This window comes from Pseudarthrobacter sp. 05T312, assembly GCF_056396685.1.
This window is the reverse complement of record NZ_JBFTLY010000006.1, coordinates 55,864-111,239: the sequence shown is the minus strand read 5'-3', so window position 1 is coordinate 111,239 and position 55,376 is coordinate 55,864. Positions and strand designations below refer to the sequence as shown.

53 protein-coding genes, 1 tRNA gene and 1 pseudogene (1 of these 55 running past the window's edge) are annotated in these 55,376 nt (G+C 67.6%); 17 read left to right on the top strand and 38 right to left on the bottom strand.

Annotated features, from left to right (window positions below; all coding sequences use genetic code 11):
• Positions 1-144: 144 nt before the first annotated feature.
• The 3 genes from AC1DIP_RS10765 to AC1DIP_RS10755 are packed head-to-tail and all read right to left on the bottom strand — an operon-like array spanning position 145 to position 3,755.
• On the bottom strand, positions 145-612 hold the full coding sequence (locus AC1DIP_RS10765) for a DUF3237 family protein (protein ID WP_476208692.1): 468 nt from the start codon (positions 610-612) through the stop codon (positions 145-147).
• Complete coding sequence (locus AC1DIP_RS10760) at positions 609-2,354, bottom strand: CocE/NonD family hydrolase (RefSeq protein WP_476208690.1); 1,746 nt, start codon at positions 2,352-2,354, stop codon at positions 609-611. The genes AC1DIP_RS10765 and AC1DIP_RS10760 overlap by 4 nt, the downstream gene beginning before the upstream one ends.
• Before the next feature lie 30 nt (positions 2,355-2,384).
• Complete coding sequence (locus tag AC1DIP_RS10755) at positions 2,385-3,755, bottom strand: MFS transporter (protein WP_476208688.1); 1,371 nt, start codon at positions 3,753-3,755, stop codon at positions 2,385-2,387.
• Positions 3,756-3,925: 170 nt separating this feature from the next.
• Here AC1DIP_RS10755 and AC1DIP_RS10750 point away from each other — a divergent pair, with 170 nt between their 5' ends.
• The gene (locus AC1DIP_RS10750; RefSeq protein ID WP_476208686.1) at positions 3,926-4,861 is read left to right on the top strand and encodes a PaaX family transcriptional regulator C-terminal domain-containing protein; all 936 of its coding nucleotides are present in this window, start codon (positions 3,926-3,928) and stop codon (positions 4,859-4,861) included.
• A gap of 100 nt (positions 4,862-4,961) precedes the next feature.
• A complete protein-coding gene (locus AC1DIP_RS10745; protein WP_477733718.1) occupies positions 4,962-5,726 on the top strand; it encodes a FadR/GntR family transcriptional regulator in 765 nt (254 codons plus the stop codon).
• Here AC1DIP_RS10745 and AC1DIP_RS10740 read toward each other — a convergent pair.
• From AC1DIP_RS10740 to AC1DIP_RS10730, 3 genes are read right to left on the bottom strand one after another with little or no spacing between them, the layout of a single operon-like run.
• Positions 5,723-6,688: an alpha/beta hydrolase gene (locus AC1DIP_RS10740; protein ID WP_477733717.1), complete on the bottom strand. Its 966-nt coding sequence runs from the start codon at positions 6,686-6,688 to the stop codon at positions 5,723-5,725. The two genes, AC1DIP_RS10745 and AC1DIP_RS10740, sit on opposite strands and share 4 nt — an antisense overlap.
• On the bottom strand, positions 6,685-7,674 hold the full coding sequence (locus tag AC1DIP_RS10735) for an alpha/beta hydrolase fold domain-containing protein (RefSeq protein WP_477733716.1): 990 nt from the start codon (positions 7,672-7,674) through the stop codon (positions 6,685-6,687). The genes AC1DIP_RS10740 and AC1DIP_RS10735 overlap by 4 nt, the downstream gene beginning before the upstream one ends.
• Positions 7,671-10,382 carry a family 78 glycoside hydrolase catalytic domain gene (locus AC1DIP_RS10730; RefSeq protein ID WP_477733715.1) on the bottom strand — a complete coding sequence of 904 codons (2,712 nt, stop codon included), beginning with the start codon at positions 10,380-10,382 and terminating at the stop codon, positions 7,671-7,673. The genes AC1DIP_RS10735 and AC1DIP_RS10730 overlap by 4 nt, the downstream gene beginning before the upstream one ends.
• A 159-nt stretch (positions 10,383-10,541) precedes the next feature.
• Here AC1DIP_RS10730 and AC1DIP_RS10725 point away from each other — a divergent pair, with 159 nt between their 5' ends.
• Entirely contained in the window at positions 10,542-11,372 is an 831-nt protein-coding gene (locus tag AC1DIP_RS10725) for an IclR family transcriptional regulator (protein WP_477733714.1), read from the top strand.
• A 6-nt stretch (positions 11,373-11,378) separates the two neighbouring features.
• On the opposite strand, the gene AC1DIP_RS10720 is transcribed toward AC1DIP_RS10725, so the two are convergent.
• Both AC1DIP_RS10720 and AC1DIP_RS10715 read right to left on the bottom strand, forming a co-directional pair.
• A complete protein-coding gene (locus AC1DIP_RS10720) occupies positions 11,379-12,530 on the bottom strand; it encodes a cation:proton antiporter (RefSeq protein WP_477733713.1) in 1,152 nt (383 codons plus the stop codon).
• Positions 12,531-12,672: 142 nt separating this feature from the next.
• Positions 12,673-13,596, bottom strand: coding sequence for a LysR substrate-binding domain-containing protein (locus AC1DIP_RS10715; protein WP_476208673.1), 924 nt, complete (start codon positions 13,594-13,596; stop codon positions 12,673-12,675).
• Positions 13,597-13,697: 101 nt separating this feature from the next.
• On the opposite strand from AC1DIP_RS10715, the gene AC1DIP_RS10710 reads away from it, so the two are divergent.
• Complete coding sequence (locus AC1DIP_RS10710; protein WP_476208672.1) at positions 13,698-14,081, top strand: CBU_0592 family membrane protein; 384 nt, start codon at positions 13,698-13,700, stop codon at positions 14,079-14,081.
• Positions 14,082-14,085: 4 nt separating this feature from the next.
• On the opposite strand, the gene AC1DIP_RS10705 is transcribed toward AC1DIP_RS10710, so the two are convergent.
• The 7 genes from AC1DIP_RS10705 to AC1DIP_RS10675 all read right to left on the bottom strand — a co-directional run bounded on the left by AC1DIP_RS10705 (position 14,086) and on the right by AC1DIP_RS10675 (position 24,257).
• Positions 14,086-15,573 (bottom strand): glycoside hydrolase family 43 protein, encoded by a 1,488-nt coding sequence (locus tag AC1DIP_RS10705; RefSeq protein ID WP_477733712.1) that lies wholly within the window; start codon positions 15,571-15,573, stop codon positions 14,086-14,088.
• 89 nt (positions 15,574-15,662) lie between these two features.
• Complete coding sequence (locus AC1DIP_RS10700; protein WP_477733711.1) at positions 15,663-16,127, bottom strand: phage tail protein; 465 nt, start codon at positions 16,125-16,127, stop codon at positions 15,663-15,665.
• A gap of 128 nt (positions 16,128-16,255) precedes the next feature.
• On the bottom strand, positions 16,256-18,550 hold the full coding sequence (locus tag AC1DIP_RS10695; protein WP_477733710.1) for a family 78 glycoside hydrolase catalytic domain: 2,295 nt from the start codon (positions 18,548-18,550) through the stop codon (positions 16,256-16,258).
• 36 nt (positions 18,551-18,586) lie between these two features.
• A complete protein-coding gene (locus tag AC1DIP_RS10690) occupies positions 18,587-19,594 on the bottom strand; it encodes an oligopeptide/dipeptide ABC transporter ATP-binding protein (protein WP_477733709.1) in 1,008 nt (335 codons plus the stop codon).
• Positions 19,591-21,702 carry a dipeptide/oligopeptide/nickel ABC transporter permease/ATP-binding protein gene (locus tag AC1DIP_RS10685; RefSeq protein ID WP_477733708.1) on the bottom strand — a complete coding sequence of 704 codons (2,112 nt, stop codon included), beginning with the start codon at positions 21,700-21,702 and terminating at the stop codon, positions 19,591-19,593. Before AC1DIP_RS10685 ends, AC1DIP_RS10690 begins: the two co-directional genes overlap by 4 nt.
• Positions 21,699-22,652, bottom strand: coding sequence for an ABC transporter permease (locus AC1DIP_RS10680; protein ID WP_477733707.1), 954 nt, complete (start codon positions 22,650-22,652; stop codon positions 21,699-21,701). The genes AC1DIP_RS10685 and AC1DIP_RS10680 overlap by 4 nt, the downstream gene beginning before the upstream one ends.
• Positions 22,653-22,700: 48 nt before the next feature.
• Positions 22,701-24,257, bottom strand: coding sequence for an ABC transporter substrate-binding protein (locus AC1DIP_RS10675; RefSeq protein ID WP_477733706.1), 1,557 nt, complete (start codon positions 24,255-24,257; stop codon positions 22,701-22,703).
• Between the two features lie 222 nt (positions 24,258-24,479).
• Here AC1DIP_RS10675 and AC1DIP_RS10670 point away from each other — a divergent pair, with 222 nt between their 5' ends.
• Positions 24,480-25,739, top strand: a complete 1,260-nt coding sequence (locus AC1DIP_RS10670) for a glycoside hydrolase family 1 protein (RefSeq protein WP_477733705.1) — start codon at positions 24,480-24,482, stop codon at positions 25,737-25,739.
• Positions 25,740-25,793: 54 nt separating this feature from the next.
• Here AC1DIP_RS10670 and AC1DIP_RS10665 read toward each other — a convergent pair whose 3' ends face one another.
• From AC1DIP_RS10665 to AC1DIP_RS10655, 3 genes are all read right to left on the bottom strand, one after another.
• A complete protein-coding gene (locus tag AC1DIP_RS10665) occupies positions 25,794-26,624 on the bottom strand; it encodes a nucleoside hydrolase (RefSeq protein WP_477733704.1) in 831 nt (276 codons plus the stop codon).
• Positions 26,625-26,700: 76 nt separating this feature from the next.
• The gene (locus AC1DIP_RS10660) at positions 26,701-27,138 is read right to left on the bottom strand and encodes a universal stress protein (RefSeq protein WP_476208652.1); all 438 of its coding nucleotides are present in this window, start codon (positions 27,136-27,138) and stop codon (positions 26,701-26,703) included.
• 91 nt (positions 27,139-27,229) lie between these two features.
• On the bottom strand, positions 27,230-27,952 hold the full coding sequence (locus AC1DIP_RS10655) for an ATP-binding cassette domain-containing protein (RefSeq protein ID WP_476208650.1): 723 nt from the start codon (positions 27,950-27,952) through the stop codon (positions 27,230-27,232).
• A gap of 105 nt (positions 27,953-28,057) precedes the next feature.
• Between AC1DIP_RS10655 and AC1DIP_RS10650 the strand changes: the two genes are divergently transcribed.
• Positions 28,058-28,366, top strand: a complete 309-nt coding sequence (locus AC1DIP_RS10650) for a hypothetical protein (RefSeq protein ID WP_476208648.1) — start codon at positions 28,058-28,060, stop codon at positions 28,364-28,366.
• Here the strand turns inward: AC1DIP_RS10650 and AC1DIP_RS10645 are convergent.
• Positions 28,347-29,099 carry an ANTAR domain-containing protein gene (locus AC1DIP_RS10645; protein WP_476208646.1) on the bottom strand — a complete coding sequence of 251 codons (753 nt, stop codon included), beginning with the start codon at positions 29,097-29,099 and terminating at the stop codon, positions 28,347-28,349. The genes AC1DIP_RS10650 and AC1DIP_RS10645 overlap by 20 nt on opposite strands.
• A gap of 103 nt (positions 29,100-29,202) precedes the next feature.
• On the opposite strand from AC1DIP_RS10645, the gene AC1DIP_RS10640 reads away from it, so the two are divergent.
• Positions 29,203-30,777: a carboxylesterase/lipase family protein gene (locus AC1DIP_RS10640; protein WP_477733703.1), complete on the top strand. Its 1,575-nt coding sequence runs from the start codon at positions 29,203-29,205 to the stop codon at positions 30,775-30,777.
• Here the strand turns inward: AC1DIP_RS10640 and AC1DIP_RS10635 are convergent.
• The 5 genes from AC1DIP_RS10635 to AC1DIP_RS10615 form a co-directional block, all read right to left on the bottom strand.
• Positions 30,755-31,195: an SRPBCC family protein gene (locus AC1DIP_RS10635; RefSeq protein WP_477733702.1), complete on the bottom strand. Its 441-nt coding sequence runs from the start codon at positions 31,193-31,195 to the stop codon at positions 30,755-30,757. The two genes, AC1DIP_RS10640 and AC1DIP_RS10635, sit on opposite strands and share 23 nt — an antisense overlap.
• A gap of 63 nt (positions 31,196-31,258) precedes the next feature.
• Positions 31,259-31,750 carry an RpiB/LacA/LacB family sugar-phosphate isomerase gene (locus AC1DIP_RS10630; protein WP_477733701.1) on the bottom strand — a complete coding sequence of 164 codons (492 nt, stop codon included), beginning with the start codon at positions 31,748-31,750 and terminating at the stop codon, positions 31,259-31,261.
• Positions 31,750-33,498: a dihydroxyacetone kinase family protein gene (locus AC1DIP_RS10625; RefSeq protein WP_477733700.1), complete on the bottom strand. Its 1,749-nt coding sequence runs from the start codon at positions 33,496-33,498 to the stop codon at positions 31,750-31,752. Before AC1DIP_RS10625 ends, AC1DIP_RS10630 begins: the two co-directional genes overlap by 1 nt.
• 68 nt (positions 33,499-33,566) lie before the next feature.
• A complete protein-coding gene (locus AC1DIP_RS10620; protein WP_175317869.1) occupies positions 33,567-34,340 on the bottom strand; it encodes an SDR family NAD(P)-dependent oxidoreductase in 774 nt (257 codons plus the stop codon).
• Between the two features lie 90 nt (positions 34,341-34,430).
• Positions 34,431-35,255 carry a sugar phosphate isomerase/epimerase family protein gene (locus tag AC1DIP_RS10615; protein ID WP_477733699.1) on the bottom strand — a complete coding sequence of 275 codons (825 nt, stop codon included), beginning with the start codon at positions 35,253-35,255 and terminating at the stop codon, positions 34,431-34,433.
• 186 nt (positions 35,256-35,441) lie between these two features.
• Here AC1DIP_RS10615 and AC1DIP_RS10610 point away from each other — a divergent pair, with 186 nt between their 5' ends.
• The 5 genes from AC1DIP_RS10610 to AC1DIP_RS10590 all read left to right on the top strand — a co-directional run bounded on the left by AC1DIP_RS10610 (position 35,442) and on the right by AC1DIP_RS10590 (position 40,076).
• A complete protein-coding gene (locus tag AC1DIP_RS10610) occupies positions 35,442-36,779 on the top strand; it encodes an MFS transporter (RefSeq protein ID WP_476208633.1) in 1,338 nt (445 codons plus the stop codon).
• A 36-nt stretch (positions 36,780-36,815) separates the two neighbouring features.
• A complete protein-coding gene (locus AC1DIP_RS10605; protein WP_477733698.1) occupies positions 36,816-37,739 on the top strand; it encodes a transketolase in 924 nt (307 codons plus the stop codon).
• Entirely contained in the window at positions 37,736-38,755 is a 1,020-nt protein-coding gene (locus tag AC1DIP_RS10600) for a transketolase family protein (RefSeq protein ID WP_477733697.1), read from the top strand. Before AC1DIP_RS10605 ends, AC1DIP_RS10600 begins: the two co-directional genes overlap by 4 nt.
• Before the next feature lie 120 nt (positions 38,756-38,875).
• Positions 38,876-39,535 (top strand): FCD domain-containing protein, encoded by a 660-nt coding sequence (locus AC1DIP_RS10595; protein WP_476208629.1) that lies wholly within the window; start codon positions 38,876-38,878, stop codon positions 39,533-39,535.
• A 91-nt stretch (positions 39,536-39,626) separates the two neighbouring features.
• The gene (locus AC1DIP_RS10590) at positions 39,627-40,076 is read left to right on the top strand and encodes a transferase (protein ID WP_477733696.1); all 450 of its coding nucleotides are present in this window, start codon (positions 39,627-39,629) and stop codon (positions 40,074-40,076) included.
• 26 nt (positions 40,077-40,102) lie between these two features.
• Here the strand turns inward: AC1DIP_RS10590 and AC1DIP_RS10585 are convergent.
• The 12 genes and pseudogenes from AC1DIP_RS10585 to arfA form a co-directional block, all read right to left on the bottom strand.
• Positions 40,103-40,856 (bottom strand): annotated as a pseudogene (locus AC1DIP_RS10585) (HoxN/HupN/NixA family nickel/cobalt transporter); the annotation flags it as partial.
• Positions 40,856-41,686 carry an urease accessory protein UreD gene (locus AC1DIP_RS10580; protein ID WP_477733695.1) on the bottom strand — a complete coding sequence of 277 codons (831 nt, stop codon included), beginning with the start codon at positions 41,684-41,686 and terminating at the stop codon, positions 40,856-40,858. The pseudogene AC1DIP_RS10585 and the gene AC1DIP_RS10580, both read right to left, overlap by 1 nt.
• 167 nt (positions 41,687-41,853) lie before the next feature.
• Positions 41,854-42,468 (bottom strand): urease accessory protein UreG, encoded by a 615-nt coding sequence (ureG, locus tag AC1DIP_RS10575; protein ID WP_476208622.1) that lies wholly within the window; start codon positions 42,466-42,468, stop codon positions 41,854-41,856.
• A gap of 12 nt (positions 42,469-42,480) precedes the next feature.
• Positions 42,481-43,149, bottom strand: coding sequence for an urease accessory UreF family protein (locus AC1DIP_RS10570; protein WP_476208620.1), 669 nt, complete (start codon positions 43,147-43,149; stop codon positions 42,481-42,483).
• A gap of 126 nt (positions 43,150-43,275) precedes the next feature.
• The gene (ureE, locus tag AC1DIP_RS10565) at positions 43,276-43,761 is read right to left on the bottom strand and encodes an urease accessory protein UreE (protein ID WP_476208618.1); all 486 of its coding nucleotides are present in this window, start codon (positions 43,759-43,761) and stop codon (positions 43,276-43,278) included.
• Positions 43,762-43,778: 17 nt separating this feature from the next.
• A complete protein-coding gene (gene ureC, locus AC1DIP_RS10560) occupies positions 43,779-45,509 on the bottom strand; it encodes an urease subunit alpha (protein WP_477733694.1) in 1,731 nt (576 codons plus the stop codon).
• Complete coding sequence (locus AC1DIP_RS10555; protein ID WP_477733693.1) at positions 45,506-45,859, bottom strand: urease subunit beta; 354 nt, start codon at positions 45,857-45,859, stop codon at positions 45,506-45,508. Before AC1DIP_RS10555 ends, ureC begins: the two co-directional genes overlap by 4 nt.
• Positions 45,860-45,868: 9 nt before the next feature.
• Positions 45,869-46,171: an urease subunit gamma gene (locus tag AC1DIP_RS10550; protein WP_477733692.1), complete on the bottom strand. Its 303-nt coding sequence runs from the start codon at positions 46,169-46,171 to the stop codon at positions 45,869-45,871.
• A 210-nt stretch (positions 46,172-46,381) separates the two neighbouring features.
• Positions 46,382-46,930: a cysteine hydrolase family protein gene (locus tag AC1DIP_RS10545; protein WP_261618583.1), complete on the bottom strand. Its 549-nt coding sequence runs from the start codon at positions 46,928-46,930 to the stop codon at positions 46,382-46,384.
• Positions 46,931-46,991: 61 nt separating this feature from the next.
• Complete coding sequence (locus AC1DIP_RS10540; RefSeq protein ID WP_477733691.1) at positions 46,992-47,996, bottom strand: LacI family DNA-binding transcriptional regulator; 1,005 nt, start codon at positions 47,994-47,996, stop codon at positions 46,992-46,994.
• The gene (locus AC1DIP_RS10535) at positions 47,996-48,583 is read right to left on the bottom strand and encodes an HhH-GPD-type base excision DNA repair protein (RefSeq protein WP_477733690.1); all 588 of its coding nucleotides are present in this window, start codon (positions 48,581-48,583) and stop codon (positions 47,996-47,998) included. Before AC1DIP_RS10535 ends, AC1DIP_RS10540 begins: the two co-directional genes overlap by 1 nt.
• Before the next feature lie 57 nt (positions 48,584-48,640).
• Positions 48,641-50,167 carry an arabinosylfuranosidase ArfA gene (arfA, locus tag AC1DIP_RS10530; RefSeq protein WP_477733689.1) on the bottom strand — a complete coding sequence of 509 codons (1,527 nt, stop codon included), beginning with the start codon at positions 50,165-50,167 and terminating at the stop codon, positions 48,641-48,643.
• 222 nt (positions 50,168-50,389) lie between these two features.
• Between arfA and AC1DIP_RS10525 the strand changes: the two genes are divergently transcribed.
• Positions 50,390-51,340: a GAF and ANTAR domain-containing protein gene (locus AC1DIP_RS10525; protein ID WP_477733688.1), complete on the top strand. Its 951-nt coding sequence runs from the start codon at positions 50,390-50,392 to the stop codon at positions 51,338-51,340.
• 36 nt (positions 51,341-51,376) lie between these two features.
• Here the strand turns inward: AC1DIP_RS10525 and AC1DIP_RS10520 are convergent, their stop codons facing one another.
• Complete coding sequence (locus tag AC1DIP_RS10520) at positions 51,377-52,396, bottom strand: substrate-binding domain-containing protein (RefSeq protein ID WP_476208603.1); 1,020 nt, start codon at positions 52,394-52,396, stop codon at positions 51,377-51,379.
• 135 nt (positions 52,397-52,531) lie between these two features.
• Here AC1DIP_RS10520 and AC1DIP_RS10515 point away from each other — a divergent pair, with 135 nt between their 5' ends.
• The gene (locus AC1DIP_RS10515; protein WP_476208602.1) at positions 52,532-52,873 is read left to right on the top strand and encodes a YciI family protein; all 342 of its coding nucleotides are present in this window, start codon (positions 52,532-52,534) and stop codon (positions 52,871-52,873) included.
• 57 nt (positions 52,874-52,930) lie between these two features.
• A complete protein-coding gene (locus AC1DIP_RS10510) occupies positions 52,931-53,509 on the top strand; it encodes a peptidoglycan DD-metalloendopeptidase family protein (RefSeq protein WP_476208601.1) in 579 nt (192 codons plus the stop codon).
• Between the two features lie 49 nt (positions 53,510-53,558).
• Here the strand turns inward: AC1DIP_RS10510 and AC1DIP_RS10505 are convergent.
• Positions 53,559-53,631, bottom strand: a tRNA-Lys gene (locus AC1DIP_RS10505).
• A 210-nt stretch (positions 53,632-53,841) separates the two neighbouring features.
• Here AC1DIP_RS10505 and AC1DIP_RS10500 point away from each other — a divergent pair.
• Positions 53,842-54,501 carry a hypothetical protein gene (locus AC1DIP_RS10500; protein WP_159634234.1) on the top strand — a complete coding sequence of 220 codons (660 nt, stop codon included), beginning with the start codon at positions 53,842-53,844 and terminating at the stop codon, positions 54,499-54,501.
• Between the two features lie 315 nt (positions 54,502-54,816).
• A protein-coding gene (locus AC1DIP_RS10495) for a DUF47 domain-containing protein (RefSeq protein ID WP_477733780.1) crosses the window boundary here: on the top strand, positions 54,817-55,376 show its 5' portion. The gene runs 58 nt beyond the window's last position; only the first 560 of its 618 coding nucleotides appear in the window; its start codon is at positions 54,817-54,819; the stop codon falls past the right edge of the window.

Genomic DNA, 55,376 nt, shown 5'->3' with positions numbered 1-55,376 from the left:
GGGAGTCCGCGGTAAGGCCGAGTGCTTCGATGATTTCCAGCGTGGCCCTCCGTCCACGGATATGGAATTCGTCGACAGCAGCGAGGTCGGCCGGCCGCAACGCTCAACGGGAAGCCCTTGCGACGACAAGGCTCCGTAACGGCGTCAGCGGACGATGAAGACGGCGATCCTCACGGCGTCCGGGTACCGCTCGCCGGTGCCGACGGCAACCACGTGGTTGAGCCACGACCATTCCTTGGACGCCGTGGAGAACCGCAAGGAGCACCGGAAGTAAATGGCGGCCGGATCCACGGCTTCGCCCCGGTTGAGCCTGGCGATGTCCGCCGCCGCGCCATGCCGCAAAGCACTGTTGTGCACGTGGATCAATGCCCCGTCACTGGTTTCGACCATATAGCGGGCGTCAAGCTCGGTCAGTTCCGGGCTGTGCAGGAGCTGGAAGTCGGCACCCCCGGGCAGCACTGTGCCGGTGAGCGAGGGCCCGGTTACGGTACCCCCGGTGATCGGCACAATCCGGCGGTGGCCGGTGGGGGCGGGCCCGGCGTCGATGGGCGCCTGCACGTTGACGCTGAGCTCGGCGAGGAACTCCAGCGGCGGCGGGGCGGGCGTCCTCACAGGATCCCCACCGTCAGGCGGCTGGGGAAGGCGGCGCCCACGTGGATCCGCTGGTTGGCGGTGACAGCCGCCCCCGACTCATAGGCCAGCATGCCGGTATTGAGGTTCCGGTCCCAGCGCGGATGGCAGCTGGAGGTGACCTGGACCCGGAGCCGCTCCCCGGGGGCGAAGGTCAGGGCTGTCTCCCAGAGGCTGATGGTGTACTCGTAGATCCGGCCGGGCTCGATGGGTGCCGGCGAATGCCCCTCCGAGAAAAGCCCGGTTCCGGCATAGGCATCACGCCAGGACGCGCGGACGATTCCGTCGGCGATTCCCAGGGAGACCCCGTCTGCCGACACCCTGCAGAGCCGGACCACCCAGTCCGTGTCCACGGCGCTCGATGATGCGAAAAGTGTGGCGGTCACGGCGCCAAATATAGTGGTTTGTTCCTCGAACGGCCGGGAGGTGAAGACTGCCACATCGGGGCGCGCCTCGACCGCGTCCTGCCGCGCCGGACCGGCCGGAAACGCGCCGGCCAGCATGGTGGCCCCTCCCGTGGTGGGCACCGGATCCAGGGGGTCGTAGGCGTACTCGACGGCACCGTCATCCGGGGCGTGGCCCAGCAGCTCGCCGCCGGCGGAAAGGAACCACGACTGTTGCCGAGACGGTTCCGGCAACGCGTCGAAGGCCCGCCAGCGGTTCTCGCCCAGGAAATAGACCAGCACGTTGGGGACGTCCGCCAGTGCTTGTTCATCCGCTTTGAGGACGGCGTCAAACCATGCAGTGTGAAGGGAGGAAAGGTCTCCATGGCCATCGACAACACCGGCGGAAGCGGCCGCCCCGAAGTGGATGTCCGGGTAGCCGCCGGAGAGGTTGGTGTGCGTCCAGGGCCCCAGGATGAGGCGGGGCTCGATGCCGCGGCGGGTACGGCTGAGGGCCGCCTGGCGGCGGTACTGGTCCAGGGTATTCGGTGCGAAGATGTCGAACCATCCACCGATATGGAGGGTTGGCAGCGGCACGGGTTCGGCCGACGCGGCATCCCACAGCCGGCAGAAGCTGCTTCCCGGATCCTGGCCGGCGGACGGCGTCACATGGTTGCGGAGGAAGGTCCCCACCCGGGGTTCCAGGTCCCGCAGCGGCAGGACCCCGTAGCAGGAACCATCGGTGAATCCAGCATCCAGGGCAAGCCATTCCCGGAGTTCCTTGCCGCGCCGTTCGGGATCGTCGCCATGCTCACGCATGAGCTCGTTAAGCGATATCGAGGCGTGCCCCCAGGCGAGGCGGCTGCCGAGCTCGTGCGCGCCGCCACGGTACAGGGCACCATTGTTGGCGTTGCCGCCCGCCGAGACACCGAGCGCCAGGGCCTTGAGCCCGGCAGGGGCCAGGCGGGCGGCCCGCCATTGGGTTTCCGCGAAGTAGGACCGGCCCCACATGCCAACCGTGCCGTTGGACCACGGCAGGTGCGCGGCCCACTCGACCGTTGCGGCGCCGTCGGACGCTTCATTGACGGACGGCTCAAAGGTGCCGTCCGAGCCAAACCTGCCGCGGCAGTCCTGCATCACCACCACGTACCCGGCCGCCGCAACGGTGACGGGATTGAAGTAGGCCGAGTTGACCGCCAGGTCCCGCCCGTAGGGAGTCCGCGTCAGCAGCACCGGGAAGGTGCCGCCCGGCGCGTCCGGCCGGTAGACGGTGGACCGGAGGATGGTTCCGTCGGTCATGGTTGCTTCAATATCGCCGTCGACGACGACCGGGTAGCGCACGTGCGTGCCTTTCGTTTGCGTTGGGGGTGCCTAGGCCGTGGCGGCAGGCTGCCTGCCGAGGTCTTCGGTGCGGGTACGGTATGTTTCCTTGACCCACACGGCTGTCACCAGGGCGGAAATGAGGCAGCATGCGGCGGTAAACATGGCCACCGGAAGCCAGCCGACGGGGCCGGGCTGAACGATTCCCGCGGCAATGGCGGGCGCGAAGCCTGTCACCACCAGGCCCAGCTGGGATGCGGTGGCGGCCCCCGTGTACCGGATCCTGGTTTCAAACATTTCCGCCGTCATGGACGGGCCCAGCGGATTGACCATGCCGTAGCCCACCGTCATGAAAAGGATCGCGGTGGCAAAGATGAGCGGGACCGACGCGATGCTGATCGACCAGAAGAAGGCGAACGCTGCCAGTGCACAGATGATGTTGCCTGTTATGAACACCGGTTTCCGTCCGATCCGGTCCGCGAGGATGCCGGCGTAGGGCTGGACGACGATGCCAAGGGCCGCGGTGACGATGGTGACGGTGAGCATCACGGCCGCGGGAACTCCGAGCTTCCCGGCGTAGGCGAGGCCAAAAGCCGCAAACACCGAGGAGACGACGCTCCATAAGCCGAACAGGATCACCTTGAGGATGGTTGCCCAGTGGTCGCGAAGCACTACCTTGATGGGCAGTTCCGGCTGGCTTCCCGTTTCCTTGGCGGCTTCGAAGACTTCGGATTCGGGCAGGCGGAGGCGGATGTAAAGGCCGATGCCGACCACCAGCACGCTGGCAAGGAACGGGAGCCGCCATCCCCACGACAGGAGTTCCTGCTCAGGAAGGAGTGATACGGCCAGGAAAGCGAGGGAAGCGAGCATGATGCCGGCGACGGCGCCGGTATTGACCCAGCTGGCATAGAAGGCGCGCTTGTTGCTGGGGGCGTGCTCCATGGTCATGGTCACGGCGCCAACGGATTCGCCGGCGGCCGAGGCCCCCTGCACGGCCCTGAGGAAGACAAGCAGGACTGGCGCGGCCGCCCCAATGGCGGATGCCGGCGGCAGGCAGCCGATCAGGAACGTCGCGATGCCCATCAGGACGAGCGTCAGGACCAGCATCTGCCGCCTGCCAACGCGGTCACCAAAATGTCCGATCACGCCTGCGGCAACGGGCCGCACAACATATCCGATACCGATGGTGGCCATGGACAGCACCATGCCCAGTGACGGGTCGATGCCCGGGAAGAAGATCTTGTTGAAGATCAGGGCTGAGGCTGATCCGTAGATGAAGAAGTCGTAGTACTCAAGGGTGCTTCCGATGAAGCTGGCCATGGCGGCGCGGCGGGCGTTGGCGCCGCCTGCCTGCGCCGGTGTGGAAACGGGTGTGGCACTCGGGGACAACGGCGTCACCGGGCCAATGGGACCTGCGGTCATTGCGGATCTCCTGGAAAGTGATGATTCAGCAGGCGCCTGCTGGGGACTGTGCGTGCCGGCGCGGGATGTGGGCCGGATCACTGGGCTAAATGTTATGCGCTTTTTAAGACGACCGTCAATAAATGTGCAAAGTAAATTTGCTGCGCCTTGTCCGCCTGCGAAGATGGGGTGTGACTTCTGAGCCGCATCCTTCCCCTGGCGGGCCGAGCGAACCCCGTGTTGCCGCCGAGGAAGTCAACTTCCCGCGCCCGTTGAAGGGTTCGGCGTCGCAGCACCTGGTGGTCACGATGCTGGCGGACTATTGGCGCGACTACACCGGCTGGCTGCCCTCCCGGCTGATTGTGTCCCTGGCCGCGGCCCTGGGCCTCAGCTCGTCCGCTGCCTCAACAGCCCTCAGCCGGCTCGCAGGGCGCGCCGTCCTGGAACAGTCGAGTGCGGGGCGTGCTTCCCGGTACAGGTTCACCCCGGAGGCGAGGGCCCGCCTGGACATCGGGGTGCGCCAGATCAGCGGCTTCGGCTCCGGGGACCGGCCCTGGGATGGCATGTGGACCGTGGTTGCCTTCAGTGTTCCGGAGCGCTCGCGCGAACTGCGCGAACTGCTGCGGAGCCGGCTCAAATGGCTGGGGTTCGCTCCCCTGTATGGGGCGGTGTGGGTTTCCGCGTGGGACACCGCGGACGACCTGGAGGATTCCTGCCGGCACCTGGGCGTGGAAAACTACGTCATCTTCCGCACTGCCGGGGAAGGGCTGCGCGGGCGTCCGCCGATCGAGGCCTGGGACCTGGACGAAGTTCGCCGGCAGTACGCCCCCTTCATCAACGCCTACCGCCACAAAGCCGAGGACCTGGCCGGCGGACGCCTCCCGGGGGAAGAGGCCTTTCGGCTGAGGACCGAGGTGATGGACGCCTGGCGGGCGTTCCCCTGGGAGGACCCCGGGCTCCCCCCGGAGCTGCTGCCCCTTGATTTCCCCCTGTTCGAGGCGCGCCGCATCCTCGTCGCCCTCTACAACCCGTTACTTGAGGATGCCCGTTCCTATGCGGAGGAGGAAGCTGCGAAGCTGGCGCCCGAGGTTGCCGGGCACAGCAGGCCCTTCGTGCTCAAGGGCTGAAGCCTCCCTGCCACCCTTTATACATCTGCGCTATTCCGTGGATTAAGACATATAAGACAGACATATACAGGGCCTTGCCAGGCCCCCATATGATTTATTCATGACCATCCCAAAGGCGGCATTGTCCCCCGACCTGCATTCGTCGCTGGTCGACAACCTGGGGCTTGCCATTGCCGAGGGAACCCTGGCACCGAACTCCATCCTGCGGCTGGACGAACTGGAAACACAGCACAAGGTGTCCCGTTCCGTGATCCGGGAGGCCACCCGCGTCCTCTCGTCCATGGGCATGCTCGAGTCCCGCCGGCGCCTGGGCACGGTGGTCCAGCCGGAGGCGAGTTGGAACCTCTACGATCCGCAGGTGATCCGGTGGCGGCTGGCGTCGGCCAAGCGGCTGGAGCAGCTGCAGGCCCTGAATGAATTGCGCGGCGCCATTGAACCGCAGGCCGCCCGCCTGGCCGCTGAACGCGCGTCACTGGACGAAGCCAGCGACCTTGTCTCCATGGCTGCCCGCCTGTGGGCGGCCGGACAGCGCGCGGACCAGGACGAATTCCTGCGCCTCGACATCGACTTCCACGCCGCAGTCCTCCACGCCTCCGGCAACCTGATGTTTTCGCAGCTGCACAACCTCGTGGCGGAAGTGCTGGCCGGGCGCACGCAGCACGGCCTGATGCCGCATCTCCCGGACCACGAGGCACTCCAGCTGCACGTCGATGTGGCCAGTGCCATCCAGCACCGCGACCCAGGTGCCGCGCTCGCGGCCATGAGCAGGATCGTGGAGCAGTCCACCGAAGAAATGGGCGACATCTGGTCCAGCAGCCACCAGGACGAAAGCTCCGGGCGGCCCGGACCCGCCGGCCGCGGCTAAGCCCGCCGCACCGCCGCCAGTTGGCCCGCCAGGAAGTCCAAGGCCGCCTGCCCCTCCGGCAGCCCGGCCGTGTGGTTGAGGTGGCCGTGCACTGCGCCCTCGGCCAGGAAGTAGGACACCGGAACCCCTGCCCGCTCCAATGCCGAGGCAAACTGCTCGGTTGAGCCGCGGGCGTCGTCGTACTCGCAGGCAATCAAAGCGGCGGCCGGAAGCCCGGCAGGATCCGCGTAGCCGGGCATCGCGTAGGACGGTGCCATGCTGACGGGGCCGCCCACGTAGTTCTCCGCCGTCCGGATGCAGTCGTCCAGCGTAAACCTCAGGTGACGCGGCAGCCCGGCCATGACCTCATCGTCCAGTCCCCCGGCAGGCGCCGGGAGTTCGGCGTCCAGGAACGGGTAGGCCAGCAGGAGTTTCGCGGGCAGCGGCTTGCCGGCGTCCACCAGGTACAGCGCGGCCCCGACTGCGAGGTTGCCCCCGGCGCCGGCCCCGCCCAGGCAGAGAAGGTCCGGATCCAGTCCCAGGGATCCGGCGTTGTTCCGCGCCCAGAACCACCCGGCAAGGGTGTCATCATGCGGAACGGGAAAGGACACGCCATTGCGCGCCAGGCGGTAGTCGACGGACAACACCGGCGTCCCCCGGGCAGCGAGCACCCGTGCCAGGTAATCCGATTCGGGGCTGTCAATGCTGCCGCTGACGAAGCCGCCGCCGTGCAGCCACACCAGGCCGGGGCTACCCTCAGCGGCGGGTTCGCCGTAGATCCGGATGCCTACCGGCCCGTGCCGGCCGTCCGCCGCCACCATGCGGATGGGCACGTCGGGTCCGGGCGAGCGCACGGCGTCCGGGTTGAGGAACTGCGGGCCTTCCGGCCTGGCCAGGTACTCCGCGAACCCGGCGTCAGGCGCCTGGCCGTCGTGCCCCGTGCCGGTGGCCGGGGCGGCGTCTGCACGTTTGGTGGGGGTCATGGTGTGCCCAGCTTCCGTGAGAAGTAGTCGACGGCGGTGGCCAGGATGGTGTCCATCTGGTCCTCTGCGCCGAAGAAGCAATGGTCGCCGCCTTTGATGGTGACCACGTCATGTTCGACGCCGGCATCCGCGAGTGCCGCGGCCAGGAGTTCGGTCTGCGAATGCGGAACCAGCCCGTCACTGTCGCCGTGGACCAGCAGGAACGGCGCAGCGTCCGGGGTGACGTAGCTGACGGGGCTGGCTGCCGCCAGCAGGTCCCGATCGTCTGAGCCGCCCACCAGCATGTGTTCGGGCTGCAGGGACATGCCCGGCGGCACGGCGGCCGTCAACGCGTCCGGAAACAGGCCGTCCGGCCGCTGCATGGGCGGGATGTCCGCCAGGGAGGAGACGCCATAGAAGTCGACGACGGCGCGGACGCTGCTGCTGTGCCCCTGCGCTCCGAGGCCGCCCTCCAGGTCCGGGCGGTTACCGGTCAGGCCCAGCAGCGCCACCAGGTGGCCGCCCGCGGATTCACCCCAGGCCCCGAACCGTTCCGGGTCGATGTTGAGGCCGGCGGCGAATTCGCGGAGGTACCGGACGGCGGCCTTGAGGTCGTGCAGCTGCGCCGGGAAGGGAGCTTCCAGGGAGTGCCGGTAGTCGGCCGTGGCGCAGGCGATGCCGGCCTGGTTGAGCAGCCGGAACACGGAGTCCGGCGCAAACGTGGGCGGCAGTTCCCGCCGGTCGCCCAGCTGGAACGCGCCGCCGTGCACCCACAGCACCAGTGGCGTGGGTCCGGCGGTGTTGCGGGGCAGCCAGATGTCCAGCTTCAGCGGGCGGAAACCGAGGGCACGGGCGTACGTCACCTCGCGGTGCACCAGGGAATCGTCACCCACCTGCTCGGGCGTGCCGGGCGCATCGTAGACCGGGAAGGGTGGAACCGTGCGGCCTCCCGGGCGGGAAACATCGCGGGAAGGGTCGAGTACGTCGTTGGCGCGGTCCACTGTCATAGTGTGCTCCTCATCAGCTCAGGTTGGGTGCTGTCCCCGCCGGGTGCGGCCGGGAAAGTATGGTGTCCGGGCCCGACGACGGCGGCCGGCCGGCCCGGCAGCAGCACCTCGGCGGTGGTGCCGGCGGGGATCGTCGCAGTGAGCGTCAGCCCGCCGTCGTCCGCGTCTTCCTCCGTCACCGCCCAATGCACGTCGATCAGGCCGTGCGGGCCCTGGTGGGAGGTGGACGCGGCGGTGAGTCCGGCGCCGGGGCGGGGCTCGATGACGATGCGGTCCCAGCCGGCGCTCCCAGGTGCCTGGCGAAGCCCGGCCGTGTACCGGTGCAGGAAGGACACCACGGCGCCCTTGCTGTAATGGTTGAGCGACTGGTGCGGGATACCGTCTGCGTCGATGCCGTTCCAGAGTTCCCATACTGTGGTGGCGCCGCGGTCCACCATGGCCAGCCACGACGGCTCGGAGTCCTGCATGAGCAGTTCGTAGGCGAGGTCCAGTTCCCCGTTGTCAGCCAGGACGGGCAGCAGGTAGGGCGTGGCCAGGAAACCGGTGCCCAGGTGGGTGCCGGCGGCACGGATCAGGTCCACCAGCTGGGCGGTGACGGTGGCGCGGTGGTCCGGGCTCACCAGGTGGAAGGCGAGGGCACGGACGCAGTTGGCCTGGCTGGTGTGGGTGACATGTCCGGCGGCGTTGAGATACTCCGCCTCCCAGGCATTCCGGATGTTCGCCGAGAGTTCCGCCAGGGCGGCGGCTTCCCCGGCCAACCCCAGGACCGAGGCGATGCGTGCCATCAGGTCCGTGGTGTGCCGGTAGTAGGCGGTGGCCACGGTGCCGTTGTCCGCGGTGCGGGCGGCAAACAGGTCCGGTTCCGGGCCGTCCGGCTCCATCCATTCGCCGAAGTGGAAGCCCGTGTCCCACAGGTACTTTTCGTGCGCGGCCGGGACAGGGCTGGCAGCTGCGCGCGCTGCATGCCGCCGGGTTTCCGCGGTGGTCCGGACGAAGCCCAGCCAGCGCTGCATCGCCTCCCAGTTTTCGGCGAGGATGGCGGCGTCCCCGGTGGCGAGATAGATCTCCCACGGCACCATCACGATCGCGTCGCCCCAGCCGGCCGAGCCGTTGGTGAAGGCCATGAATTCGGCGGAGGTGGCCGCCGGCCCGGGCGACGGCGAGATGTTGGCGATGACGCCGTTCTCCCACTGGTCGGCGCGGACGTCGCGGAGCCATTTGCGGGTAAAGCCGGTGACGTCGTACAGGTACGCGGCGGTGGGGACGAACAGCTGCCAGTCCCCGGTCCAGCCGGCCTTCTCGCGCTGCGGACAGTCGGTGGGGACCTCGCAGGAGTTCCCCAGGAAGCTCCACTCCACGATGTCATGGAGCTTGTTCAGCCGCTCGTCGCTGCAGTTGAAGGTGCCGATGCGTTCCAGGTCCGTCCGGACCAGGCAGGCGGTGATGTCCTCCGGCTGCAGGTCCGTGTCGAGGCCCTGGACGGAGACGTACTGGAACCCGTGGGTGGTGTGCCGGGGCTCGAAGACCTCGCCGGGGGCGCCGGAGGCAGTGACGGTGTCCACCTGGCCGGCATCGCGGAAGGCCCCGGGTGCGCGGAAATCGTGCGGCCGGAGGTGGTCGCGGGTGACGTCACCGTCCGGCCCAAGCGCCTCGCCGTACTCCAGCGTGACGGTCCCGCCAGGTTCCCCGAGCCTGCCCACGCGGACCCAGCCGTGGATGTTCTGGCCGAAGTCCACCACCTGGTGGCCGTTGGGCAGCCGGGTGATGGACACCGGCGCCAGTTCCCGCGTCACGCGGGTGGGAGGGGCCAAGGGGCCGGCCAGCTGAGCGAAGCTGCCCGGACGGACGACGGCGGGAAGAACCCCGGGCGCGCTGCCTCCAGGAGGTGGGCTCCCGGCGTCGTGCGCCCGGAAGTCAACCCGCTGGCCCGCCATGAGGTCGGCGCCGGTGATCTCAGTGACGGACACCAGCCACGAGCCGTCGGTGCCTATGACCTGCGTGCCGGTCCCTGACTCCACCTCGAGCTGCGCAAGGAACGCCGTCCGGGTGCCGTACATGCCGGCGTCGCGGGTGTAGCCGAAGGTGCCGCGGTACCAGCCGTCGGTGAGGACGGCGCGGACGGTGTTGGGACCTTGGACGAGCAGGGGCGTGACGTCGTACGCCTGGACCTGGAGCGTGGTGTTGTAGCTGGTGGAGCCGGGAGTGAGCTGCTGGTCGCCCACGCGGCGGCCGTTGATGAAGAGTTCGTAGATGCCGTGGGCGGTGGCGTAGGCGCGGGCCGTTGCGGGAGCGGTGCCAAGCAAAAAGGTTTTGGTGAAGGCGTAGCCTGGGCGCTCCCCCGGCGCCGGGAGCTCCGGCTCGTCGGCGCCGATCCACTGCCCCGTCCAGTCCGAGGTGTGCAGGAGGCCCAGTTCAATCGCCATGGGCCGGGACCAGCCGGTTGGTGTTTCGTTGCCGGCTTCATCGGTGTTCCAGGTGCGGACGCGCCATTCGAAGCGGCTGCGGGAGTCCAGCGCGGGGCCGGCATACGGGGTGGTGCACGCCGCTGATTCCTGCCTGCCTGTGTCCCAGCCGTTGCTGGCGGTGATCCGGTAGGCCGTCTGGGTGGTGCTGCCGGCGGGCGGCGTCCAGCTGAGCCGGGGTTCGGTAACGGTCAAGCCCATGGCTTCAGGCAGGTGTTCGGCCCGAAGCCGGGTGGGGGCGGTCATGCGGCAGGACTCCTGGAGGCGGTTGCTGGGAGTTCCAGCTTCCTTTCCATCCCCTGATCCTCCACACAGCTCTTTCAATGGTTGGAATAGTATTGTGGTTCAGCTCACTGCCTTCCCCGTGGGCCCCAGGAACTGCCAACGGCGCTAGGAACCACTGCCATGACTGCTACTCCGGAAACGGAAACCCCGCCTGCGCGCGGAAAGCGGCCCAAACAGGGCGAGCCCGTCATCGACCGGGCGCTGAGCCTGCTCGCCGTCTTCTCGGACCGGCGCCGCGCACTGACACTGTCCGAGCTTGCCCGCCACGCGGACATGCCCGCACCCACGGCGCTGCGGCTGATCGCCCGGCTGGTGGCGTGGGGCGCGTTGGAAAGACTCGACGACGGCCGGTACGTGGTGGGGGTCCGGCTGTGGGAAGTGGCCTCCCTGTCTCCGCGCGGGCACGGCGTGCGGGAAATTGCGCTTCCCTACCTTGAGGACCTGTTCGAGGTCACCCGGCACCACGTCCTGCTGGCGGTCCGGGACAACGAGCAGGCGGTGCTGATTGAGCGGCTGTCCGGGAAGGACGCCACCGAGGTCGCCTACCGGGTGGGTGGCCGGGCGCCGCTGCGGTCGACGGCCATCGGTTTGGTGCTGCTCGCCGGAGCGGACCAGCAGTTCCAGGAGACCATCCTGAAACGCCCGCCGGAGAACGAGCCCGGCGTGCCCGAAATGCCGGAGGGGCAGCTGCGCCGGACCCTGTCCGATGTGCGGCGGACCGGCATCGCCATGATCCGGCGGACCGTGCCGTCACGGACAGTGTCCGTGGCCTCACCCATCTTCGATGCGCAGGGCGCCGTGGTGGCGTCGCTGTCGATTGTGGTTCCGGACGGCGCCACGCCGCCCAACGTCCTTGCCCCGGCGGTCCGTGCCGCGGCCCGCGCGGTGTCCCGCAACATGGGCTTCCAGGCCCAGGCAAGCTCCGGGGTGTGGACCCACTCCCGGGGATAGACCCGGCTATTTGGCCGGGGCCGGGGCGTTCCGGGCGAAGGTGCGGGCAGCCCGTGAACCGGCTGCGGCGCTTGCCCCGATGGTGATAAGGGCGCCCAGGATCAACGCCGAAGCTTCCCCCCGTTCCAGCAGATCCAGCTGGGAGCCGATGGTGGCAGCGGCAACGGGCACGCCCAGTTGGGATGCGGACAGCACCGCGAGCGGCAGCGGCTGGCCCAGCAGGCGCAGGCTGCCGTGGACCAGCAGGGTGCCCGCTCCGAGGCAGACTCCGAGGAGCACCATGCCTGGCGTGACGGCGAGCGCGCGCAGGTCCAGCGATGCACCCAGCCACACGAAGAACACCGGCCCCATGAACCCGTCGCTGACCGCGAAGAGCTGGTGCGCCAGGCGCCGGGGTTCACCCACCGCCGCCACCACCAGCCCAAAGGAGAATCCGGCAAGCATGACGGACACGTGGCCTGCGACGGCAAGCCCGGACAATGCGAAGAGCAGTGCCAGCTGGATGCGCAGTTCCAGGGCGAACTTCCGCTCCTCGGACACGTCGTGCACCCGCCCGCGGGTGCCGCTGCGCTCCAGCCAGCGCAGTACGAAGAAGAGCACCACGGAGCAGGCTGCGACGGCGGCGGCCCCCATCGCAGCCCTCGGTGCGTTGGGCGGGTCCACCGCGAGCGGAAGCGCCACGATGCAGGCGATGTCCGCCACCGCCACCTGCGCCGTCGTCGTGAGGACCTTTGGTCCCGTCAGCTGCAGGGAGTCGACGATGGGCAGGACAAGGGCCGCCGAGGAGGAGGCGAGCAGCACCATGTAGAGCGGTGCGTGCCCGGTGCCGAAAGCGAAGGCAATGAGGATTCCGACGCCGGCCGCGAGGACCGCGGCGATGGCGGCCCGCAGGGCTCCGCCGCCCAGGGCGGGGCGGATGGCCTTGTCCCGCACCGGCACATGCGTTCCGGCGACGAACATGATGAGCGCGAATCCGACGTCGGCAACGAACGTGAACGTCGGGTCCGAGGAATCCACCAGGCCCAGTCCGGTGCGGCCGATGGCGATGCCAGCGAGCAGCTGCCCCAGCACCATGGGAAGGTGCCAGTTCCGGGGAAACGCCAGGAGGGGCCCGAGGAGCGCGACGGCGGCAATCAGCGAAAGCTGGAAGAACGACACCTGCCTCCTTTTGCCGGCGCGCCCGGACCACTGGCCGTCGCAGCCCTTGGCAGCCTGCCGGCGCCGCGGACGGATTGTGCGCCCACAGTACCCATGCCCCTGCAGGGGGTCAACGGCACCGCGGACTGCGCATCAGGGCCGGTCAGGACGCCGACCGCGTGTCGAACGCCGCCGCTGATTCACGCAGGAGCCGCGCAACGGTGTCCATGGGGGTGCTGGAACGCCGGCGCCCGTCGAACCGCCGCAGGACGATGCGCCGCGTCCCCAGCCCGGGAACGTCAAGGATGTCCACCCCTTCGTGCGCCACGCCGGCCAGGGCCAGCGTGGGCAGGATGGCGACCCCTTCGCCGGCGGCGACCAGTGCCAGCGCCGTCAGGGTCTCTTGGTACTGGTGCGTAGTCTCCATGCTGGCGCCCGTTGAATGGCGCAGCCGCCCCAGCACTGCGGAGTTCGCGGCTGCGGAGTCCACCCCGAGCCAGGGAAGCGGCAGCCGGGCGAGGTCCACGCTCTCAGTGCTAAGCAGCGCTCCGGTGGGCACCGCCAGCCTCCAGGGCTCGTCCAGCAGTGGTTCCTCGATCATTCCTGCCCCGAGTGAAAGCTGGCCGGCGGTGGTGGAGTCGTGTTCCACCACGACGGCGTCGAGCTGGCGCTGCCGGAGCAGCCGCATCAGCGCGGGAAAGTCATCCTCCACGATGCGGATCCGGAGCTGCGGATACTGGCTCCGCCATTCGGGCAGCCGGGGAATCACCACGGTGCGGACAAAGCTGGTGAAGCCCCCCAGCCGAACCACACCCGAGATGTTGGCCCCGCTCTCCATCCGGGTCCGGGCGACGCTGAGGGCGCGTTCGATTTCTTCGCCGGCTTCAGCCATGGCGAGCCCCGCAGGAGTCAGCACAGATCCCTTTGGGGTGCGGACCATCAGTGCATGCCCGGTTTCCCGTTCCAGCTTGGTGATTTGCTGGGACACCGCGGAGGGCGTCAGGCGCAGTTCATCGGCGGCGGCCAGCACCCCGCCCGTCCGGGCAACAGCGAGAAGCACGAGCAGCCTGCGCGGATCCATATCCATATTAAGTATTTCTAAACCAGGCCTGCAGAAGAATGCAATTGAACTACACGCCTGCGGACCCGCAGAATTGCCGTTAGGTAACGATTTGCGAAAGGACACCAATGGAACTCGTTTGGGAAATCTCCGGTTGGGCCGGCGCCGCCATGATTCTGACTGCGTTCCTGTCGGTCTCCATGGGGTGGGTGAAGGCCGGCCGGGCATTCCAGGGGGCAAACCTGCTCGGCGCCGCCGCCTTCATCCTCAACGGCGCCTTCCACGAGGCGTGGCCGTCAGTGGCCACCAATGCCGCGTGGCTCCTCATTTCCGCAGTTTCGCTCCTCCGCCTGCGCGGCGCCCGGGGCACGGAGGCCGGCGCCGAGGCCCCTGCCATCCACCTTCCCGGCGTCCCGGACACCACCGGCCAGCTCGCCGTCGTGGATCCGGCGAGGGCGGCGTGCACGGCGCCGGCCGGACACGCCTCGCAGCCCGGCGCCGTGGCCGCGTAGCGGGTCAGTCCCTGCCGCGGTAGGAAAGCTGCCGGACCAGGACCTCACCGTCCACAGCGAAGACGCCGAAGGCCCGGCCGGTGAAGCCCTTGGCGGTCTCGAACGCCCAGTGCCTGCCATCGAGTTCGGTGAGCAGTTCATCGTCCGGGTTGCCGCCCGGCCCCGAGGACCGGACCAGGAGGCGGATCCTGTCGCCGCCCACGGCACCGGCGGTGAAGTCCGACGGCGGCGGGCTGGCAACGATGGCGAGTTCAACGTCTCCGGACGGAACGGTTGTTTCCCAGGTGCGGTCAAAGCCTGCGACGACGGCGCGCGCCGTGATCCTGACGCATTCGCCGTCCTGGCCGGCTTCGATGCCGAACCAGTTGTCCTCGGCGTTCCGGACGGCGATGCCGCCCGCGCCCGCCGCGACGTTAACCACGGCCCTGAATTCCATCCCGAGGTGGCGCTGGCGCTGGGCCAGGAAACAGGGCCGTGGCGAACCCATGGTGCCGCCTTCGCCCCTGAGCAGGAGCCCCTTGGAGGTGGGGGCGGAGAACTCCGCCGGCACCCGGCGCACGCCGACCCATTGCGGATCCTCCAGCCCGGCGCCGTTGCTGAAGTCATACCCACGTTCCTCGGGCCGGGCTCCAGTTACACGGGGAAGCCGCGCGTGCGGCCAGCCGTCCACCCAGTCCACTGCAGCCAGGAATGTTTCACGGCCCAAGGGGGAGAACGACTTCGCCAGCCCCAGCGGGCGGACACCCAGCAGGACCATGGCCGTTCCGCCGTCGGGCAGTTCAACGAGGTCTGCGTGCCCGGTGTTCTGGACCGCCGAGCCGGTTCCCGCGGCGGTAAGGATGGGATTGTGCGGCGCGGATTCGAACGGGCCGTCCGGGCGCCGCGAGCGGGCCACCGTCACGGCATGCCCCCGGTCCGTTCCGCCCTCCGCCACCACCAGGTACCACCAGTCACCGCGCCGGTACAGGTGCGGCCCCTCGGGTGAATACAATCCACTGCCGGACCACAGTGCCCGCGGCTGTTCGAGGGCTTCCCCGGTTTCGAGGTCCACCCGCACCTGCTGGATCGCGTCAGGGTGGCGGGCGAACGTCACGTAGGCGGTCCCGTCGTCGTCCCAGGCGAGATCCGGGTCGATGCCGTCCACCGCGCCGATGACGGTGCCGTCACTCCATGGCCCGGCGGGATCGGTGGCCGTAAACACCACGCAGCCGCGGCCTCCAAGGAACACCGAGACGATCAGGTAGAAAACGCCGTCCCGGTAGCGGAGGGTGGGCGCCCAGACGCCTCCCGGCGTGGGGACGCCGGCAATCCCCACCTGTTCCTCCCGCGTGGCCACATGGCCCACCAGCTCCCAGCGTTCCAGGTCCGGGCTGTGGTAAACCGGCAGGCCCGGCAGGTATTCAAAGGACGACGTGACCAGGTAGTAGCCGTCCGGGGTGCTGGCGATGCTCGGGTCAGGGTTGAAGCCCGAAAGGATGGGATTGGAGTTCATCCCGCCATCGTGCCGCCCAGCGCCGCCCCAGGCAGGGCCCGGTTTCAATCGTTGGAAGGCGTTCTTCGGTGCTGCGGCCGGTCCCGGCCTTAGTACTGGCCCTTGATCACGAAGTAGGAGCCACGGATGGTGCCCGCGAGCTTGGACTTCTGGCGTGCGAACTTGAAGCTGGCGGCCAGTTCCTCCGGGACCTCCATGCCGTCGGAGAGTTTGAAGCCCACTGCCCGCTTGCCGCCTTCTTCAACGGAGTACATGACGTTGATGGACAGCCCTGACTCGTAGAAAACGTAGGCCATCCGCAGCCCGTCCACCTCGAAGGAGGACACTTCCAGGGGCTTGGACGCGATCACCAGGTTCCGCTCCGTGGAGAGGATGTTGGTGATGTACTGCAGCGTCTCCGGGTCGTCTTCGGCCGGAGCGACGGTGAAGTCGTGGTCGTATTTGTTCTTGTAGTAGCGCGCCTCGTTGGCGCGCAGCCCGGCCAGCGCATCGGCTACCGGCGACGCTTCCAGACCGGTGGTGGAGACGTTCTTGAAATCCACGGGGTACGGCATGAGTCCTCCTGAGTTGGGTCCTGAGGCACATCGTTGCAGATCAGCGCGCCTGTTGCATCCGGCGCCACAGGACCCGCGTCACATGATCCGGATGCCGCCGTGGCTGTGGACCATCGCCTGTGGGCCTATCAGCGGCTTGCCTGGTAATCGAGCGCAGGTGCCGGCACGCCGGCGAAGTGGTGCTCCCCGCCCTCAACCGTGTGCCGCGCGCCGTCCGGAAGCACGACGTCGGCCGCCACCCCGGCGGGGACGGTCGCCTCGAGCCGGAACTCCCCGTCGTCGGACGTCCATGCCACTCGGACCTCGCCGTGCGGGGTCTTCAGGGACGTCCTGGCCCAGCTGATCCCCTCCCCCGGCTGCGGCTGGATGAGCACGCGGGCATAACCGGGTTCCACCGGCCGGATGCCGCCGATGGCCTTGTGCATCCAGTCCGCCACCGCGCCCAGGGCGTAGTGGTTGAAGCTGGTCATTTCGCCGGGGTTGATGGTGCCGTCCGGGAGCATGGAGTCCCAGCGTTCCCACACGGTGGTGGCGCCCATGGTCACGGGGTAGAGCCAGGACGGGCAGCCCTCCTCCAGCAGCAGCCGGTAGGCCTCGTCCACATGCCCCGTGTCGGTGAGTGCGTGCGTAATGAACGGCGTCCCCGCGAAGCCGGTGGACACCCGGTAGCCGTTGTCCCGGACCAGTTCGGCCAGGCGGTTGCCGGCGAACTCGCGCAGTTCCGGGGTTTCGAGCACATCGAAGGCGATGGCGAGGGCGTAGACGGTGGTGCAGTCGCTGGTGATGGCGCCGCCGGCCACTACGTAGTGGTCGGCGAAGGCGTTCCGCACCCGGGCAGCGAGCGCGTTGAAGTGCGCTTCGTCGTCGTGCTTTCCCAGGAGCCCGGCGGTCTGCGCGGTGAGCCGGGCGGTGCGGTACATGCAGGCGGTGGCCACGACGGCGGTGTCCGCCTTGGCTGCCCACGGCTGGTCCGGCGCGGCGTCAGGGTCCAGCCAGTCGCCGAACTGGAAGCCGGAATCCCACAGCCCGGACGGTGAGAGCAGGCCTTCGACGCGGCGGGTGTGCGCGGCCATGGACTCGTACTGTGCCTCCAGCACGCCGAGGTCCCCGTACGCCTCCCACAGCGCCCACGGCACCCACACCGAGGCTTCGCTCCACAGTGCGGAGGACTCGGGCGTCGGGAATTCCGGCGGCTGCGGGCAGTACTTCAGGACGTCCGGCACGGTGATGGGCACCAGGCCGTCCTGGGCCTTCTGCTCGGCGGCGAGGTCCAGCAGCCAGTCCTGCAGGAAGCCCTTGACGTCGTACAGGTAGGCGGCGGTGGGGGCGAACACGGCGATGTCGCCGGTCCAGCCGAGCCGCTCGTCGCGCTGCGGGCAGTCGGTGGGCAGGTCCAGGAAGTTCCCGCGCAGGCCCCAGACGATGTTGCGGTGCAGCTGGTTGACGAGGTCGTTGGAGCACTCGAAGGTGCCGGTCCGCTCCAGGTCGGAGTGGACCACCACGGCCTTGAGATCATCTGCGGTGAGGGTTCCCGGCCAGCCGGTGACCTCGGCGTAACGGAAGCCGTGGAAGGTCTTGGTGGGCTCGAAGGTGTCCCGGCCGCCGGAGAGGATGAACGTGTCCGTGGCCTTTGCCGAGCGCAGCGGGCGGACGCCCAGTTCGCCGTTCTCCAGCACCTCCGCGTGCTGGACAGTGATGACGGATCCTGCCTGGCCCTGCACGGTGAACCGCAGCCAGCCCACCAGGTTCTGGCCGAAGTCCACCAGCGTCCTCCCGGCAGGTGAGGTGAAGACTTTTACGGGACGGACCGCGGCGGCACGCATCACAGGCGGCCCCACCGGTTCGGCCAGCCGGCCGCCGTCGAACGCCAGTTCCCGCACGCCGGTCCAGTCCTTGCCGGGAGCGAAGCCTGGCTCCGCCCAGCCGGCCTGGAGCCTTCGGGCGTCAATGGTTTGCCCGTCGTACAGGTCATTGGCGGTGGTGGCGGACGGCCCTGCCTGCCAGGACGAGTCCGAGGCGACCGTCTGCACGTAGCCGTCCTCAAACTCGATATCGAGTTGCCCGAAGAACCCCAGTTCACTGCCGTACAGGTTGGACAGACCGTGCCAGGCCAGCCGGCCGCGGTACCAGCCGTTGCCCAGTTCGATGCCGATCACGGTGGAGGGGCCCACCAGCGAGGTGACGTCATAGCTGCGGTAGCGGAGGCGCCACTCGTAGGAGCTCCAGCCCGGGCCCAGGACGTCCGGGCCCACGGGTGTGCCGTTGATGGAGGCCTCGTAGATGCCAAGGGCGGTGGCGCGCAGGGTCGCCTTGGCTACCCCGCCGTGCCCCTTGTCGAGCGTGAACTCCCTGCGGAGCAGCGGGGCGCCGTCGAAGTCCTCTTCGGGCGTGATCATGGCGGCATGCCAGGGGGTGGAAATCATGGAGAAAGTGATCCGTTCTGAAGTAGGGCAGCAAATTCAGGCGTAGTGGCAGGCGACGTCTGCCGCGCCCACGCGGCGCAGGGCCGGCCGTTCGGTGGCGCACAGCTCAGTGGCGAGCGGGCAGCGGAGCCGGAACGGGCAGCCACCGGGTCCGGGAACGGCCGCGGCGCCGGTGCGGACACCCAGCGCCTCGCGGGCTTCGCGCCGGGCGGCCTGTTCGGCCGGCCGGGGCACCGGGGAGGCGGCAACCAGAGCCTGCGTGAAGGGGTGCTTCGGGTTTTCGGTGACGGCGGCCGCCGGTCCGGTTTCCATCACCTGGCCGCGGTAGAGCACCACCACGCGTTCGGCCAGGAACTGGACCACGGCGATGTCGTGGGCAATGAAAAGGTAGCTCAGGCCCCGTTCGTCGCGCAGGTCTGCCAGCAGGTTCAGGACCTGGGCCTGGGTGGAGAGGTCCAGGGCGCTGACCGCTTCGTCGCAGACCACCAGCTGGGGATCGCAGATCAGCGCGCGCGCCACGGAGATGCGTTGCCGCTGGCCGCCGGAGAACTGGCTGGGGTACCGGTCCACGGCCTCCCGCGGGAGCCCAACGCGTTCCAGCATGTCTTCCGCTTTGGCTCTCGCCTCGGCGCCGGAGACGCCGCGGAGCCGGAGCGGTTCGGCGAGGGAGGTGCCGACGGTGTTGCGCGGGTTCAGTGAAGAGTTGGGGTCCTGGAAGACGGCCCGCAGCTCCCCGCCCAAGTCCCTGCGCTGCGCCGCGTTGGCCGCGGTGGTGTCCTTGCCCTGGTAGCTGATGGAGCCGCCGGAGACCTTCTGCAGGCCTAGGATCGCCTTGCCGATGGTGGACTTTCCGGAGCCGGACTCCCCCACCAGTCCCACGGTTTCACCAGGGGCGATGCTGAAGCTGACGTGGTCGACGGCGGCGGGTGCGGCGGCTGCCTTGCGGCCCCGGCCGTAGCGGACCACCAGGTCCTTGACTTCCAGCACCGGGGTACCGGCGGCGGGTGGCGGTGTATCGCGGCGTTCCGTGACTGCGGTGCTCATGCCAGGTCCTTTTCGACAGTGGTGGTGTTCGTTGGGGTCACCGGGCTGACCGGGAGGAGCCTGGCGGCGGGCACGTCGGTGGCCAGCCAGTCCATGCCTTCAACGGCCAGCTGGTCCGCTTTGACGCAACGGACCAGGCCTTCGCCGGCGCCGGAGTACAGCAGCGGGACCGGTTCCAGGCAGGCTGAGCCGGCGAACTGGCAGCGGGCGGCGAAGCGGCAGCCCGTGGGCCAGTCCTTGGGCTGCGGGACCTGGCCGCTGATGGTTGCCAGCCGCTCGGGCATATCCTCGGCCTGGTTGGCGTGCGGATCGGCGGCGAGCAGGGCCAGGGTGTAGGGATGGCGCGGGTTGTCCAGGATGGCTGCGGTCTTCCCGTTTTCCACCACCTGCCCGGCGTACATGACGGCCACCTGGTCGCAGATGTCCGCCACCACGCCCAGGTCGTGGGTCACCATCACCACGGACATCCCGGTGTCCTTCACCAGGGCCCGGAGGAGGGACAGGATCTCGGCCTGGACCGTGACGTCCAGGGCCGTGGTGGGCTCGTCGGCCACCAGCAGCCTGGGCTGGCCGGACAGGGCCAGGGCTATGGCCACGCGCTGGGCCATGCCGCCGCTGATCTGGTGCGGGTAGGTCTTCAGGATCCGCCGGGCATCCACGATGCCCACCTTCTCCAGCAGGGCCAGGGCTTCCTTGCCCGCCGCGGCCTTGCCCATTCCGCGGAGCCGCCGGATGGTTGCGGTGAGCTGGTAGCCCACCGTGAACATCGGGTCCAGGGCCCGCATGGGCTCCTGGCTGATCAGGGCGATCTCACGGCCCCGGATGCCTTCCATCTCCTTGTCCGTGGCGGCCGCAAGGTTCCTGCCGTTCCAGAGGATCTGGCCGCCGGTCACGGAGACACCGGACGGCAGCAGGCCCAGGAGGGACAGCGCCGTCATGGTCTTGCCGCAGCCGGACTCGCCCACCAGGCCCAGGACAGTGCCCTGTTCGACGTCGAAGGAGACGTCGGTGACCAGCCGGACGCCGTTGCCCGTACCGGCGTTGTCGACGCCGACGGACAGGTTGCGAACGGAAAGGGTGCCTTTCGGCGCTTCCCCGGAAGCGCTGTCCCCGGGAGCCGGGGCGGCGGCGATGGCGGCCACGGCCTTGGCGCGCTGCCGCCGGGCTGCCGCGGACGGCAGGTGCGGGGCTGAGGCGTTGGGCGCCTTGCCCAGGGCGTTGCCGATGGCGTTGGCCGCGAGGACGGTCAGGGCCAGCACGGCACCAGTGGGCACCATCATCCAGGGGGCGTCGTAGACGTGCTGGGAAGCGCCCTGGATCATGCCGCCCCAGCTGGGCTGCGGGATGGGCGGGCCGAAGCCGATGAATGCCAGGCCGGCCTGGATGAGCATGCCGACGGCGAAGATGAGCGCCGCCTGGACCACGATGGTGTTGGCAAGGCCGGGCAGGACATGCCGGACGCTGATGCCCAGCGGCCCCACGCCGTCCACTTTTGCCGCATCCACGTACAGCTGGGACTGCAGCGATTTGGCCTGGCCCAGGATCACCCGGTAAATGCCGGCGGACATCAGGATGCCCAGGATGGCCATGACCATGGGGATGTTGGTGCCCACGGCGCCGATAACGGCCAGGATGATCACGGTGCCCGGGAGGGACATCATGACCTCGGTGATCCGGCTGATCGCGGCTTCGGTCCGCTCGCCCGCGCCGGCAGCAGCCATGGCGAGGATGGTGCCGAGTCCGACGCCGACAATCACCGTGATCATCGACGTCCCCAGGGTGCCGGCCGCGGCAGCGAAGATGCGGCTGAGGATGTCCCGGCCCAGTTCATCGGTCCCCAGCCAGTGCGCGGCGGTGGGGCCGGACAGGACGGCGGTGAAGTCCTGGTCCTCGGTCTTGAACGGGAGCCAGAGCGGCGCTGTCAGGGACGCGATGACCAGCGCCGCCAGCCACACGAGGCCGGCTACGGCTCCCGGTGACGCGAAGAGACGGTGCTTGGAAAACCTGGCGAGTACCGCCTTGCCGGCACCTGGCACGGAGGCTCCGGCCGCCGTCGTACTTCCTGCCTGGTCCGCGTCCGCGGGGGCCGGGGCAACTGTGGGGATCATGAGGCACGCAACTTCGGGTCGAGGAACTTGGTGGCCAGCTCCAGTACCAGGTTGACGGCGACCACCACCACGGTGGCGATCACCACCACGCCCTGGACGGCGGGGGCGTCGTGGGTGCTGACGGAGGATTGCACGGCTTGGCCCAGGCCAGGCATGGCGAACAGCTGTTCGGCAATGACGGAGCCGCCGAACAGGCCGATGAACTGCAGGGCGATGCCGGCCACGATGGGCAGGCTGGCGTAGCGCAGGGCGTGCACATAGAGGATCTTCCAGGTGGGGGTGGCCGTGGCCCGCAAGGTGCGGATGTGCTCCTGCTGCAGCGCCTCGAGCATGGACGCCCTGGTCTGCCTTGCGATGAACGCGGCACCGCCCACGGCCAGCGTGATTACCGGCAGCGCCAGCGACATGGCCCAGTCCTGCGGGGACACTTCGAACGGCACGTAGCCGGTGGCGGGGAAGACGGAGGACTGGACGGCGAACAGGTAGACGAAGATGATGCCCACCCAGAACGCAGGGAGTGCGACCAGGAGGCCGACGAACCCGCCGATGGCCTGGTCCAGCAGGCCGCCGCGGACGGCAGCGGTCACGCCCAGGGCGATGCCCAGGATGGCGCTGAGGATGGTGGCGCCGGCCGCGAGCGAGGCGGTGACGGGCAGGCGGCTGGCGAGGTCGGCGCTGACGGAGCGGCCGTCGATCAGCGAATTCCCCAGATTCCCCTGCACGGCGTCCCCCAGCCAGCGGAAGAACTGGGTGAAGAGCGGATCATTCCAGCCCAACTGCTGGTTGAGCTGGCTAATGGCGTCCTGGGAGGCGCCGGCACCGAGGGAAACGGCTCCCGGGCTGCCGGGCATGGCGTGCACCAGCAGGAATGCCAGCACCGCCACCACCAGCACCGTGGCGAGCGCCATCAGCAGGCGCTTGGCAACGAACAATGCCATGGTGACCTCCATTGGTCAGGCCCGGCGCCCCTTTTTATGAGGGGCGCCGGGCAGGTTGGATCAGTTGGTGGGCGTGTAGGAGGAAAGGAGCGGGTAGGCGTTGGTGCCGGCGAACTTCACCGGGGCTACCTTCTTGGTGTTGTACCCCTGGTTGGTCAGCGCCTCGTACAGCGGGATCATCCAGCCGGACTCCACCAGCCGGGTGTTCAGCTTGGTGGCGGCGGCCTTCACGGCAGCGTCGTCCTTGGCCGCGGCCAGCTCGCCGGTGGCGGCGCTGAGCTGGTCATCGGTGGCCTTCTGCACGTTGGTGAAACCGTTGAGGACGACGCCGTACATGACGCCCACCGGGTTGTCCCAGTTCAGCGGCGCGTACCCCAGGGGCGTGGTGGCGACGGCGGCGAAGGCTTCGTCGGTGGAAGCGGCCATCTTCACGTTCATGGTGATGCCGACGGCGGCGAGGTCCTTCTGGACGGCCTGGAGGTCTGTCTGGGTCTGGGCGCCGGCGATGATGGTGAATTCGAAGCCGTTGGGGTAGCCGGCCTCGGCCAGCAGGCTCTTGGCCTTGTCCGGGTTGTAGGCGAACTCGGTGTTCAGCGCGTCGGTGAACCCGGCGGAGTCCTTGGGCAGGGCGTTCCAGGCGGGGACGTCACCCTTGTGCAGGGCATCCACCAGGGCCTGGCGGTTGATGGCGTACTGGATGGCCTGGCGGACCTTTTCCTGTGCGAACGCCGGCGCGGTCTTGCCGATCTTGTCGAAGGAGATCATGGTGTTGACGGTGCCGCCCGCCTGGGAAACGCCCACTCCCTTGGACTTGGCGAAGTCCACCGTGGAGGACGTCAGCATCGCGACGTCGGCCTGCCCCGAGACCAGGGCATTGGCGCGTGCCTGGGGGTCCAAAACGACGCTGAAGACAACCTTCTTGTAGGCGAACTTGGCTGCGTCAGCGCTCTTGTCGTTCTTCACCAGGACGTACTTGTTGCCCTTCACGGTGGACGGGTCAAGGGTGTAGGGACCGGAACCGTCCGGCGTGGCAGCGAGGCTGGCGGTGTCCGTGACACCGTTTTTGCCCACGATCATTCCGGTGGTCGAGGCCAGGTTTTTCTCGAACCCGGGCTGCGGCTTGGCGAAGGTCAGGGTCACCTGGGTGGGGCTGACCACATCCACGGACGTGATTTCCTGGGCGCCGCCCTTGGCGACGGCGGAGTAGGCGGTCAGGGCGGAGTCGGACCGGCGGTCCAGGTTGGCCTTGACCAGTGCCGCGTCAAGCTTGGAGCCGTCCGTGAACGTGATGTCGTCCCTGAGGTTGAGCGTCAGGACGGTGTTGTCCGCGTTGTAGCTGAAGTCCTTGGCCAGGCCGGGACCGGTGGAGCCGTCCGGCTGGAGGGTCATCAGGCTGTCGTAGAGGCCCTCGAAGAACTGGCGTTGGGCTGCAGCAACGCGCAGGGGGTCGTAGCCGAAGGAGGCCGAGTCGCTGTCGATGGCCAGGGTCAGGCTGCTCGCATCAGCCTTCGCGGACGCCTGGGAGTTTCCGCCGCCGCAGGCGGCCAGGGAACCCATCAGCAGGGCACCGGTCAGGACGGCAGCGCTGCCGCGTGCGGTGGAGGTCATAAGTTTCATCTGGTGCGCCTTCGCATTCTTCTATGACGGTGACAAACGGAGGAAATTCGGGGGGCCGGGGCTGCCCGGCTCCCTTCAAGAATCCGCCGGAGCCTGCGGGACCAAACATGAGAATGTCATTGATTGAAAAAGTATTGTGGCGGCGGTCACGCGGCTGGACAGGATGGATGCAGGCAGTGAGGCCTGGGACGCCGGCGTGCGTCCATGATGAGAGGAACCCCTATGACCAACCCGTTTCCGCAGGACTTCCTTTGGGGCGTGGCCACCGCGGGCCACCAGGTGGAAGGCAACAACGTCAACAGCGATGTCTGGTTCCTGGAGCACCTGCCGGGCACCATCTTCGCTGAGCCTTCCGGGGATGCCGTGGACCACTACAACCGGTACCGGGAGGATATTGCACTGATCGCGGGGCTCGGTTTCACCAGCTACCGGTTCTCCCTGGAGTGGGCCCGGATCGAGCCGGAAGAAGGCCACTTTTCGGTAGCCGAACTGGACCACTACAAGCGGGTGCTCGAGGCCTGCCGGGAGCACGGGCTGACGCCGGTAGTCACGTTCCACCACTTCGCATCACCGCTCTGGCTGCTCCGTTCGGGCGGCTGGGAGGGCGAACGCACGCCGGAGCTGTTCGCGCGCTACTGCGACCGTGTCATGGCGTACCTGGGCGACCTGATCGGCGTCGCCTGCACCTTGAACGAACCCAATCTTCCGTGGCTGCTGGAATCGTTCGGCATCGGCGGGGAAGCACCGGAGAACCGCGGGAAGGTTCCCATGTGGGCGGCCGCGGCAGAACGGCTTGGCGTGGACGCCAGCACGGTTGCCCCGTTCCAGTTCTGCTCCACGGAGGCCGGCTTCAACGTCAAACTTGCGGCGCACAAGGCGGCCACCGCAGCGATCAAGGCGCACCGACCGAAGCTGCAGGTGGGCTGGACCCTGGCCAACTCGGACATCCAGTCCATCCCCGGCGGCGAAGATATTGCGGACCGGGTGCGCCGGGACGTCAACGAGCGGTTCCTGGAGGCCTCCCGCGGCGACGACTTCGTGGGCATCCAGACCTACGGCCGCACCGTGTACGGCCCGGACGGCCATGCCCCCGCTCCGGAGGGAGTGGCGGTGAACCAGATGGGTGAGGAGATCTACCCGCAGGGGCTGCAGGCAACCATCCGGGAGGCCTGGCGCGTTGCCGGCATCCCGGTGATGGTTACCGAGAACGGGCTGGCCACGGAGGATGACACCCAGCGCGTGGCCTTCCTGGAGGCGGCAGTCGACGGCGTTGCCTCCTGCCTTGCCGACGGCATCGACGTGCGGGGCTACATCGCCTGGACCGCGTTTGATAACTTCGAGTGGATTTTCGGCTACCGGCCCATGTTCGGCCTGATCGCCGTCGACCGCTCCACCCAGGAACGGACCCCGAAGGACAGTGCTCGCTGGCTGGGCAACTTCGCCCGGCAGCACACTGCATCCACGGTCACGCAGCCGGCATAGTGGCAAGCAATGGCCCGGACCGCCTTTGGCGGTCCGGGCCATTGCTTTAGCCTGCTACTGCTGCAGCCGCAGCTTTGCGAGGAAGTCCGCCATGATCAACCGCGTGTCCACGGAGGTGTAGGTCCGGCGCGAGGGCCGGGTGCCTGTTTCCGTGAAGACGGACGTGACATCGCCCAGCCCGGTGACCACCAGGGGCGCGCTGTCACCCAGGCACCACAGCGGCCCGAACGTCACGAAGTCCGGCACTTCCAGGGTGTTGAAGAGCTCCCAAAGCCACGCGCCTGCCGCGCCAGATTCCCTGAAGGCGTGGTCAAGTTCGGCCACCGGCGCAACCACCTGCCGGTACGTCTCTGCCGGGAACTGCCACACAGCCAGTTCCCGGTTCCCGAGCACGAAGTCTGCGGCGGCCGGGTCCGTGAAGTAGTTGTATTCCTCTTCATTCACCGCAGCGCCGCCCACCCACGCCAGGGTGAGGGAGGAGGCGACGGCGGGATCCAACAGGATGGCATCGGCCACATTGGTGAGGGGGCCGGCGCAGACAAGGACCAGGGGCAGTTCTCCGCCGGCCGCTGCGGCGTCAGCGATGGCCCGGGCAGCAGGGTTGTCCCGGGGTTGCCCGGTGAAGGGGGCATCGGGCCCTGCCTGCACGGCTGGGACTTCCGGCCGTTTGAGTACCCGGAGCAAGCCGGCCGCCAAATCAGCGCCCTTCTGCGCCATGCCCTGGGGCGGCCCAAACATCGGGTTGGTCAGCGAACTGGTGATGCCGACGATCCTGTTGGCGGGCGACATCGCGTGGTGGGCCAGGGCCACCAGCCCGTCCGGGTCACCCGCCCAGTCGTTATCGATCAGCACGCGGCAGCGGGGCTCCACCCGAATCATGTCCATGCTGCAAGCCTTGCGCCGGCGCGGGGCCCACAGAACGGGACTTTCCATTCACTGGAAGGCGAAGGCGCGCCGCCGGCTATCCCACCTCAGGTTCCCGGATTACCAGCACGGGGCAATGCGCATGGTGGATTGTCTGGTGGGACACGGAGCCCAGCAGCATCCCGGTGAAGCCGCCGTGGCCACGTGAACCTACCGCCACCAGGTCAGCATCCCGGGAGGCCTCGATGAGCGCCGACGCCGGGTTCCCCTCCACGATGCGCCCCGTGACCGTCACGCCCTGGTCCTTGACGCGTTCAAGTTCTTCTTCGAGGATGGCCTGGGCATCCTTCTCGAAGATGTCATAGTCCCATGCTGTGCCGAGGGCATCGCTGACATAGGGAAAGCTCCAGGCCGTCACGGCGTGCACCTCACCCGCGCGCAGCCTGGACTCTTCAATCGCCCAGTCCATCGCTGCCCTGGACTGGTCCGACCCGTCCACGCCCACCACAATCCTGAAACTTCCGCTGTCCGCCACGGTCTCCCTTTTCCTGTTGTGCTCGCATGCTCCAGACAACCAAGTTGACTTCCGGGCCGGTTCACCGCCTAGGGGCGAAGGTCCCCCGGCTCTAGATGTGGCGGAGGTAGCGTTCGGGCGAGTCCATGAACCGCCGCCAGTTCGCGACGAGCTCCAGCTCGTCCCAGGCCTGCAGGCGCAAACCCCAGGGCCCCACTTCGAGGATGGTGGCTCCGGGTAGGGCCGCCAGCACCGGGGAATGTGTGGACATCACCACCTGGGACCTGCCGTCGGCCAGCAATTCCTTCAGGACGGACAGCAGGCTGAGGCAGCCGGAGAAGGAAAGGGCAGACTCCGGTTCATCCAGGACCCACAGGCCGGGCCCATTGAACCGGTCCGCAGCCAACTGCAGGAAGGACTCCCCGTGGGACATGTCATGGAATGGAATGTCCGGATTGAACGTGCTGGGGTTCTGCTCCAGGTAGGTGTAGAAACCGTGCATGGTCTCCGCCCTGAGAAAGTACCCCCGCCGGGTGGCGCCGGCGTTACGGACAAGTCGCAGGTGGTCGCCCAGAACCGATTCGGTGCGCCGGGTGGCGTGCCGCGCGCCCGTGGACCCGCCTTCCGGGGAAAGCCCGTAGGCCAGTGCAAGGGCTTCCACCAGCGTGGATTTCCCCGACCCGTTCTCGCCAACCAGGATGGTCGCAGGGCCCAGTTCGAGCCCCTCGTCGAGGACTTGGGCTACCGGCGGCAGGACCGCGGGCCAGAGTTCCCGGTCCAGGACGTTCGCAGGATCCTCCGCCAGCCGCCGGACGGGGTAAGTGCGCAGAGGCATGGCCCCATTCTCGCAGCAAAAATATTTGCGTATGATTCCCATCCACCCGGGCCGCCGTTCCGAACCACAGCTGTAGGAATCTACAACCAAGGCTAGGAGGCGACGATGGATGCCGTTGACCAGCAGGCCCTCACCGGTGCTGTCATCAAGGAGCACGGACTGGATCTGGCACAGTTGTGGCTGGAGTTCGTCGGACTTGGCGGCGACGCCTCGGAACAACTCATCCGCGCCTATTGCGCGGGCCAGGCCACCCTTTCACCGAAGGAGCGGGACGCCCTGGCGCAGGCCGTCAATGAACACTGCGCCGCCGAGGGCCTGCTCCTGCGCGTCCCGCTCAGCAGCTATGCCCTGTTCCTCCCCCAACCGGAGCCACAGGATCCGGGGCGGAAGGGCCCTACTCGTCGAAGTAGGTAAAGGTGTCCGTCACCCCGGCCACGGACGAGATCACCGTGGCCGCCACATCGCGGAGTTTCATGTTGCGGGTGTTGGATGCTTCCCGGAGCAGCTTGAAGGCAGCGTCCTGGGTGCAGCGGTTCTGCGCCATGATGGCCCCGGTAGCCAGGTCGATCACGGTGCGGGTCCGCATGGCTGCGGTCATGCCGTCCCTGGTTTCCTCCAGCTTGAGCATGCGCAGGCAGAGCGTCAGGCCCTTGGAGGCCCGCCGCACAAACGTCTCGGCAACGTCCACGCGGTTGTCGCGGGGGTCGACGGGATGCGAGCTGTAGAACGTCAGAACGCCCTGAGCGTCCCCCTCCAGCTCCACAGGGATGCTCAGCACCGAAAGGAATCCCTGATCCTGGACGGCCTGGACATATTGCGGCCACCGCTTTTCAAGCCGCAGGTCCGCCACCAGGACCGTGCCGCCAGTCCGCATAGCCGTCAGGGCCGGCCCGTCCCCGTGCTTGAACTCCAGCTGGTTCATCACCTGCGCCGCCGGGTTGCTGCAGACCGTAGTCACGGGTTTCTTGGGCCGCAGCACTGTTATCTCACACGAGCACCCGGGGTCCGGGCTGCCGAGGCGGGCCACGGCATATGCCGCGAGATCCTGCAGGATCGCCCCGACCTCGGGGGTATGGAGGAACGACTCCTGAAGGTGCAAGGCAACGTCAGCAAAATTTTCGGCACCAGAGACGTCGGCGTTGGGCACCCGTCTTACCTCCCGGACAGTTATGAAGAGCCACAGCATCGTGGCCGCCCACTGCCGAACGGTGATGCCAGCCTACCTGTGCGGACGCCGTAACCTGTCAACCATGACGCGTCTCTCCACCCCCGCCGGGTCCATCCTCGGCAACTCCCTCGAAGCTGAAGGGACCACCATCCACCGGTTCCTTGGAATCCCCTACGCTACGCCGCCGTCGGGGGCCAACCGCTTCCTTCCTCCGGTCCCGGCAGCCCCGTGGGCAGGCGTCCTTGACTGCACTGTCCCCGGCCCCGCGGCGCCCCAGAACCTGGAGAACCCCGCTCCGCCGGGCGCCACGCCGCGCACCTGGAGCGAAGACGGCTGCCTCAACCTGAACATCTGGGCCCCGCCGCCGGCGGACGGGCCGGCCACGCCGGTGATGGTGTGGATTCACGGCGGCGCGTACCTTCTGGGCGCCAACAGTGACGCCATGTACGACGGCGCCCGGCTCGCCGCCGCGGCGGGCGTGGTGCTCGTGTCCATCAACTACCGCCTGGGCGCCCTGGGCTTCCTGCATCTGGCTGACCTGCTTGGGCCAGGGTACGAGGACTCGTCCAACGTCGCCCTGCTGGACCAGCTGGAAGCCTTGCGCTGGGTCCGCCGGAACATCGGGGCATTCGGTGGCGATCCGGAAAATGTCACTGTTTTCGGCGAGTCGGCAGGCGCCGCAGCCATCGGCACCCTGCTGGGCATGCCGGCGTCGGAAGGGCTCTTCCACCGCGCCATCATGCAGAGCGGCACCGCGGAACGGTACCGCCAGCCGGAGGAATCGGCGCGCATTACCTCGGAATTCCTGGATCTGTGCAGCCTGGACAAACCATCCGCGAAGGAACTGCTGACCCTCCCGGTGGAGCGGCTGCTGCAGGCCCAGGCCGCCCTTGAGAAGCGGCTCGCGGCAAAGACTTACGCCGTCCCACTGCCCTTCCAGCCGACCGTGGGGACACAGTCACTGCCGGTGCCGCCGCTGGACAGCGTCCGCGCCGGGCTCAACAGCGGGGTGGACCTGCTGATCGGGACCAATCTCAACGAGGGCTCCTTCGCCGTCGAAATGCGCCCGCCTGCCCCGGAGGCCCCTGGGTATCCTGACCGCGCCGCCGCCGTCCTGGCAGGGGCGGGGATTCCGTCCACCCAGGCACCGGGCTACACCGAAGCGCTGGCCCGCGTACTGTCCCGGGAGCCGGCCGGCAAGGAACTCCTGGAGGCCGCCATCGCCGATTCCGTCTACCGCCAGCCCAGCAACCGTCTTTTGGCCGCACGCCAACTGGCTGCACGGCAGCTGGTTACACGAAGCGGCGCGGCCGGGAGAGACTTCGCCTACCTGTTCACCTGGCGCAGCCCGGCCATGGGCGGAAAACTGGGCGCCTGCCACGCCCTGGACATCCCGTTCGTCTTCCGGCACCTGGACGCGCCTGAGGCTGCGTTCCTCACCCGGGGCGAGGCACCGCAGACTCTCAGCGACACCATGAGCGGAGCCTGGGCCGCCTTCGCGCACACGGGAATTCCGGCCACCACCGGGATGGGTTGGCCGGAATATGGGGACGCCCGCAGCACCATGGTGCTCGACGACGGCGTCCGGGTTGAGGACGATCCGCGCGGTGGGATCCGGGAGTTCTTCGCAGGCGTCAGACCGCTGCAAGCGAATTAAGCGTGTCCCGGATCCCGTTCAACGCGGGATCACGCAGCGAATTAAAGGCAGGCTTCAGGAGCGGCTGGATGATCTTGGCCGGCCCGTGGATGCTGAACTCGGCCGTGTACGTCACCACGGAGCCGCTCCCGTTGGGCCTGACGTCGATGGAATCGAAGGAGGTGACGGTCTTGTTCTCGCCGCGCAGTTTGATGTGGTTGTCCGTGAGCTCGATGACCTCGTAGACCAGGGTCTGGCGCTTCCCGCGAAACTCGGACTCGGCGTGGTACTTGTGGCCCACGGCAACGGGCCCCGGGGTGATTTTGTCCATCACGGGGGTGTTGGGATCCCACTTGGGGGTGTTTTCGAACTCACTCATGAAGGCAAAGGCCTTCTCTGCGGACAGGTTGGTTTCCACACTTCCGGTGACTGTGATCATCACCCCAGTGTAGGAACGGGCCTCCAGCAAGCCCAGCCCCCGCGCGGTGGGGGCTGAGACCGGTTAGCAGCCTTCGAAGTCGGTGAGGACCTTGACCTTGCCCGCCGAGGCCGACGACGGATCGAACGTGTACCCGATCCATTCCTTTGCCAGGCGGCGGGCGAGTTCGATGCCCACCACGCGCTGGCCCATGGTGAGGACCTGGCAGTCGTTGGACAGGATGGACCGCTCAACCGAGAACGAGTCGTGCGCGGCGGTGGCGCGGATGCCTTCCACCTTGTTCGCGGCGATGGCCACCCCGATGCCCGTGCCGCAGAAGAGGATGGCCCGGTCAGCCCGGCCGTCGCGGATCATCTCGCCGGCCGCAATGCCCACGTACGGGTAGGGCCTGGTGAAGTCGTCCGCAGCGTCAGTCCGGTTGACGCCGATGTCGATAACCTCGCTGACGCGGGGGTCGTTGCGGAGATCCGCGAGGACCTGGTCCTTGTAATCAACGCCGGCTTCGTCCGCGCCGACAATGAGCCGCAGCCCCATGGTGTGTCCTTCCATCGTCATTACTTTGCTCCTGCCGGCGCGGCGCCGGCTGTGGTGGTGGTGAAGTGCGGCCCTATCACGGCGAACACCATGGCCAGGGATGTGGCGCCGGGATCGGCCGTGCCCAGGCTCTTCTCGGCCAGCGGACGGGCGCGGCCCTTCAGGGGCAACAGGTCTGCCGTGGCCTCCGCTGCGGAAGCAGCTTCGCGGGCGGCGTCCTGCCAGGCCTGCCCCGGCTCGTTGCCGCCAGCCACCGCGCGGCTGAATGTGGAAGCGAACGGCAGCAGCGCGTCCACCATGGTCTTGTCACCGATTTCGGCCTTGCCCAGCTGGACGATGCGGTCCGCGAACGCCGTCACGCCGGCTGCAAGGACGCCAGCCCCGGGTGCGGCGGAGTTTCCCACCGTCTCGCCGAAGGCGCGCAGGCCCGCGCCCCACAGGACACCGGAGGTGCCGCCGGCCTTGTCCGCCCAGGCGTCGCCGGCAGCAGCCAGCACGTCGCCGGCACCTGCACCGGCGGTGAGGGCGGCGGATGCTGCGGCAGCGGCGGCGTCCACCCCGCGGACCATCCCGCGGCCATGGTCGCCGTCGCCGGCGATGGCGTCCATCCGGCCCAGCCGTTCCTCGGCGTCGTGCAGGGAAGCCTGGGCGGCCGCAATGGCCTCAACGCATGCGGCAGCGTACCCGCGGGAGGCATCCGTGGCGACGAACGCCGCTTCGGAGGCACCGGCGTCGGCCGCTTCTTCCCCGGCCGAAACGCCCGCCTGGACTGACACCGCACCGCGGCGGTAGGCCGGAGTCTCGGCGGGGGCAGCCCACAGCGGTTCCAGCTCCTCATCCAGCCAGGTGATGGTCAGCGAGACGCCGGCCATGTCCAGGCTGGTGACCAGCTCCCCCACCTCGGGCCTCACCAGGGTGTAGCCGGCGGCGCGCAGCAGCGGGGCCACCGTCCCCCAGAGCACGAAGAGTTCCTCGTGCTTGGTGGAGCCGAGCCCGTTGAGGATGACGGCGATCCTGCTTCCGGCGTCCGGAGGGGTTTCGGAGAGCACCCGGGCCACCAGCTCCTGGCCCAGTTCCTTGGCGGAGGGCAGGTCGGTGTCGTGCAGGCCCGGCTCGCCGTGGATGCCGAGGCCCAGGCCCATCTGCCCCTCCGGAAGGGTGAACAGCGGGGCGTCGGCGCCGGGGAAGGTGCAGCCGGCGAACGCGCTGCCGATGGTGCGGGTCAGGTCATTGGCCTTGCGGCCCAGGCGGACCACCTCCGCCAGGTCGGCTCCGGTTTCGGCGGCGGCCCCCATCACCTTGAAGACGGTGAAGTCACCGGCGATGCCGCGGCGCTTGGCGGATTCCGACGGCGGGGCGCTGGCGATGTCGTCAGTCACCAGGACGTTCTCCACGGCGATGCCCTCGGCGGCCAGGCGTTCGCTGGCCATGCCGAAGTTCATGACGTCGCCGGCGTAGTTGCCGTAGGTGAACACGACGCCGGCGCCGGATTCGGCGGCCTTGGCCACCGAGTAGGCCTGCTGGGCGGACGGTGAGGTGAAGATGTTGCCCACTACCGCGCCGTCGGCGAAGCCGGTGCCGATCAGCCCGGCGAACGCGGGGTAGTGGCCGGAGCCGCCGCCGGTCAGGACGGCCACTTTGGGCTCCGCCGGCCGGTAGCGGCGGACGGCGCCGCCGGGAACCTGCCGGACCAGGTCCGAGTGGACATCGCAGAAGCCTGCCAGGGCTTCCTCGGCGAACTCTGAGGGGTCGTTGAAGATTTTGGTCATGGTGGGCTCTCCGGCGTCCGGGTCTGTCAGGGCTGGGGGCTGTCAGGGCTGGATGTTGTCAGTGGCTGCTAGTGGATGTGGCTGCCGCCGTTGATGTCGATGGTGGTGCCGGTGAGGTAGGCCGAGTCCTCGGAGGACAGGAAGGCGATCACGGCGGCCACTTCCTCGGTGGTGGCGTTGCGGCCCAGCGGGATGCCGGCATTGATGGCCGCTTCCTGCTCCTCGGTGCTGCCCACGCGGATGTTGGTGTCCACGGCGCCGGGGGTGATGGCATTGACGGTGACGCCGGTGGTGCCCAGTTCGCGGGCCAGGGCCTTGGTGAAGCCCAAGATGGCTGCCTTAGCGGCGGAGTAGGGGACCTTGCCGAAGACGCCGCCGCCGCGCTGGGCTGACACGGAGGACATGTTGACGATCCGGCCCCAGCCGTTGTCGATCATGTCCGGCAGGAAGGCCTTGGTCACCAGGTAGGTGCCGGTGGCGTTGACGTCCATGACCTTGTGCCACAGCTCAAGGGTGGTCTCCAGGAACGGGATGGGCGAGGTGATGCCGGCGATGTTGGCCAGGGCGCCGACGGGCGGGAGGTTGCCGGCGGCCACTTCGGCGGCGACGGCAGCCTGGGCGGCAATCACGGAGGCTTCGTTGGCGACGTCGATCTCATGGCCGAAGGCGGGGACGTTGAATTCGTTGCCGATTTCCGCGGCGACCTTGGCGGACTTCTCGCCGTCGAGGTCCAGGATGACGATGCCCCAGCCGTCACGGGCGTAGCGGCGGGCGGTGGTAATGCCGATACCGCGGTCCGAGGTTGCTCCGGTGAGGACGGCGGTGCGCTGGATGGTGGTCATGGTGGTGCTCCTTGAATTGTTTTATTGGATCGATTGCTCCGTAACGGCCCTTATGAGGCGTCAAAACGGCGTTTTCGGAGCAATCGATGGTTAGAGAAGGTCGGTGATGAAGCTTGCTGCCTTGGCGGTGGCGGCCGGGCGTTCGTCGTTGGTGACGTCCCGGGTTTCGAGTTCGAGCGAGAAGTGGCCGGTGTAGCCTTCGGCGGCGAGCCGTTTCAGGCCGCCGGCGAAGTCGGCGTCCCCGTTGCCGATGCTGAGGTTGATGTTCCCTGGCACGGCGTCGCGCAGGTGGACGTGGCTGATGCGGCCCTGATGCCGGTCCAGGTAGGCCTGGATGTCTTCGCCGGAGGCCACAATGTGGCTGAAGTCCATGACGATTCCGACGCCGGAACCGGCAAGGCGGCCGGCCAGCAGTCCTGCGCGCTCCAGGTTCCAGCAGAACCGAAGGAAGTGCAGGGATTCGGTCCAAAGTTCGACGCCGAACTCCGCCGCCCGCCGTCCGGCACCAATGAGCTGAGCGGCAACGAGGTCCAGATCCTCTTCGACGCTCCGGACCGGGGCGTGGTCCAGGGCGCCGCACGGCAGGACCAATGCCTTCGCACCGATCTTGGCCGTCAGGGTAAGCAGGGCGTCCAGGTGGCGGTCCCGCGCAGCCCGGCCTTCGGCGTCGAGCGCCTTGTTCAAGTCCCCGATATCGCCGTTCACGGAGCGGACCCGCAGAGCCGAGGCATTGACCTCTGCAGAGACAGCGTCCACCGCGGCCGCACTGAGCTCATAGGGCACATGGTCGCAAACGCCGGGCAGGGCGCCCAGGTCGATCTCTTCGAAGCCCAGTTCCTTCATGGTGTGCAGGGCCGTGCCCAGGTCCTGGTGCCGGAAGCTGATGGATGAGCACCCAAGTCTGGAGTGGAACATCGTTGATCCTTTGGTTTGTGCCGGGCTGTAGTGATGGGGACCACAATACTTTCGTTAACTGTCAACAGTCAACTCTAAAAGTCGACTGTTGACAGTCATAATGATGTGGGTCACACTGGTGTCCATCAATTGTTAACAGTCGACAGCGGCGGACCTCCTCCAGCCGCTTTTCGAAAGGGAACCACCATGAGCAAAGATGCTCTGACCATGCGCGGGCCGGTCCACGGCACCAAGGACGCCCGGCGAGTTGCCATCGGATCCGGCGTGGGGGCCGTCATCGAGACGTATGACTTCATCGGCTTCGGCACCGCTGCCGCACTGTACTTCGGCACGGCTTTCTTCCCCGGCACCGATCCCGTCACCGGCACCCTGGCGTCATTCGCCACCCTCGGCGTCGGCTTCGCGGCCCGTCCCCTCGGCGGCATCATCGGCGGACACCTCGGCGACAAGGTAGGCCGCAAGCCGGTCCTGGTCGCCTCCCTCATCCTGATGGGCCTGGCAACCTTCGCGATCGGCCTGCTCCCCACCTACGCCGCGGTGGGACTGCTGGCCCCGGCACTGCTGGTCTTCGTCCGCATCGTCCAGGGCCTCGCCTTCGGCGCCGAGTGGGGCGGCGCCATCCTGATGAGCTACGAGCACGCCCCCTGGAAGGCCAAGGGCAAGTACACCGGCATTGTCCAGGCCGGCTTCCCCGTCGGCCTGCTGCTGGCCAACCTGACTTTCCTGTTCAGCGTCCAGCTCGGCAACGAACTGGCCTGGCGTATCCCGTTCCTCGCCAGCATCCTGCTGGTCATCGTGGGCCTGATCATCCGTTCCAAGGTCCCCGAGTCCCCGGTGTTCGATGAGGTCAAGGACAGCGGCGCCATCGTGAAGGCCCCCATCGTCGAGGTCATCAAGACGGACTGGCGCAACATCGTCAAGGGCATCGGCCTCCGCATCGCCGAGACCGCCGGCTACGCAGTGTCCATCACCTACATGATTTCCTACATCAACAGCCAGCACCTGGCGGACAAGAGCCAGACCCTGATCGCGCTCTGCATTGCTTCGGCCATCGGCATCTTCGCCACCCAGGCCTGGGCCGCGCTGACGGACCGCATTGGCCGCCGCCCGCTGTACGTCTGGTCCACCGCCTTCGCCGCACTATTCGCGATCCCCATGTTCCTGCTGGTCAACACCGGCCTGTTCATCGCCATCATCCTCACCATCGTGATCTCCTACGCGGTCTGCCAGAACTCCCTGGCCGGCGCCCAGGGCGCCTGGTTCCCGGAACTCTTCCAGGCCAAGACCCGCGCCTCCGGCGCCAGCCTGGCGTACCAGATCTCGGCCATGGTGTCCGGCTTCACCCCCTTCATCACCACCCTGCTGTTCGTCAGCTTCGGCTGGATGGGCCCCGCGCTGCTCTTCGGCGCGTACGCCCTGATCGGCCTCTGGGCCGCCGTCGCCACCCGGGAGACCTGGGGCAAGCGGGAACGCGAACTGGCCGACGAGGCCACCAAAAGCACCCCGAACACCGTCAACGCCTGAATGACCGCCACGCACGAAACGACCACGGAGCCAGTAATGCCTACAGACACCGTCCAGGACGCCCCGCAGGGACAAACACTGCAGGAACAAACACTCCAGACCGCAGTGACGCCCGAACGGCTGGAGAAAATTAGCGCCGCCGCGTACCGGATCCGGCACCACGCCCTGAACATGGGCGAGGTGCAGGGCCAGGGCTACGTAGGCCAGGCCCTCGGCGCCGCGGACATGCTCGCCACCGTCTATGGTGACCAGCTCCGGTACCGGGCCGAGGACCCGCACTGGGAAGCCCGCGACCGGTTCCTGCTCTCCACCGGCCACTACGCCATCGGCCACTACGCGGCCCTGGCCGAAGCCGGGATCGTCCCGGTGGAGGAACTCGAAACCTACGGCTCGGACGATTCCCGGCTGCCGATGTCCGGGATGTCCACCTATACCCCCGGCATGGAAATCTCCGGCGGCTCCCTGGGCCACGGCCTGACCATCGCCGTCGGCATGGCCCTGGGGCTGCGCTACCAGGGCTCGTCCGCCCGGGTGTTCAACTTCCTCTCCGACGGCGAACTGGACGAAGGCTCCACGTGGGAGGCCGCCATGGGCGCGCACCACCACCAGCTGGGCAACCTCACCGCCATGGTGGACATCAACGCCCTGCAGGCCGACGGCAAGACCGACACGGTACTGCGCACCGAGCCGGTGACCGAGAAGTGGGAATCCTTCGGCTGGTACACCCAGCGGGTGGACGGGAACGACGTTGCCGCCCTGCTCGCAGCTTTCGACAACGCAGCCGCCCAGGCCGCCGCCGTCGGACGCCCCTCCGTGATCCTGTGCGACACCAAGGTGGGCCGCGGCGTTCCGCTGCTGGAAAACCGCGAAAAGGCGCACTTCATGCGCATCGAAGAGAACGAATGGCAGATCTGCCGCGGGCAGCTCACCGCCGGCTACGAAGGAAAGGCTTCAGCATGAGCACCTCCACCGAGGCCCCCGACACCGCGGCAGCGGCCAAGCCGAAACTGAAGACCTCGGCGATGATCGCATCGTTCGCCGACCCGGGCCAGAAAACCTCCAACGCCCCGTTCGGGCATGCCCTGGTCAAGGCCGCACAGGAAAACGACAAGATCGTGGGCCTGACCGCGGACCTGGGCAAGTACACGGACATGCACATCTTTGCCCAGGCCTTCCCGGAGCGGTTCTTCCAGATGGGCATGGCTGAGCAGTTGCTCTTCGGCGCCGCCGCCGGGCTCGCCGAGACGGGTCTGGTGCCCTTCGCGTCCACCTACTCGGTGTTCGCCGCGCGCCGCGCCTACGACTTCCTCTGCCTGGACGCGGCCGAACCGAGCCTGAACGTCAACATCGTCGGCGGCCTGCCCGGCCTGACCACCGGGTACGGCCCCAGCCACCAGGCCACCGAGGACATGGCGATCTTCCGCGGCATGCCCAACCTGACCATCGTTGACCCCTGCGACTCGATCGACATCGAACAGGCCGTCCCGCAGCTAGCCGCCTCCGAAGGGCCCACCTACCTGCGGCTGCTGCGCGGCAACGTGCCCACCGTCCTGGACGAGTACGACTACACGTTCGAGCTCGGCAAGGCCAAGGTGCTGCGCGGCGGTAACGACGTGGTGTTCATTTCGTCCGGGCTGATGACCATGCGTGCCCTGCAGGCAGCCAAGGCCCTTTCGGCACACAACGTGGACGTCGCCGTCGTGCACACCCCCACCATCAAGCCGTTCGACGCCGAAACCGTCCTCAAGGAAATCAACACGGACCGCCTCGCCGTCACCCTGGAGAACCACTCCGTGGTGGGCGGCCTGTTCGAAACCGTGGCCTCCGCCGTCGTCACCGCCGGAGCAGGCAAGCGCGTGGTGCCCATCGGACTCCCGGACCAGTTCCTCGACGCCGGCGCCCTGCCCACCCTGCACGAGCGCTACGGGCTCTCCGTGGACCGCATCGTGGCCAAAGTCCTCGCCGAACTCGGCTGACGGATTTCAAGACATATGGGAAAGCACGGCACCGGTCCAGGCTGGCGCCGTGCTTTCTGCCGTACCATCGGAATTACTACCGACTGTTAGCAGTCGACTTAAGACATTGAGGACAAAGCCATGGCCGGATTGGGCGCCCCCCTGCTGGGACTGGAAAAGAAGAGCCTGCGTGAACAGGCACTCTCCGCGCTGCGGACCGCGATCACCAGCGGTGAACTGGAGCCTGGCCGGCACCTGGTGGAGACCGAGTTGTCCGAGATGCTGCAGATCAGCCGCGGCACGCTCCGTGAAGCCCTCCGCCAACTGGAGCAGGAGGGCCTGCTGTCCGCCGGCCCCCGCGGACGCCTGTCCGTGCGGCACCTGGACGAGAAGGAAATCCGGGATATCTACGCTGTCCGCGCCGCCCTGGAATCGCTGGCCGCCCGGACACTATGCGAGCTGCCGGACCGGCAGCACGTCACCGAGTCCCTCCATAAAGCCATCGACGCCATGACGGAGGCCGCAGGCGGGAGCCTGGAGGAACGGATCGAATCCGACCTCGAGTTCCACCGCACCCTCTGCCGGCTCACGGGCAACGAGACCCTGCTCCACTCGTGGGAATCCCTGGAGGGATCCATCCGGATGTCCATCATGTTCGCGGGCCTGGAAAAGGGCGTCAGGAATATGAGCGTGGACCGCCACAAGGACATCGTGGGCGCCATTGACACCGGCGATGCCACCCTGGCCCGGAAAACCATCCTGGAACACATGGACACCGCCGCCGCCAACCTCGTGGCCTAGCCCCCGAGCTGCCCTTTCCGGGGAATCCTCGCGGCCTCCCGGCCGTTAACCTACTGCGCGGTAAATAGCCGCGGTGGTAACGAGGGATGGTATGACCGCGAAGTTTGTGTCTGTAGAGGACGACGCCGGAAAGGTCACCCGGTACAGCCGCCATGACAATGGGGGCGGCCTCATAGCGCCGGGAGCCAGCGTGGCGGACAGCGCCCGGATCGGCCCCATGACCTATGTGGAGCACGGCGCGCACGTGGGTCCGGGCTGCCGGATTGGCCACGGCAGCTGGATTGACCGCGGCGCCATCATCGGTGACCGGACAGTCATTGGCGATGGCGTGCGCATCGGCCGGGGCACGGTGATCGGCAACCGCGTCCACATTGGCAGCCATTCGCGCATCGGCTCCAGCGTCCTGATTGAGCACGGCGCCCACCTGGATTCGGACAGCACCGTCCCGGACGGCAGCGAGGTCCTCACGGGCGCCCATTCGCGCCTGGCACCAGCCCGGCACAGGACGCACCGCAAGGCGAAGGGCGGGCTGGCCGCCTAGGTTGCCCTCGCGCCCATTTTCGGCCGCATGCCGTTCATCGAATCACACAGCGTCATCGCGGCAGCGAAGGCCAGCGGCAGTGCGAGCAGCGCGAGCGGCGGCACCCCCTCCAGGGACGCCGCCGTCGTCATCATCAGCAGCCCGATGGTGGTGGCGGTGTCGAAACCCAGGCCGAAGAGGAATCCGATCACGTAGATGTTCCGGGGCCGGCGCACCCTGGCCAGCGGCCGGTCCAGCAGCCGCGCCACCAGTCCCTGCGGTTCCAGGTCGCGGGGATCGATGGCTGCTCCGGTCCGGGAGCGCCGGAAAGCAGCGGCCGAGCGGGTGAAGGCGGAGCCGTTGAACAGCCCCATGGCCAGCAGGAACAGCCCTGATACGCCGCTGCCGATCAGGCCGAGCATCAGGTTCCCGCCGGTTCCGTCCTGCATGAGGCCGCCCACCATGGATGCCCCGGCGAGTACCAGCACGCCGGCCAGGGTCACCACCGAACTGTGCCCCAGGCTGAACGCGAAGCCCACGCTCACCGGATGCTGCCGCTGAGCCACGAACTTACGGGTGGAGTTGTCGATGGCGGCCAGGTGGTCCCAGTCGTAGCTGTGCTTCACGCCGGCCAGGTAAGCCGTGAGGACAAGCCCCCCGGAGAGCACCTGCGGTATTCCCGGCCAGAAAAAGGACGACGGCGGCGGCATGCAGGGCAGCCACGGCACCGAAAGTGCATAGCACCCGCGTCCGGACGGGCAGTGATTCCCGGCCCCGGTAAAGTGCCGCGATGCTGGTCATCAGTGCTTCCTCAGGTCCAGGGCGCCCTGGCCGTGCCAGCGTCCGCGGAGCAGGTCAGTGCAGGATCGAAGCAGGCGGTTAAGCTGCTCCGTGCTGTTGGAGAGGCTCCGCAACACCAGCCCGGTGGTCCCTGCAACACTGCGGGTCAGCGAGATGCCGGTCAGGGCCTGGTGGCTGGCCGCCAGCAGGTGCAGGTCGTCGGCGAGCCCCTGGTCCACCCGGGGATCCACCACCACCAGCGATCCGAGGTGGCTGTAGCCTTCCATGAACCCCAACCCGGTGACGTCGTGCAGCGGCGGCCGGATCAGCAGGTTGTCCAGCGCCAGCAGCTCGGTGCCCGCCCCGGTTTCCACGCGGATGTCGTTCCGCAGCCGGACTTCCTCGTACCGGAAGGCGGCGCCGTCAGGGGACCAGCCGGGCGTGACCACCTCGGCCATGACAAGCGACGACGATGGCCGCAGGGTCACGGACGTCCGTTGCCGGTAGCTGGCTTCCCGGTACGCGATGAGCTGGTCCGGCATGAGCTCCAGCCGCGCCCCCTCTCCCAGCCGAACAGTCATCCGCTGCTCGGCAAAAGACCCCGGAGTCCGGTAAACCTTGGTAGCGGACTGCGTCGTCAGCAGCAGGGAAGCAGAGTCCCCCACCTCCACATCAATCAGGAATAGATCCGCCCCGAGATAAGCCCCGCCAGGATTCACGACGACATAACAAACCTGCCCGGAGTCATCGAGATAATGAGGCCGCATCACCCGAAGCGCCCCTTGATGAAACTGGTGCGAGGCAACCGACCTGCCGCGCCGCGAACTGACGCCCAACTCAAGCCGTCCCATCGGTGACTTCTCAGCGCGAGCGGAGTCGGGGATAGGGGGCCGCGGCGTGGCGGGCACCGCGAAGCGGGCACGGCCCCCTATCCCCGACGAAGCGCCGGAAGCAGACTCACCCGCGGGCGCAGGCCCCGACGAGGTGCCTGCTTGAGGTGACCCAACCGCCGTCGTGCTCATGCCAAATCGAGCATCAGGACGTCGTGCCGGATCCATTCGATGACCTTCTCGAGGCCTTCGTCGGTCTTGAGGTTGGTGAAGCAGAAGGGTTTGTTGCCGCGGAATTCCTTGGAATCCCGCTCCATGATGGCAAGGTCTGCCCCGACGTGGGGTGCGAGGTCGGTTTTGTTGATGATGAAGAGGTCGGACTTGATCATGCCTTGGCCTGCCTTGCGGGGGATCTTCTCTCCCTGTGCCACGTCGATGATGTAGATGGAGAAGTCGACCAGTTCGGGGCTGAAGGTGGCGGAGAGGTTGTCGCCCCCGGACTCGACGAAGATGACCTGAAGGTCGGGGTGCCGGGCTTTGAGTTCCTCGATGGCGGCGGTGTTCATGGAGGTGTCTTCGCGGATGGCGGTGTGGGGGCAGCCGCCGGTTTCGACGCCGATGATCCGGTCCACCGGGAGGATGCCGTTGGCGGCGAGGATTTTGGCGTCCTCGATGGTGTAGATGTCGTTGGTGATGGCGGCCATGGAGATGTCGCCGCTCATGTGCCGGGTGAGCCGTTCCACGAGCTGGGTTTTGCCGGCGCCGACGGGCCCGCCGATACCGATTTTGATGGGTTCAGTCATGGTGTCCTCCTACTAGCTCATGAACATCCGGGCACGCTGGCGTTCGTGCCGCATTTGCGAAATTTCCAGGCCGGGGCTGACGGCCCCAAGGTCGTCCGCCGTAAGGTGCGCGACCGCGTCGATGGCGGCAGCGACGTCTTCGTGCGCTTTTCGCAGCACGCGCTGCCCGGCGTTCTGGCCGAGCGGGATGGCGCGGACGGCGTTCTGCGTGAGCGAGGTGACGGTGGCGAAGAGGTAGGCGGCGAGCGCTTCCTGGAGCGGGACGCCCAGGGAGCGGGCGACGACGGCGAACGCCAGCGGCTGGTGCCCGGCGGCGCGGCCGGTGGCCACCATGTCCCGGTACAGTTCCAGCGCGGGCGAGGGAAACACCTCGGCCCCAATCTCGAGCAGGCGGCCGCCCATCTTCACGCTGGCCTCCCGGACCTGCCGCGGCAAAAGGGAAGCAGAAAGAAGAGTATCCAGTTCCCCCAGCTCACCACCCTCATACAGCAGCCGAACAGCCAACCCATCAGAGTAGGTCAAGGACTGCGCAACGAAAGCGGAGAGCCAGCGCCCGAAAGACCCTTCATCAAAAACGAGCTCCCGATCGAGGTACGTCTCAAACCCAAAAGAGTGAGCAAAAGCCCCAGTAGGCAAAGCGGAATCAACCAACTGCTGCAGTGCCAGCTGATACCCGCCCACTAAAGGACCGCCCAAGGTGAGGAACGCAAGCGACGCGAGGGATATGGGGCCGCGGCGTGGCGGGCACCGCGAAGCGGGCACGGCCCCATATCCCTCGTGGCGTCCCACGCCACGCCGTCGTCGTGCCTAGTGGCTGTGTTCAGCATGGCGGAAAGGCACAGGCATGACGCGTTCCTGGCGGGTATAGGGCACGGCGTTGTGGATGAGGTAGTCCTCGACGGTGTGGTCGTAGGCGCACACCATGACGGCGGCCCCGTACTCGCTGTCCGCGTCGAAGAATTGTGCCTGCAGGTGGCGGTTGCCCAGGGAGTGCGCGGTGATGCCCATTTCATGGATGGTCCGTGGCGCGATGACCAGGACGTCGGTGGGCAGGACGGACACCACGATCATGTTGGTGTCCGCGACGTGGAGGATGTCGCCGTCACGGAGGTCGGCGGAGCCGGCGGGGAGGCGGATGCCGATTTCCTTGCCGTGGTCGGTGGTGGCCCGCTGGATGCGTTTGACCAGGGAGGCGCTGGGCAGGACGACTTTTTCGCGGTGCAGGCCGGAGTAGGCGGCGAGGTCAGTGCCCGGCAGGTCGTGAAGGTTGCCGAGGACTCGTTCGATGATCACGTGGTTTCTCCGGATTTCTAGAAGAGAAAGTAGCGCTGCGCCATGGGCAGCACGTCGGACGGTTCGCAGGTGACGTCCTCGCCGTCCACCGTGACCCGGTACGTCTCCGGGTCCACCTGGATGTCGGGCGTGGCGTCGTTGTATTTGAGGTCGGCTTTGGTGAGGTTCCGGATGCCGGAGACGGGCCGGATGATCTTCCCGAGGCCAAGCTCAGTGGGGACCCCGGCGTCGATCGCCGCCTTGGACAGGAACGTGATGGAGCTCTGCTGCACGGCTTTGCCGAAGGTGGCGAACATCGGGCGCATGGTCCGCGGCTGCGGTGTGGGGATGGATCCGTTGGAGTCGCCCATGAGTGCGTAGGCGATCTGTCCGCCTTTGAGCACCAGTTCCGGTTTGACGCCGAAGAACGCCGGATCCCACAGCACCAGGTCCGCAAACTTGCCCACTTCCACTGACCCCACGGAATCGGCGATGCCCTGCGCGATGGCGGGGTTGACGGTGTACTTGGCCACGTAGCGCTTGAGCCGGAAGTTGTCGCTGCCCGCACTGCCGTGCGCCCCGCCGTCGTTGTCTTCCAAGGCCCCGCGCTGCTTCTTCATCTTGTCCGCCACCTGCCAGGTGCGGGTGATCACCTCGCCTACCCGGCCCATGGCCTGGGAGTCGGAGGAGGTGATGGAGAAGACGCCCAGGTCCTGCAGGACGTCCTCGGCGGCGATGGTTTCGGCGCGGATGCGGGAATCGGCGAAGGCCACGTCCTCGGGGATGTCCGGGTTGAGGTGGTGGCAGACCATCAACATGTCCAGGTGCTCTTCGATGGTGTTGCGCGTGTACGGCAGCGTGGGGTTGGTGGAGGCCGGCAGGACGTTGGGCATGCCGGCAATCTTGATGATGTCCGGGGCGTGGCCGCCGCCGGCGCCTTCGGTGTGAAAGGTGTGGATGACGCGGCCGGCGATGGCGCGGATGGTGTCCTCCACGAACCCGCACTCGTTCAGGGTGTCGGTGTGGATGGCCACCTGGACGTCGTACTCGTCCGCGACCTGCAGCGACGTGTCGATGGAGGAGGTGGTGGCGCCCCAGTCTTCGTGGACTTTGAGCCCGATGGCACCGGCGCGGATCTGCTCGGCGAGGGGTTCGACGGCGGAGGCGTGGCCTTTGCCGAACAGGCCGATGTTCATGGGGAACGCCTCGGCGGCCTGCAGCATCCGCTGGATGTGCCACTTTCCGGGTGTGACGGTGGTGGCTTTGGTGCCTTCGGCGGGGCCGGTGCCGCCGCCGATCATGGTGGTGACGCCGCTGGCCAGGGCGGTGGGGATCTGGTCCGGGGAGATGAAGTGGATGTGGGTGTCGATGCCGCCGGCGGTGAGGATTTTCCGTTCGCCTGCGATGATTTCGGTGCTTGAGCCGATCACGATGTCCACGCCGTCGGTGATCTGCGGGTTGCCGGCCTTGCCGATCCGGAAGATGTGGCCGTCCTTCAGCGCCACGTCTGCCTTGTAGATGCCGGTGGAGTCCAGGATCACGGCGTTGGTGATGACAGTGTCCGGAATGTCCTCATCCCGGACGGCCTGGCCGTTCTGCCCCATGCCGTCCCGGATCACCTTGCCGCCGCCGAACACCACTTCCTCCCCGTACACGGTGAGGTCCTTCTCGATTTCGAGGAAGAGTCCGGTGTCCGCCAGGCGGATCTTGTCGCCGGTTGTGGGGCCGTAGAGGTCTGCGTACTGCCGGCGCGGAATCTCGAAGCTCATTCGCCGTCCCCTTCCGTAAGAGGCCCGCTTTGGCGCGTGCCGCCGTCGAGCCTTCCGTTGACCGCGTCGCTGAGCCCGTAAATCTCCCGGGTCCCGGCCAGTTCGATAAGCCTTACGTTCCGCGAATCCCCCGGCTCAAACCGGGCAGCCGTCCCTGCGGGAATGTCCAGGCGCCGGCCGCGGGCCGCGTCCCGGTCGAAGGCCAGGGCAACGTTGGCCTCGGCGAAATGGAAATGTGAGCCCACCTGGACGGGCCGGTCGCCGGTGTTGGTCACGGACAGCTCGATGGCGTCGCGCCCCGCGTTTGCCGTCACGGGCTCCGGGCGGAGGACGTATTCTCCTGGGATCACTGCGGCTCCTTAGCGGATCGGATCGTGGACGGTGACCAGCTTGGTGCCGTCAGGGAAGGTGGCCTCGATCTGCACGTCATGGATCATTTCGGGCACCCCTTCCATGACGTCCCCGCGGGTGAGGATGGTGGTGCCATAGCTCATGAGGTCCGCCACGGTCCGGCCGTCCCGGGCGCCTTCGATCAGTTCGTAGCTGATGATGGCCACCGCTTCGGGGTAGTTGAGCTTGAGGCCGCGGGACTGCCGGCGCCGGGCGAGGTCGGCGGCCACCACGATCATGAGTTTTTCCTGCTCACGGGGCATCAGATGCATGCGGGGTCCCTTCAACGGCCGGCGGACAGCGTGGATTCAGAGTAGGCCCCGCACATTTCCGCCACGTTTCAGGTCCATCATCCGGACGCCTCGGCGCGGACGCGCTGAGTCTCCCCGCCTTTGGCTCCCCCTTGGCAGCGGACGACGGCGGTTGGCCCGGACACGCCGTCGTCATCGCTCAAAGGTGGGGAGACTCAGCGGCTACTTGGCTTAGCGGAGCCGGGCGAGGATCTCGTCCGTGGACTGGACCGGCTGGCGGTAGGTGGTGGAGAGGATGCGGAGCATGTCCGCCGCGTCCTTGTCATCCTCGGAGGCCATGGCGTCTTTGGCGTAGCTGACCCGGATGTTGTGGGCGAAAGCGTCGGCGGCCGTCTGGGCAATGCAGTTGTGGGTGGAGACGCCGGCCAGCACCACTTCGTTGGCGCCCCAGTTCCACAACCGGGACAGTAGGTCGGTGCCTACGAACGCACTGTCGCGCGTCTTGTTCAGCTGCGGCAGGTCCCCCTTGGCCAGGCCCGGCACGGACTGCGCCTGCTCGGTGCCGCGGAAGATGAAGCCTTGGTCATCGTCGAGCATGCTGAGGGTCCAGGTGGACTTGTCCCGCTCATGCTCGGTGCCCACCAGCAGCGCCTTGTGGCCAGCGGCCTCGAATCCCTTCAGCAGCCGGTTGCATTCGCCCACCACCCTGTCCTGCTGGGCGGCCAGCTCAGGCGCTTCGAAGAAGGCGTTCTGCATGTCGATGACCAACAGGGCTATCACGTGGGGACCTTCCTCTCGCCGGACCGTTGGGGGTAACGTACCCACCTCCGGCCAAAAGACGCTAGGGCGCGGACTCCCTGATTTTCAGTTCGAACCCGGCTTCCACGTGCACGCCCTGGACCGATGGTTCCCGGCCGGCGATCCTGTCCAGCAACAGGCTGATGGACCGCTCCGCGATCTCGTCCATGCCTGGAGCGACCGTTGTCAGGGACGGGGACGCAAACCGCGCTTCGTCGAGGTCGTCAAAGCCTGCCACCGCCACGTCCTGCGGGACCTTCACCCCGCGGACCTGCAATTCGTGCAGTGCCCCCAGCGCCAGGACGTCGTTCAGTCCGAATACGGCGTCGAACTCCACGCCGCTGTCCAGCAGCCCGGCGACGGCGGCAGCACCGGTGTCGCGGCGCCATTCAGCGGGTGCCACCAGCGCGGGGTCGTACGGGATGCCCGCCTCTGCGAGCGCCGTCCGGTACCCGTTCAGGCGCAGGCCACCGGTACCGGTGGACTCGCCGGGGTTCGCTCCGATCACGGCAATACGGCGGCGGCCACCGGCCAGCAGGTGCCCGGTCAGGGCGGCCGCGGCTTCCCGGTTCTTCATGGTCACCAGGTCGAAGCGGGGATCCACAATGTGCTCACCCAGCATCACCAGCGGCTTCCTGCCCGCCCGCGCGGCTATGGCCTCCGCATCCACCGCCAACGGGGTGAACAGCAGGCCGTCCGTCAGCTGCCGGAAAGTCCCGTGGAGGGCGCCGAGTTCAGCGGCGGGCTCTGCGTCGGACTGCTCCACCAGCACCCGGTAGCCGTGCCGCGCCGCGGCTTTCATCAGCTTGGATGCCAGCTCGGCGTAGTAGGGGGCGGAGAGGTCGGACAGCACCAGGCCCAGCATGGACGTCTTGCCGGACCGGAGGCTGCGGGCGGTGAGGTTTGCCTCGTAGCCCAGCTCTGCAATGGCGTCCTGCACCCGCTGCTTGGTGGCGGGACGGATGAATTCGTAGTCGTTCAATACGTTCGAAACGGTCTTGAGGGACACACCGGCCGCCCTCGCGACGTCGTTCATGGTTACTGCCATTAACGCTCTTTTCCAGCCTTCGCCGCCGCCTTCGCAGCCTGCTTGCTGGCGCGCACCTTGGCCAGGGATTCCGGGTCCACAATGTCGGCCACCGACAGGTAGGCGCCGTCGTCGCCGTAGTGGCCGGCGGCCTCGCGCCAACCGGACGCCTTGAGGCCGCGCTGCTTGCCCAGCAGGGCCAGGAAGATCTTTGCCTTCTGGTCCCCGAAACCGGGCAGGGCCTTGAGCCGGCGCAGCACCTCGGCACCGTCCGGCGAGCCCTTGGTCCAAATGGCGGCGGTCTCACCGTCCCATTCGTCCTGCACCGCCGCGGCGAGCGCCTGGACGCGTGCAGCCATGGAACCGGGGAAGCGGTGGACGGCGGGACGTTCCTTGAACATCTCCACGAATGCCGCGGGATCATGCGTCGCGATGGCATCGGGTTTGAGCGACCCCAACCGCGTCCGGATCTTTTCCGGCCCGGCAAACGCAGATTCCATCGTTACCTGCTGGTCCAGCAGCATGCCGGTCAGGAGGGCGAAATCGTCCTCAGTCAGCAATTTGTCCGCAGCAGGATCCCCTGTGATGTGCAGTTCCATGCCGTCCATCCTCCCACCTGCGGGGCGCGCACGTCATAAGCGTTCCCGGCATTGCGTCCGGGCATGTCAGGACCCCACAGCCAGCCGGATCATGGACCAGGACACTGCCGGGAGTTCGGCGGTGAGCCGTCCGCCGTCGGCCTTTACCGTGGCGTTTCCGGAAGGCAGGACGGAGGTGGAGTCGTCGGCGCTGGCCTGCCAGTAGGGGTCCTCGTTGGCGTACGTCACCGCTTCCAGCACGCGCACGGCACCCAGGGCACAGACTGCCGCGTCGAGGGTGAGCGCCTGGCGGGCCGAACGGTTCACGGCGAACAGCACGGCCTCACCCTTTTCCCCGTCAAACGTGGCGACGGCGGACAGGGCGGTGGCATCCGCCGTCACCCCGGCGCCGGCCAGTGGGGATTCCACGGCGAGCTGCAGCACCGTGCCGGATGCATGCTGGGAGGTCAGGGCGAACGGGTGGAAGGTGGTCTGCTTCCAGGCGCGGCCGCCGGGTTCGGTCATGATGGGTGCGATCACGTTCACCAGCTGTGCCAGGCTGGCCGAGTGGACGCGGTCGGTGTTCCGGAGCAGCGTGATCAGCAGGTCCCCTACCACCACGGCGTCCGCCACCGTGTAGCTGTCCTCGAGCAGGGCCGGGGCCACCGGCCAGTCCTTGCCGGTGGGGACCCTGGATGCCTCGCGGCTCATGTGCCAGACGTTCCACTCGTCGAAGGAGATGTTCACCTGCCTGCTGGACTTCTTCACCGATTTCACATGGTCGATGTGGCTCACGAGGTCGTGGATGAAGGCTTCCATCTTGTGCCCGGCGGCCAGGTGTTCCTGCAGGTCGCCGGTGTCCTCGAAGTACTGGTGCGCGGAAATGAGGTCCACCAGGTCGTAGGTTTGGGTGAGGACCACACGCTCCCACTCGCCAAACGTGGGCATGGTGGGGCTGGAGCTGCCGCAGGCCACGAGCTCCAGGCCGGGGTCGATCATGCGCATGCCGCGGGCGGTGTCCGCGGCCAGCCTGCCGTATTCGAGGGCGTTCTTGTGGCCGATCTGCCACGGTCCGTCCATCTCGTTGCCCAGGCACCACATGGTGATGCCGTAGCCGTTGGCAGCCCCGTTGCCGCGGCGCTGTTCGGAGCGGGCCGTCCCGCCGTCGATGTTGCAGTACTCCAGGAGGTCCAGTGCCTCCTGGATGCCGCGGGTGCCCAGGTTCACGGCCATCATCGGTTCCACGCCGGCCTTGGCGGACCATTTTGCGAACTCGTCCACGCCCACGGTGTTGGGTTCAGTCGAATGCCAGGCCAGGTCCAGGCGGACGGGGCGCTGGTCCACCGGGCCCACGCCGTCCTCCCAGCGGTAGCCGGAGACGAAATTGCCGCCCGGGTAGCGGACGGTGGTGACGCCCAGCTCGCGGGTCAGTTCCAGGACGTCCCTGCGGAAACCGTCCTGGTCGGCGGCCGGGTGCCCGGGTTCAAAGATCCCGGTGTACACGCACCGGCCAAGGTGCTCAACGAACGCGCCAAACGTACGACGGCGGACTGGACCCACGGTGAACGATGGATCAACGGTTATTTTTGCTGCGGCGGCCTGTGGCTGGGTCACGAAGGTATCCTCGACGATTGATTTACAACGTTATAGAAGCATTGTTTGCCGTGCCGCTGCCCACGTCAAGAGTGCGGCCCGCCGGCCTCCAAGTACTACCTAATCGAAAAAACAGGTACCAGCTACGCATCCACCGGAGGCACGAGGGCAATTAGGTTTTTCACAGAGACAAGGCCTCCAGGCTCTCGGTACTTGTCTCACTAGGGGGGTTCGAGACTGGCAATGCATCACTCACAACAGATAGGCCCAAGCTTCCCGGTCCACAGGACCCGGGTAATAGGCGGGGCCGGCGACGAGGAGTCCTTCGAGACCAAGGGCTCTCCCCCAGCCGTCGCCGGCCCTCCGGCCCGCCTGGCCCCCCGCAGGGGCCACTTGCCGTTGCCCTCCGCTGCCAGCCACGTGCAGGCTGCACCGCGGAACAACGCCCTCCTTCTCGACCTGGTGAACGGTACCCAGACCCTGGCCGATTCCCTGGACCTGCTGGTGGCGGCATCGGCTGCCCACGTGGTCAGGACCGCCGGAATCGACGTCGGCTGCGGACTGGTGCTGCTCCAGCCAAAGCGCGGCCCGGCCATCACCGGCACCACCGACGACGTAGTCCGGCTGCTTGATTGGGAGCGGGAAAGGGCCGAGGGGCCCGTTACCGATGTGATGTCCGGCGGCCACCCCGTGGCCGTCCTGCAGCGCAACGGCGACTTCCGGTGGCGGCAGTACTCAAGCCAGCTGCAGGCGGCCGGCTTCGGCAGCACCCTTGCCGTCAGGCTCCGCCTGGACGCTGATATTCCCTCCGACGACGGGGCCCCCGGCACCAGCGACCTCGGCCAGTCAAGTGCCGCCCTTGCCTTCTTCGCCCAGGACGCAAAAGCCTTCCCGCTCCAGGTCATTGCCGAAGCACGAAGCTTCGCGCAGCTGGCCACGAGGAGCCTCCAGATGGCCATCAACCTGCACACTGCACGCTCACTGGCCACCGACCTCCGCTCGGCACTGGACAGCCGCACTTCCATCAACGTGGCATGCGGAGTGATCATGGCCCAGAACAGGTGCTCCTACCAGGAGGCCTTCTCCATCCTTGCCAAGGCTTCAAGCCACCGAAACATCAAGGTCCGCAAGGTGGCCGAAGACCTCCTTGAGCGCCTGCCCGAAGGTGCGCCGCACTCGCATTTCGGCCGCTGAGCCGCAGCCCGCGCTGCGAACGGTCCGCCTGCGCCTCTAGGCCGGCGCCGGGGCCGCAGTGCTGGCGCGGAGGACCAGCTGCGGCGGCACCACGGTGGAGCTCACCGCGGCCCCGGACTCGATCTCCTCCAGCATGATGTCCATGCAGCGGCGTCCCAGTTCCTCGAAGTCCTGGCGGACGGTGGTCAGCGGCGGCGTGAAGTACCCGGCTTCCGGCTGGTCGTCGAAACCCACCACGGAGACGTCGTCGGGCACCTTGACGCCCGCCTCCGTGAACGCACGCAGGAGGCCCAGCGCCATCTGGTCATTTCCCACGAAGATGGCTGTCGCCGTGAGTCCGGACGCGAGCCGGCGGCCGATCGCGTAGCCGCTCCCCGCGCTCCAGTCCCCCTCCACCAGGAGGGATTCGTCCAGGCCGGCCTCTCGGAGCACGGCCCGCCAGCCCTCTGCCCGTTCCGCCCCGTCCGTCCAGTCGGGCGGCCCCGCGATGTGTCCGATCTGCCGGTGGCCTTCCCTGACGAGATGCTCGACGGCGAGCCTGGCGCCCGCACGCTGGTTCACCATGGCCCCGCTCACCTTCGCGCTGCCCGCGGAGCCCACGGCCACCACGGGCACCGGAAGGTTCATCTGCTCCAGCACGGCGAGGGTGTCCGTGTGCGGCACCAGCACCGCGATCCCGTCCACTGCCTGGTCCATAAAGTGCCCGACGGCGTCGGAAATGGCTTCCCGGCTGACCTCCCGCAATGCTGCGATGCTGACAAAGTAGCCGGCGTTGCGGGCAGCATGCTCAACGCCCAGCAGGGTATTGGCCGGACCGTACTGGGAAAGCTCACTGGCCAGCACGCCGATGGTCTGCGAGCGCCGCGTGACCAGGCTCCGGGCCGCGGTGTTGCGCCGGTATCCCAGTTCCGCGATGGCCGCCTCCACCTTTTCCCGGGTGGCCTTGCTGACATTGGGGTGGTGGTTCACCACGCGGGAGACGGTCTGGTGGGAGACGCCGGCCACCTTGGCCACGTCTTCCAGGCGCGGCATCCGGCCCTTGCTGGTATTTGCCATGAGCCTATTGTGCCTGTGACCCCGCCGCCCCGCCTGCGCAACATGGGCTGGCGATTCCGGATCAATCCTTGCGCGGCAGCTGCCCGCTGGGAAGGATGAGGAGGATCCCCCGTTTGCAGCGAAGGAGCCGGCGGAATGACCAAATACCTGATCTCGTTTCCCAGCGGAGCCATGGACATCCCCGACGGCGGCCTGCAGGAAGTGGCGGACGCCGCGCACGCAGTGGTCCAGGAGGCAAAGGAAGCCGGCGTCTGGGTTTTCGGCGGCGGGATCGACGAAAGCGTCCCACCCGTCATGGTCGACGCCGGTGGAACCGTCGCGGAGGGCACCTACCCCCAGACTGCGCGGATCGAAGGCGGGTACACGGTGCTGGAGTTGCCGTCGTACGGGGCCGCAGTGCAGTGGGCCGCGAAAATCGCGGCAGCCTGCCGCTGCGCACAGGAGGTGCGGGCTTTCCAGTACGACCCCGCCAGCTGAACCATGCAACCGGCGGAACCGCTTGTCCTTGCGTATCCCTTCAAGGGGCCCTGGCGCGTGCAGAACTCGCCTGCCGACCGGGTTCCCAGCCACGGGACACGGCTCTTCGCCACGGGCTTCGCCATCGGTTTCACCCCGGTGGACGGGAATGGCCGGTCTGCCCCCATTACCGTGGGCTCGCTGTTCCGGCGCGAGCCGCCGGAACACTTCGTGGGGTTCGGGAGGCCTGTCACAGCCCCGGCGGCCGGGGTGGTGCGCGCCGCCCATGATGGGGAGCCGGATCACCCCGCGTACCGGGGGTTTCCATCGATCCGCTACGCAGCAACCCAGGGCCGCCGCGTACGGGAGGGCTGGCCGGGGCTGGCGGGCAACCACGTGATCATCGAGTCCGGCGGGGTGTTCATTGCCCTGTGCCACCTCCAGCGCGGGAGCATCTGCGTCCGTGACGGCCAGGTGGTTGGGTGCGGGGCGCCGGTGGGCCGGTGCGGCAATTCCGGCAACAGCACAGAACCCCATGTGCACGTCCAGGCCATGGACTCGGCAGATCCGGGCCACGCTTCCGCGGTTCCCATCACGTTCCCGGGCGGCCTGCCGCGGGGCGGGACGGTGGTGGAAGCCGGGCTTCGGGAGGGTTAAAAGGAAAGGTCCGCCTGCGTTAGCGGCGGACCTTTGTGGTCTTGATGGGTGGGCCCTGTGGGGCTCGAACCCACGACCCACGGATTAAAAGTCCGATGCTCTACCAACTGAGCTAAAGGCCCCTGCCGGCCGGTCAAACACGCTGTGCCTGCCCGTACGGCCCAATCCATTTCTGGACGTTAATACTGTAACCCATGGTTCCGGCCACTCCGCACACACCGCGGGCGCCGCCGTCGTACCTTTTCACCCCACGGTTCAGGCCGTTCCCGCCGCCAGCGGACAAGCCCTGCAGAGGCTCGATTTCCGCGGCGGCACAGGAGTAGCGTGGGGGCATGAGCGAGCAAGCAGGAACCACTCCGTACGGCGGCAGCAACCGGCACCACAAGCCCAAGCCCTTCGCGCCGATGGACTTCGAGCCCTTCGCAGGCGGGGCCGATCCCGCCCGCGTGTCGGAGGCCGCCCACCTTGCCGCGCAGGCCCTGGTCCGCCATGGCCGCGACAGCGACGATCCCGTGATCACCGAACGGCTGGTCAAGCTCGCCGACGAACAGGGGCTGGATGCGATCGCCGAGATGTGGGCGGAGAGCCCGGCCCGCTCGCTTCCCGGCGCCCTGTGGCGGCTTTACGCGCTGCGCGCCGCCACCGTCCAGGACCCGGAACGCATCAGCGTGTACTTCCGCGCGGGCCGGGACACCGCCCAGGTATCCAACGTGGTGGCCGGCGCGGCTGAGCCCCCGGGTGCAGACGAAATGCGCACCATGGCGGACGCCATCCTTTCCGGCGCGTTCGACGGCGATTTCGACGTCGCGCTGGAACGTTCCGCTGCCTTCTGCCGCGTGGTGGCGCTTGGCCAGGCCACCCTCGCCGATGGCGCCGAGCATGCCAACGAGGCCCATGCCAGCAAGCTGACCCGCAACTCCCACCAGCTGGTGAAGACCGCCGAGGACCTGGAACACGCCGCCAACGCGTGGCGCTTGGGCGAACTGGACTGAGCCCTGCATGAAGCCGGCGGCCCGGATTTCCGGGACGAACCAAGCCCCCGCTGTCAAGATTGACTTGGGCCGGGGTAAGTAGAAGACTGAAACCGGTGCCGAGCCGCGAAACCCCCGGGCTTCAACAATTAGCCGCCTAGAGCGGCCTACCGCCGAGAGGCGTATCCGGTTCGGCACCATTTTTCTGCCCTCTTCCAGGCAGCCAATTCAGAGGGTGCAGTTTCGGGCCGGTAGAGTAATCCTCAGTTGCCCGCCGCCGTCAAGTCACACGGCAGCAACCCCCGCCTTGATAAGTCCCTGGAGACCGGTAAACACGTGAAGCTGCGCCTTTTTCCACAGGAGCCCGCAGGGCTGAACCTGCTCTCACAGATGGCACAACAGATCGTGCTGGCCAGCGCCACCCTGGCCGAGATCCTTGGCGTACCCGCGGACGAGCACGGCAAGCTTGTCGAGGACATGCACAACATCGAGGCCAAGTCCGCGGAACTGCATTTCGCGCTGCTGACCCACATGCGCACCAGCTTCGTGAATCCGCTGCCCCGCGAGGACATGTACGCCCTGTCCCGGTACCTCAACGAAGCCATGGAAAAGATGGACGCCGCCGCAGAGCTGGTGGCCCTGTACCGGCTGGACCGCCTCCCCAAACGTGCCGCCGACCAGCTCGAGATCATCAGCCGGCAGGCCGAACTGACCGTTGACGCCATGCGCAGGCTCAATGACCTGGATGACCTCGAGGATTACTGGATCGAGATCCTGCGCCTTGCCAAACGGGCGGAGCGGACGCACCGCGTGTGGGTGGCGGACATGATCGCGGACATGAAGTGGGCGCAGTATTCCCGCAACCGCGACATCGCCAACCAGCTGGTGGAGGTCAC

What these genes read in the sequence shown, in the direction of transcription:
- AC1DIP_RS10665 (WP_477733704.1), bottom strand. Translation starts at nt 26,624, where the DNA reads ATGGACATGATTCGGGTGGAGCCCCGCTGCCGCGTGCTGATCGATAAC.
- AC1DIP_RS10690 (WP_477733709.1), bottom strand. Translation starts at nt 19,594, where the DNA reads ATGAGCACCGCAGTCACGGAACGCCGCGATACACCGCCACCCGCCGCC.
- AC1DIP_RS10615 (WP_477733699.1), bottom strand. Translation starts at nt 35,255, where the DNA reads ATGTTCCACTCCAGACTTGGGTGCTCATCCATCAGCTTCCGGCACCAG.
- AC1DIP_RS10755 (WP_476208688.1), bottom strand. Translation starts at nt 3,755, where the DNA reads ATGACCGCAGGTCCCATTGGCCCGGTGACGCCGTTGTCCCCGAGTGCC.
- AC1DIP_RS10540 (WP_477733691.1), bottom strand. Translation starts at nt 47,996, where the DNA reads ATGGCAGTAACCATGAACGACGTCGCGAGGGCGGCCGGTGTGTCCCTC.
- AC1DIP_RS10655 (WP_476208650.1), bottom strand. Translation starts at nt 27,952, where the DNA reads ATGCCTCTGCGCACTTACCCCGTCCGGCGGCTGGCGGAGGATCCTGCG.
- AC1DIP_RS10745 (WP_477733718.1), top strand. Translation starts at nt 4,962, where the DNA reads ATGACCATCCCAAAGGCGGCATTGTCCCCCGACCTGCATTCGTCGCTG.
- AC1DIP_RS10600 (WP_477733697.1), top strand. Translation starts at nt 37,736, where the DNA reads ATGAGCACCTCCACCGAGGCCCCCGACACCGCGGCAGCGGCCAAGCCG.
- AC1DIP_RS10715 (WP_476208673.1), bottom strand. Translation starts at nt 13,596, where the DNA reads ATGGATATGGATCCGCGCAGGCTGCTCGTGCTTCTCGCTGTTGCCCGG.
- AC1DIP_RS10740 (WP_477733717.1), bottom strand. Translation starts at nt 6,688, where the DNA reads ATGACCCCCACCAAACGTGCAGACGCCGCCCCGGCCACCGGCACGGGG.
- AC1DIP_RS10670 (WP_477733705.1), top strand. Translation starts at nt 24,480, where the DNA reads ATGACCAACCCGTTTCCGCAGGACTTCCTTTGGGGCGTGGCCACCGCG.
- AC1DIP_RS10735 (WP_477733716.1), bottom strand. Translation starts at nt 7,674, where the DNA reads ATGACAGTGGACCGCGCCAACGACGTACTCGACCCTTCCCGCGATGTT.
- AC1DIP_RS10630 (WP_477733701.1), bottom strand. Translation starts at nt 31,750, where the DNA reads ATGACGATGGAAGGACACACCATGGGGCTGCGGCTCATTGTCGGCGCG.
- AC1DIP_RS10590 (WP_477733696.1), top strand. Translation starts at nt 39,627, where the DNA reads ATGACCGCGAAGTTTGTGTCTGTAGAGGACGACGCCGGAAAGGTCACC.
- AC1DIP_RS10635 (WP_477733702.1), bottom strand. Translation starts at nt 31,195, where the DNA reads ATGATCACAGTCACCGGAAGTGTGGAAACCAACCTGTCCGCAGAGAAG.
- AC1DIP_RS10650 (WP_476208648.1), top strand. Translation starts at nt 28,058, where the DNA reads ATGGATGCCGTTGACCAGCAGGCCCTCACCGGTGCTGTCATCAAGGAG.
- AC1DIP_RS10610 (WP_476208633.1), top strand. Translation starts at nt 35,442, where the DNA reads ATGAGCAAAGATGCTCTGACCATGCGCGGGCCGGTCCACGGCACCAAG.
- AC1DIP_RS10595 (WP_476208629.1), top strand. Translation starts at nt 38,876, where the DNA reads ATGGCCGGATTGGGCGCCCCCCTGCTGGGACTGGAAAAGAAGAGCCTG.
- AC1DIP_RS10625 (WP_477733700.1), bottom strand. Translation starts at nt 33,498, where the DNA reads ATGACCAAAATCTTCAACGACCCCTCAGAGTTCGCCGAGGAAGCCCTG.
- ureC (WP_477733694.1), bottom strand. Translation starts at nt 45,509, where the DNA reads ATGAGCTTCGAGATTCCGCGCCGGCAGTACGCAGACCTCTACGGCCCC.
- AC1DIP_RS10500 (WP_159634234.1), top strand. Translation starts at nt 53,842, where the DNA reads ATGAGCGAGCAAGCAGGAACCACTCCGTACGGCGGCAGCAACCGGCAC.
- AC1DIP_RS10550 (WP_477733692.1), bottom strand. Translation starts at nt 46,171, where the DNA reads ATGCATCTGATGCCCCGTGAGCAGGAAAAACTCATGATCGTGGTGGCC.
- AC1DIP_RS10730 (WP_477733715.1), bottom strand. Translation starts at nt 10,382, where the DNA reads ATGACCGCCCCCACCCGGCTTCGGGCCGAACACCTGCCTGAAGCCATG.
- AC1DIP_RS10520 (WP_476208603.1), bottom strand. Translation starts at nt 52,396, where the DNA reads ATGGCAAATACCAGCAAGGGCCGGATGCCGCGCCTGGAAGACGTGGCC.
- AC1DIP_RS10580 (WP_477733695.1), bottom strand. Translation starts at nt 41,686, where the DNA reads ATGGGACGGCTTGAGTTGGGCGTCAGTTCGCGGCGCGGCAGGTCGGTT.
- AC1DIP_RS10700 (WP_477733711.1), bottom strand. Translation starts at nt 16,127, where the DNA reads ATGCCGTACCCCGTGGATTTCAAGAACGTCTCCACCACCGGTCTGGAA.
- AC1DIP_RS10535 (WP_477733690.1), bottom strand. Translation starts at nt 48,583, where the DNA reads ATGGACGGCATGGAACTGCACATCACAGGGGATCCTGCTGCGGACAAA.
- AC1DIP_RS10695 (WP_477733710.1), bottom strand. Translation starts at nt 18,550, where the DNA reads ATGATTTCCACCCCCTGGCATGCCGCCATGATCACGCCCGAAGAGGAC.
- AC1DIP_RS10685 (WP_477733708.1), bottom strand. Translation starts at nt 21,702, where the DNA reads ATGATCCCCACAGTTGCCCCGGCCCCCGCGGACGCGGACCAGGCAGGA.
- ureG (WP_476208622.1), bottom strand. Translation starts at nt 42,468, where the DNA reads ATGACTGAACCCATCAAAATCGGTATCGGCGGGCCCGTCGGCGCCGGC.
- AC1DIP_RS10640 (WP_477733703.1), top strand. Translation starts at nt 29,203, where the DNA reads ATGACGCGTCTCTCCACCCCCGCCGGGTCCATCCTCGGCAACTCCCTC.
- AC1DIP_RS10710 (WP_476208672.1), top strand. Translation starts at nt 13,698, where the DNA reads ATGGAACTCGTTTGGGAAATCTCCGGTTGGGCCGGCGCCGCCATGATT.
- AC1DIP_RS10525 (WP_477733688.1), top strand. Translation starts at nt 50,390, where the DNA reads ATGCATCACTCACAACAGATAGGCCCAAGCTTCCCGGTCCACAGGACC.
- AC1DIP_RS10515 (WP_476208602.1), top strand. Translation starts at nt 52,532, where the DNA reads ATGACCAAATACCTGATCTCGTTTCCCAGCGGAGCCATGGACATCCCC.
- AC1DIP_RS10675 (WP_477733706.1), bottom strand. Translation starts at nt 24,257, where the DNA reads ATGAAACTTATGACCTCCACCGCACGCGGCAGCGCTGCCGTCCTGACC.
- AC1DIP_RS10705 (WP_477733712.1), bottom strand. Translation starts at nt 15,573, where the DNA reads ATGAACTCCAATCCCATCCTTTCGGGCTTCAACCCTGACCCGAGCATC.
- AC1DIP_RS10605 (WP_477733698.1), top strand. Translation starts at nt 36,816, where the DNA reads ATGCCTACAGACACCGTCCAGGACGCCCCGCAGGGACAAACACTGCAG.
- AC1DIP_RS10680 (WP_477733707.1), bottom strand. Translation starts at nt 22,652, where the DNA reads ATGGAGGTCACCATGGCATTGTTCGTTGCCAAGCGCCTGCTGATGGCG.
- AC1DIP_RS10620 (WP_175317869.1), bottom strand. Translation starts at nt 34,340, where the DNA reads ATGACCACCATCCAGCGCACCGCCGTCCTCACCGGAGCAACCTCGGAC.
- AC1DIP_RS10725 (WP_477733714.1), top strand. Translation starts at nt 10,542, where the DNA reads ATGACTGCTACTCCGGAAACGGAAACCCCGCCTGCGCGCGGAAAGCGG.